This window comes from Lacipirellulaceae bacterium, from assembly GCA_040218535.1.
In the GTDB taxonomy this organism is placed as follows: domain Bacteria; phylum Planctomycetota; class Planctomycetia; order Pirellulales; family Lacipirellulaceae; genus Adhaeretor.
Map to the genome: position 1 here is coordinate 1,268,772 of JAVJRG010000012.1, position 57,671 is coordinate 1,326,442.

At 55.6% G+C, this 57,671-nt stretch carries 42 protein-coding genes, 1 other RNA gene and 1 pseudogene (1 of these 44 only partly in view); 16 read left to right on the forward strand and 28 right to left on the reverse strand.

The features are described 5' to 3' along the window. Positions 1–75 precede the first annotated feature (75 nt). The gene (locus tag RIB44_19050) at positions 76–2,745 is read right to left on the reverse strand and encodes a hypothetical protein (GenBank protein MEQ8618677.1); all 2,670 of its coding nucleotides are present in this window, start codon (positions 2,743–2,745) and stop codon (positions 76–78) included. Between the two features lie 250 nt (positions 2,746–2,995). On the opposite strand from RIB44_19050, the gene RIB44_19055 reads away from it, so the two are divergent. Further along, entirely contained in the window at positions 2,996–4,528 is a 1,533-nt protein-coding gene (locus tag RIB44_19055) for a sigma 54-interacting transcriptional regulator (GenBank protein MEQ8618678.1), read from the forward strand. Between the two features lie 4 nt (positions 4,529–4,532). Here the strand turns inward: RIB44_19055 and RIB44_19060 are convergent, their stop codons facing one another. Then, on the reverse strand, positions 4,533–6,404 hold the full coding sequence (locus tag RIB44_19060; protein MEQ8618679.1) for a sulfatase-like hydrolase/transferase: 1,872 nt from the start codon (positions 6,402–6,404) through the stop codon (positions 4,533–4,535). Between the two features lie 49 nt (positions 6,405–6,453). Beyond that, positions 6,454–7,119, reverse strand: a complete 666-nt coding sequence (locus tag RIB44_19065; protein ID MEQ8618680.1) for a hypothetical protein — start codon at positions 7,117–7,119, stop codon at positions 6,454–6,456. Positions 7,120–7,467: 348 nt separating this feature from the next. Here RIB44_19065 and RIB44_19070 point away from each other — a divergent pair, with 348 nt between their 5' ends. From RIB44_19070 to RIB44_19090, 5 genes are all read left to right on the forward strand, one after another. Beyond that, on the forward strand, positions 7,468–8,565 hold the full coding sequence (locus tag RIB44_19070; GenBank protein ID MEQ8618681.1) for a LamG domain-containing protein: 1,098 nt from the start codon (positions 7,468–7,470) through the stop codon (positions 8,563–8,565). Continuing rightward, positions 8,543–9,637: a PEP-CTERM sorting domain-containing protein gene (locus RIB44_19075; protein MEQ8618682.1), complete on the forward strand. Its 1,095-nt coding sequence runs from the start codon at positions 8,543–8,545 to the stop codon at positions 9,635–9,637. Before RIB44_19070 ends, RIB44_19075 begins: the two co-directional genes overlap by 23 nt. 33 nt (positions 9,638–9,670) lie before the next feature. Next, positions 9,671–11,458 carry a PQQ-dependent sugar dehydrogenase gene (locus RIB44_19080; protein MEQ8618683.1) on the forward strand — a complete coding sequence of 596 codons (1,788 nt, stop codon included), beginning with the start codon at positions 9,671–9,673 and terminating at the stop codon, positions 11,456–11,458. A 688-nt stretch (positions 11,459–12,146) separates the two neighbouring features. Next, entirely contained in the window at positions 12,147–13,280 is a 1,134-nt protein-coding gene (locus tag RIB44_19085; protein MEQ8618684.1) for an AAA family ATPase, read from the forward strand. Between the two features lie 87 nt (positions 13,281–13,367). Further along, positions 13,368–14,012 (forward strand): hypothetical protein, encoded by a 645-nt coding sequence (locus RIB44_19090; protein MEQ8618685.1) that lies wholly within the window; start codon positions 13,368–13,370, stop codon positions 14,010–14,012. Positions 14,013–15,099: 1,087 nt separating this feature from the next. On the opposite strand, the gene RIB44_19095 is transcribed toward RIB44_19090, so the two are convergent. Beyond that, complete coding sequence (locus RIB44_19095) at positions 15,100–16,551, reverse strand: PQQ-binding-like beta-propeller repeat protein (GenBank protein MEQ8618686.1); 1,452 nt, start codon at positions 16,549–16,551, stop codon at positions 15,100–15,102. Positions 16,552–16,966: 415 nt separating this feature from the next. Between RIB44_19095 and RIB44_19100 the strand changes: the two genes are divergently transcribed. Continuing rightward, a complete protein-coding gene (locus RIB44_19100; GenBank protein ID MEQ8618687.1) occupies positions 16,967–18,043 on the forward strand; it encodes a DUF3500 domain-containing protein in 1,077 nt (358 codons plus the stop codon). Positions 18,044–18,072: 29 nt separating this feature from the next. Here the strand turns inward: RIB44_19100 and RIB44_19105 are convergent, their stop codons facing one another. Further along, the gene (locus RIB44_19105) at positions 18,073–19,632 is read right to left on the reverse strand and encodes a glutamate synthase-related protein (protein ID MEQ8618688.1); all 1,560 of its coding nucleotides are present in this window, start codon (positions 19,630–19,632) and stop codon (positions 18,073–18,075) included. A gap of 161 nt (positions 19,633–19,793) precedes the next feature. Beyond that, positions 19,794–20,155: a transfer-messenger RNA gene (gene ssrA / locus RIB44_19110) on the reverse strand. Positions 20,156–20,363: 208 nt separating this feature from the next. On the opposite strand from ssrA, the gene RIB44_19115 reads away from it, so the two are divergent. After that, positions 20,364–21,077 carry a DUF1080 domain-containing protein gene (locus tag RIB44_19115; protein ID MEQ8618689.1) on the forward strand — a complete coding sequence of 238 codons (714 nt, stop codon included), beginning with the start codon at positions 20,364–20,366 and terminating at the stop codon, positions 21,075–21,077. A 36-nt stretch (positions 21,078–21,113) separates the two neighbouring features. On the opposite strand, the gene RIB44_19120 is transcribed toward RIB44_19115, so the two are convergent. The 10 genes and pseudogenes from RIB44_19120 to RIB44_19165 all read right to left on the reverse strand — a co-directional run bounded on the left by RIB44_19120 (position 21,114) and on the right by RIB44_19165 (position 31,482). Further along, on the reverse strand, positions 21,114–22,124 hold the full coding sequence (locus RIB44_19120) for a hypothetical protein (GenBank protein ID MEQ8618690.1): 1,011 nt from the start codon (positions 22,122–22,124) through the stop codon (positions 21,114–21,116). 117 nt (positions 22,125–22,241) lie between these two features. Further along, positions 22,242–23,117, reverse strand: a complete 876-nt coding sequence (locus RIB44_19125; protein ID MEQ8618691.1) for a PEP-CTERM sorting domain-containing protein — start codon at positions 23,115–23,117, stop codon at positions 22,242–22,244. A gap of 91 nt (positions 23,118–23,208) precedes the next feature. Beyond that, positions 23,209–23,598, reverse strand: coding sequence for a hypothetical protein (locus RIB44_19130; GenBank protein MEQ8618692.1), 390 nt, complete (start codon positions 23,596–23,598; stop codon positions 23,209–23,211). Between the two features lie 87 nt (positions 23,599–23,685). Beyond that, positions 23,686–23,976: pseudogene (locus tag RIB44_19135) on the reverse strand (type II secretion system protein). 104 nt (positions 23,977–24,080) lie between these two features. Next, a complete protein-coding gene (locus RIB44_19140) occupies positions 24,081–24,566 on the reverse strand; it encodes a hypothetical protein (GenBank protein MEQ8618693.1) in 486 nt (161 codons plus the stop codon). Positions 24,567–24,909: 343 nt separating this feature from the next. Then, entirely contained in the window at positions 24,910–26,052 is a 1,143-nt protein-coding gene (locus RIB44_19145) for a HupE/UreJ family protein (protein MEQ8618694.1), read from the reverse strand. A gap of 134 nt (positions 26,053–26,186) precedes the next feature. Beyond that, complete coding sequence (locus RIB44_19150; GenBank protein MEQ8618695.1) at positions 26,187–27,329, reverse strand: hypothetical protein; 1,143 nt, start codon at positions 27,327–27,329, stop codon at positions 26,187–26,189. Between the two features lie 241 nt (positions 27,330–27,570). Then, positions 27,571–28,644 carry a DUF4331 family protein gene (locus tag RIB44_19155; GenBank protein MEQ8618696.1) on the reverse strand — a complete coding sequence of 358 codons (1,074 nt, stop codon included), beginning with the start codon at positions 28,642–28,644 and terminating at the stop codon, positions 27,571–27,573. A 143-nt stretch (positions 28,645–28,787) separates the two neighbouring features. Next, the gene (locus RIB44_19160; GenBank protein ID MEQ8618697.1) at positions 28,788–29,981 is read right to left on the reverse strand and encodes a hypothetical protein; all 1,194 of its coding nucleotides are present in this window, start codon (positions 29,979–29,981) and stop codon (positions 28,788–28,790) included. After that, positions 29,878–31,482: a hypothetical protein gene (locus RIB44_19165; GenBank protein MEQ8618698.1), complete on the reverse strand. Its 1,605-nt coding sequence runs from the start codon at positions 31,480–31,482 to the stop codon at positions 29,878–29,880. Before RIB44_19165 ends, RIB44_19160 begins: the two co-directional genes overlap by 104 nt. Before the next feature lie 266 nt (positions 31,483–31,748). Here RIB44_19165 and RIB44_19170 point away from each other — a divergent pair, with 266 nt between their 5' ends. Next, positions 31,749–32,624 (forward strand): DUF4437 domain-containing protein, encoded by an 876-nt coding sequence (locus RIB44_19170; GenBank protein MEQ8618699.1) that lies wholly within the window; start codon positions 31,749–31,751, stop codon positions 32,622–32,624. Between the two features lie 112 nt (positions 32,625–32,736). Here RIB44_19170 and RIB44_19175 read toward each other — a convergent pair whose 3' ends face one another. From RIB44_19175 to RIB44_19215, 9 genes are all read right to left on the reverse strand, one after another. Beyond that, entirely contained in the window at positions 32,737–32,985 is a 249-nt protein-coding gene (locus tag RIB44_19175) for a hypothetical protein (GenBank protein MEQ8618700.1), read from the reverse strand. 257 nt (positions 32,986–33,242) lie between these two features. Beyond that, positions 33,243–33,578, reverse strand: coding sequence for a hypothetical protein (locus RIB44_19180; protein MEQ8618701.1), 336 nt, complete (start codon positions 33,576–33,578; stop codon positions 33,243–33,245). A gap of 360 nt (positions 33,579–33,938) precedes the next feature. After that, entirely contained in the window at positions 33,939–34,247 is a 309-nt protein-coding gene (locus tag RIB44_19185; GenBank protein MEQ8618702.1) for a hypothetical protein, read from the reverse strand. Between the two features lie 331 nt (positions 34,248–34,578). Then, entirely contained in the window at positions 34,579–35,121 is a 543-nt protein-coding gene (locus RIB44_19190) for a hypothetical protein (GenBank protein MEQ8618703.1), read from the reverse strand. Positions 35,122–35,132: 11 nt separating this feature from the next. Then, positions 35,133–36,611 (reverse strand): NADH:flavin oxidoreductase, encoded by a 1,479-nt coding sequence (locus tag RIB44_19195; protein ID MEQ8618704.1) that lies wholly within the window; start codon positions 36,609–36,611, stop codon positions 35,133–35,135. Between the two features lie 26 nt (positions 36,612–36,637). After that, positions 36,638–37,177, reverse strand: a complete 540-nt coding sequence (locus RIB44_19200) for a hypothetical protein (protein MEQ8618705.1) — start codon at positions 37,175–37,177, stop codon at positions 36,638–36,640. 65 nt (positions 37,178–37,242) lie between these two features. Next, positions 37,243–39,036, reverse strand: a complete 1,794-nt coding sequence (locus tag RIB44_19205; GenBank protein MEQ8618706.1) for a hypothetical protein — start codon at positions 39,034–39,036, stop codon at positions 37,243–37,245. 278 nt (positions 39,037–39,314) lie between these two features. After that, complete coding sequence (locus RIB44_19210) at positions 39,315–43,766, reverse strand: tetratricopeptide repeat protein (GenBank protein MEQ8618707.1); 4,452 nt, start codon at positions 43,764–43,766, stop codon at positions 39,315–39,317. A 269-nt stretch (positions 43,767–44,035) separates the two neighbouring features. Further along, entirely contained in the window at positions 44,036–45,760 is a 1,725-nt protein-coding gene (locus RIB44_19215) for a hypothetical protein (GenBank protein ID MEQ8618708.1), read from the reverse strand. A 140-nt stretch (positions 45,761–45,900) separates the two neighbouring features. Here RIB44_19215 and RIB44_19220 point away from each other — a divergent pair, with 140 nt between their 5' ends. Next, positions 45,901–46,629 (forward strand): ABC transporter ATP-binding protein, encoded by a 729-nt coding sequence (locus RIB44_19220; GenBank protein ID MEQ8618709.1) that lies wholly within the window; start codon positions 45,901–45,903, stop codon positions 46,627–46,629. Positions 46,630–46,660: 31 nt separating this feature from the next. Here RIB44_19220 and RIB44_19225 read toward each other — a convergent pair whose 3' ends face one another. Then, the gene (locus tag RIB44_19225; protein MEQ8618710.1) at positions 46,661–46,876 is read right to left on the reverse strand and encodes a hypothetical protein; all 216 of its coding nucleotides are present in this window, start codon (positions 46,874–46,876) and stop codon (positions 46,661–46,663) included. A gap of 130 nt (positions 46,877–47,006) precedes the next feature. Between RIB44_19225 and RIB44_19230 the strand changes: the two genes are divergently transcribed. Beyond that, positions 47,007–49,376: an FtsX-like permease family protein gene (locus tag RIB44_19230; protein MEQ8618711.1), complete on the forward strand. Its 2,370-nt coding sequence runs from the start codon at positions 47,007–47,009 to the stop codon at positions 49,374–49,376. Between the two features lie 147 nt (positions 49,377–49,523). Further along, positions 49,524–50,363, forward strand: coding sequence for an ABC transporter permease subunit (locus RIB44_19235; protein MEQ8618712.1), 840 nt, complete (start codon positions 49,524–49,526; stop codon positions 50,361–50,363). A 266-nt stretch (positions 50,364–50,629) separates the two neighbouring features. Here RIB44_19235 and RIB44_19240 read toward each other — a convergent pair whose 3' ends face one another. Next, positions 50,630–51,715: a DUF1570 domain-containing protein gene (locus RIB44_19240; GenBank protein MEQ8618713.1), complete on the reverse strand. Its 1,086-nt coding sequence runs from the start codon at positions 51,713–51,715 to the stop codon at positions 50,630–50,632. Positions 51,716–51,926: 211 nt separating this feature from the next. Here RIB44_19240 and RIB44_19245 point away from each other — a divergent pair, with 211 nt between their 5' ends. Next, entirely contained in the window at positions 51,927–53,183 is a 1,257-nt protein-coding gene (locus tag RIB44_19245; protein ID MEQ8618714.1) for a hypothetical protein, read from the forward strand. 242 nt (positions 53,184–53,425) lie between these two features. Here the strand turns inward: RIB44_19245 and RIB44_19250 are convergent, their stop codons facing one another. Further along, complete coding sequence (locus RIB44_19250; protein MEQ8618715.1) at positions 53,426–53,986, reverse strand: hypothetical protein; 561 nt, start codon at positions 53,984–53,986, stop codon at positions 53,426–53,428. 169 nt (positions 53,987–54,155) lie between these two features. Here RIB44_19250 and RIB44_19255 point away from each other — a divergent pair, with 169 nt between their 5' ends. The 3 genes from RIB44_19255 to RIB44_19265 all read left to right on the forward strand — a co-directional run. Next, the gene (locus tag RIB44_19255; GenBank protein MEQ8618716.1) at positions 54,156–54,593 is read left to right on the forward strand and encodes a hypothetical protein; all 438 of its coding nucleotides are present in this window, start codon (positions 54,156–54,158) and stop codon (positions 54,591–54,593) included. 81 nt (positions 54,594–54,674) lie between these two features. Continuing rightward, entirely contained in the window at positions 54,675–56,099 is a 1,425-nt protein-coding gene (locus tag RIB44_19260) for a class II fumarate hydratase (GenBank protein ID MEQ8618717.1), read from the forward strand. A gap of 262 nt (positions 56,100–56,361) precedes the next feature. Next, positions 56,362–57,671: the 5' portion of a tetratricopeptide repeat protein gene (locus RIB44_19265; GenBank protein MEQ8618718.1), read on the forward strand. Its footprint extends 493 nt past the window's final position; 1,310 of the gene's 1,803 nt are visible here — the first part of the coding sequence; it begins with the start codon at positions 56,362–56,364; its stop codon lies off the right edge, out of view.

Sequence of the window (57,671 nt, forward strand, 5' to 3'; positions counted from 1 at the left end):
AGTGGTCGGGGAAACCTTGGTTTACGAAACCATTATCCTGGCAGGCGGATCGCACGCCCGTTTCAGTCTTTCGTCCTATCGCCATTTGAGGATGCGGAACAGACCTTTGCCTTGTCGAATCCGCTCGGGGACTTCAAGCAACCGCTCGCGGTAGATGCTTAGCAAGACCGCGACGGCGAAGAAGATCGCTCCGCCGATCATCATGTAGACCGAGACACTTTGCAGTTGTTCGGGCAAATGAATCAGCGTGAGCAAGCTCAACACGTAGATCACCAGCGACGTTCCCCCGGCGAGCGTTGTGCTACGAATCCTGCAAACCGTCCCGAGGCCGAGGAGAATCAGGCCGAGTGCCAAGACGCCCACCTCGTGAACCATGACCCATGCCCAACCGCTTGAGCTTCCGAAGATTCGCTGACTCAAGAGACCGAGAACCAACGGAGCAGTTGTGAGCACGCTGCCGAGACTTAGGTTGAACGAGACGATACTCTCTGCTTGCGAACGACCTGAGCGCTCGCCCTCGGTTGAGCTCTTGGCGAGTTCTCTTCGCCAGCCTGTGTGGCCAAAGGCTAAGAGGATCATGCCGCCCGCGGTAACAAAGATTTCCGCACGTTGTCCAAAGCTCAAGGTAGAGAGAGCGTTGACAATGAGTATGCCAAGCAGCGCATGAACGCCGGCCAAAGTGAACAGTCCGCGGCGTGCATCCGGCGAAGGTGCAAAAACGCCTGCCGCGATGGCCGCGATCGCCTGACCCACCATTAAGGCCAGCAGTTCCCAGCTTTGATCCCCTCCGATGAAACGATTGAAGGTAAGCAGTCCACCAGCAATTCCGCCAAGGGTCGTCATGAGGTAGCCTGCCCACGCCAGGCCACTCTTGGTTGAGTCGCTCCGATGGGGACTGAGGTGCTGATCGCTGACCGGTTGCACTTCGTGACTACCGAGGACACGGTCGGCAATCAGGCAGAGAACGCCGACGACACTGGCTGCAAGGATCGGTGCGTAGGTTACCAATCCGCAGAAGACCAGCAAGTGCCACGCAGCAGCCCAGCAACTCCCCGCGACGAGTAGCGAGTCGAATGAGCGTCCGCTTTTTTGGTTGCTCTTGGTCAGCACGGCGAAAGCGATGGCTGATTCAGCGAAGAACAACCCTTGCAGTAGGTTAAACATTCCTCCAGTTTCGTGCCCTCGGAATCCAAAGATGGTGGCAAACTGCGTCAGAAGTGTGCCGACAATCCCCGTCAAGAAGAGGACCGTCAAGCTGGATCGTGCCATTGCCTGAAGCGAATTCTTCGAGCTTTCTTCTCCGCTCCCTCGTGAAACCAACAGGAGGAACAGAGGCAGCAGGCCAAGAATCGGCAACTGAACGGCAAGGGTTCCAACGCCCAAGAGCGAGAGACTGGCGACAACACTGATTGCGACCGCGATCGCGACGATTCCTCTCGAAAGCGTTTCTGATCGTTCACGACCCAATCGAGATTGCAGCGTTGCACCCACGGAGGTTGCCATCGCCAAGGTAAGCATCGCAGGGAGGTATTGCCAGTCGAATTCAATTTGTTCGAGGAGCCCATTGTTGAGGACTTCCCCGGCAAAATACCAGCCGCCCAAGGCAAGGGCGAAGACGGAAAGCGTCAGTCCTAGAATGCCACCTGTCGAGGCGATTGTGTTGGCAGTGTCGTTTGCGTTTTCTGCCTGTGAAGCTGCTTCACCCGTTGGGCGAAGCTTCAAGGAGGCGATCGCGAACGTGTTGGCCGCCAGGGCGATTGCTGCCAACAGGCCGATCATCAGCTCGCCGGTAAGGCGGATCGCCAATAAATCGATCCCGATCACCACGCACCACAGCAGCATCAAGATGGCCGAGTAGGCATACCGCTTCCCCCGGCCAGCCACAGCGATTGAATAAAAGTAGGTGTAAGCCCCAATCGCTGCGATCACGAGCGCGAAAAGTTTGAGATTGGCTGTCGTGGCAACGGTAGGAATGTCAAACCAATTTAGTCCGGCGAAGAACGGTTCATAAAGACGACCGGCAATGCGGCCCCCCAGGAGAACTGCCAGTCCGGCACCCATTGCCACGTGACCAGCGCGAAAGAATGCCGCGCCGAAGTTCTCCCGACTAAACGGACCCTTGCCGGAACTAAAGAGCCGTTCGGTATGGACGCAGATCACTCCGATGACGACCAATAGCATCGAAGGGGAAATGACTTCCCAGAACCGATCGACTCGCTGGTCGGCTAGAAACAGCAGGCCGGTCATCGTTACGCCGCCGACAAAGGTGTAGACGAACAGCGGATCTTTCAGAATGCGCGCTATTCCCGCGTACAGGCAACAGATCACAAGCGCGGGAAACCAGAGATGGCCACCTTGGCTGAGCGTTATCAGGCCCTGTGCGTTATAAAACCAGAGGTTCAACGGCAGGACCAAGCAGGCCAAAAGCGTAACTGCGCGCCCTGCCGTTTGATACCGCGATTCTCTCACCAGCATCGCTCCGACACCGAGCACCGCCAGGTTGGCTCCGCCCATGATGCAGGCGACAACAAGACTGTTGGCGAAGACTCCGATGGACCAAAGCCAAACGATGAGCCCTAACACCAGCAACCCACCACCACACATCATCAGCATCTGCAAACTGCGTGGGTCAAGCAGTCGATCAAAGAGGGTCTGCTCCTCGACTGGCTCTAAAGTAACGGTCGTCTGCTCAGGCTCAAGTTCAGGTTGGTCGAGCCGCGGGCGTTCTGGAATGGAATCTCTCATCTGGTTTCCCCTGTGTGCGTTGTGTTGAGACGGTGTTTTGGGCGTGTTAAGAAATCGGACGAGAGCAGTCCTGATTTCCTCGCAAACACGTTAAGCAAGAGGGGTGCCACTAATTAATGAAAGCCATAAGTCATTTGACTATAATGCCTTGTGTGATCGCGTCTGTGGCCTGTGGTTACAGCATGAGAAATTGTTGTACATTAAATGTACACAGCATATACATTCAGTGGACATTCAATTCGACCAACAGATGTCTCTCCTCTCAAGTTCCGACCAACAGTTTCTGACCGTCCTTGCTGAGCTTTCCTACTGCAATCCGTTCGAGCCCCGCCGTCTCGAACTGGAGCAAGCGGCCCTCGGCGAAGATTACCAACCGGAGCAGTACCTCGCCTGGAGCCGAAAGGCCATTACCAACGAGACGGCGCGGCCGAACGTCGTGCGACTTACCGAGAAAGCAGACCGCTTAGCCGTGCGGCTGCGAGAAGCTCTATCCAGCTCGGGCAAGATGAAGGCCACCGAGAGGCAGCTCTATGAAGATCTAATCGTGTACGTGCTCTACTACCGTTGGTTTGCCGGGAACGATCCGGTAGCGACTTGCAGCAACAAGACGAGTCTTGGCAAGCTTTGGCGGTCGTTTCGTCAAGAGTTGGACGAGTTCCGTGGGCCGAAGCAGCTCGGCCTTTTTGCCGAGACCACGCCCGAGCATTTGTTCGCGTGTCTGCATCAAGTGCGACGTGCATTCAAGTACATCTTCGACTGTATCTATGGCGATTCGTTACCGGCAGCGCGTTTGCGTGGAACGGTTTGGCAATCGATCTTTACTCACGATATGCGACGTTACCGACGGACGCTATATAAAACAATGTCCGATTACTCGACGCTCATCACTGGCCCTTCAGGAACAGGCAAGGAACTGGTCGCCCGTGCGATTGCCCTGTCGCAGTACGTTGCGTTCGATCCCAAGCAGGAGTGCTTCGTTGGGCAGCTGCAAGAAGGCTTTATTCCAATCAATCTCTCCGCGCTCTCTCCCACATTGATTGAGTCGGAACTTTTCGGCCACTGTCGCGGTGCGTTTACGGGAGCAACGGCTGATCGTTCAGGTTGGCTGGAAACGTGTCCCTCGCATGGAGCCGTTTTCCTTGATGAGATCGGAGAGCTCGATCTGGCGATTCAAGTGAAGTTGCTGCGTGTTGTGCAATCGCGTTGTTATTCCCGCCTGGGGGACACCAAGGAGCGCACCTTTGCGGGGAAGATTATCGCCGCCACGAACCGCAACTTGGCTGAGCGGATGAGCGAAGGATACTTTCGGGCCGATCTGTACTACCGGCTCTGCTCCGACCACATTCAGACCCCTTCGTTACGCGAACAATTGAGTGCTCACCCTGAAGCGTTGACCAGCCTAGTAAAGATCATCACCGAACGGGTCGCAGGGTGCGAAACGGCGGAGTTAGCCGCCGAAGTCGAAAGCTGGATCAGCCGTGAGATCCCCGCCGACTATCCCTGGCCCGGCAACATCCGCGAATTGGAGCAATGCGTCCGCAACGTACTAATCCGAAAGCAGTACGTGCCTTGGCAGCCGCCTGCCGACAAAGTTTCGGAGCTTCCGGCATGGTTGGAAGGCGTGCCTGAGAGCAACGTCACTGCCGATGAGCTCCTCCGCCGCTACTGCACCGCCACCTACGCACGACTTGGCAGCTACGAGCAGACTGCCAAAGCACTCGGCCTCGACCGCCGTACAGTAAAAGCCAAAATCGACGTGGAACTTTTAGAGTCGCTGCGCTGACGGTTTAATCCTTTTGCGATTGCTTCAGTCGCTTCCCAAAACGTCGCAAGTACTCATTGGCGTTCACATCGTCCAAAGTACGTTTGACCCACGAAGCCGGAACTTGGTCGAGGGCGTCGATCTCGGTGAGCGTATTGATCAGCAGGATCGCGGATTCGCTATTGAGTTTCTTCCCGAGTTCCGCGACCAGCAGATTCGTTGATTGTTCGGTCTCACCTAGTCCGAACAACGCTCGAGCTGCCATGATGCGGTTGGTAGAGTGGGAATCGCTTGCGAGTTTTTTTAGTGCCGCGGCGCTAGGTGACGCTTCCTTGCCGAGGAACACGCAACCCGCGGCAGCCCAGTAGCGGATTAGCGGGTCGTCGCTCTTGAGTGACTCAATCAGCTTTGGAAGGTTCTCGGTTTTCGATTCGCTCGCTTTCATGGCGATCGCTAGCACTTCGTCGACTTGGAACTTCTCGCTAGCAGCAAACTCATTGATCGTTGTTCCATCGGCCAACTCTTGAAACATCCCCTCGGGGATGAGCCCCGTGTCGCGTGCCTGCTGCATAGTTTCCACGAGTTGCTCGCGCATTTTGGTCAGTACTTCTTGGTAGGCCGGATCGTCCGCCAAGTTCGTGATTTCCCAAGGATCGGTTTGAGTGTCGAAGAGCGTTTCAGTTGGTTGAGGGGCTTCCCAAGTGGCTGCGAATTGCTGATCCAGGTTTCCAGCCTGCCAGGCTTCCTTCCAGGCCGTCCAGGAAGGCATCGAGAACTGGTAGTAGCTGTAAGGAGCCGCGGGCAAGTGGGGCATGAAGCGACGGACATATTTGTACCGCCCATCGGTGATGCCGCGTCGCATGCCGATGAGTTCGTCAAAGCGATCGCCATAGAGAAAAACGGTGTCCTCCGACGGTGGTTCTTGGCGATGCTCGCCCAGAAACGCGCGGCCTTGCATTTGCTCAGGCTTTTCGAGGCCGCAGAGTGAGAGCAGTGTTGGTGCAAAGTCGACAAACGCGACGAGTTCTTCTCGTCGAGAGCCGTTGGCGAAGGGACTCATCGCGCGGTACTTTTCGGGCACGTGAATCAATAGTGGAACTTGCACGCCCGTGTCGTGCAGGTAGCGTTTCCCCCGTGGCGTCGGGCCGCCGTGGTCGCTGTAGTAGAAGACGATCGTGTTCTCTGCTAATCCTTCGCGTTGGAGCTCATCAAGAATCTTTCCGACCTGCGCGTCGAGGACCGTCATTGTGTCGTAATACGTGGCGAAGTCAGATCGCACTGCCGGTAAGTCGGGCAGATAGGGCGGGACCTCGATGTCTGCCGAATCAATCCGCGTCTTCTTGGGCAGCACGCCCTGCTGGCGGCGTTTTTCGACGTTTTCAGGGAAGAGCGAACTCTCGTGCGAGAAGGTCAGGTTGAAGATCGTGAAGAAGGGAGTTCCCGCGGGGCGATTCCTATAGTGGGCTTTCCCCGAGCACGCGTCCCAAATCGCCCGGTCGTTGCCCTTCTGGTTGAAGTCCGTCTTGCTGTTGTTCGTGCAGTAGTAGCCCGCCTCGCGTAAGTAGCTCACGTAGGGTTTGAAAGTCGCAGGAACCTTGTGACGGCTGCGCATGTGCTGCGTGCCCTGGGTCACAGCATATGCACCGTTGAGCAGCGTCGAACGCGCCACCGCGCAGACCGGCGCGTTCGAGTAAGCGTGTTCGAACAGCACGCTTTGCTCAGCCAACGCATCCAGCCGCGGCGTTTTCGCCTGCTGGTTGCCGTAGCAGCCGAGCCAGTGGGCGGCGTTATCCTCGCTAGTGATCCAGAGAATGTTCGGGCGGTCCGGCGCGTCTTCCGCATGACACCAAGCTATGGGACTAAGAAGGAAAAAAACAAGCAGGGTCAAGCGGCGCAAAGGGAACGCTCCGTTTGTGTTGGGAGAGAGGGAAGTAGCTAGAGGAGAATCAGTCTTCGATCGGTCTTACCTGAACTGTCCAAGTTCGCACGCGCTTCTTACCTTCGGTCTCATAGTACGTGCCGATCCAGACGTCCTTGGTTTTCTTCTTCAGTTGCAGAATCATGTAGCCATGCAGCGAGTTCTTGTCGTCGAATTCGAGTTTCATTTTTCCGTCGCGAATTCGATGGTACTGACCAATCCGTTTCGGTCGCGACTTCTCGGGCATGCTGATTTCGTTCTTCTCGCCAGTTAGAAGTTGCTTCAGGTTCTCCTTTGCTGAACCACGCTTGGAAAGTTTGATCGAGCGGCTCGCGGCAAAGATCGCGGACTCTTCGGTACGAAAGTTACCAGAAATTTCAGGCTTCTTGTTGGATTTCTTCTTCCCATCCTTTGCCTCGCCCTCTTCATCCTTTCCCAGCTTCTTTGCAAGTTCCTTGGCGAACGGAGGGGCAGGCTTCGCATCCTTTTCCTTGGCCTCTTCCTTCTTCTCGGGCATCTTACCCGTCTTGAGAACACCCTTGTATTCCCAGATGGTCCCTTCGATTTGGTCGTTGGGCATTCTTGAGAGGGTACTGGCTCCCTTGCCACCAATAATGTTCTCAAGCGGGCCTTGAGCGTGTGCTGAGAAAGCGGACAGAGACAAGCAGAGGATAGTAATTGATAGGTATCGCATGATCGTGTCAGCCAGAAACAGAGGAGCCCAAACTATCGACCCCAGTCGCTATTCAAAGACGTGAACTACGGGCACGGCGGAGCCCCTCAGAATAGTCCTCAGGGAACGCGACATCAAGTAAACTAGGGGGCAACGAAGCCTCGCCGTCCCTTAAAAAAGACGCTTTTCTTGTTTGAGGCCGCGGCGTGGAATTATTGTCGTGAACCCTTGATCTGGGTGTACGTGCCTCTTTTGGACTGATGCTCCCGTTGCTTGTGGTATAGCCCATGGCGGGTTAGAGTGCCTATACAGGTAGTGGTCTTTTCCGAATTGGTATTCTTATCCCCTCATTTTCATTTCTTGGTATCTATGGTCCGTAAGTACCTATTCCGTTTGCTTGTTGTCCTTGTCGCTTCGGCGCTTGCTGAGGACACGCTCGCCGTCGTTCCCACCCCTACGGTCGGCCATTGGCGATTCGATGATGGTGCGGGCTCCATCGCTACTGATTTCATCAATGGCAACGATGGCGTTTGGGACGGTGGCACGGGGAACAATGTGTGGGCAGCGGGGATCATTGGTGGCGGGTCGCAAACCAACGATGAGAACGGCGGCAATGGCCAGGAGCATTTCACAATCCCCTCCCTCTCGCAGCTCAACGGAGCGAGCGGACTGACGATCTCGATTTGGTTCAATCAGAATGTTACCGACAATAACAACTCAACTTACAATGCACTTTTCATGACACGCTTCATGGAAACGAGCTTTGGCGGTGGCGGCGAGAACTGGGGCGTTGCCTTAGAGAACAACAGTGCACCGCGTCATATTGATTGGCGTGTCGACGGCGTTTCTGGCGGCGAGTTCGATCTCATCTCCGGCGACCCGGGCTGGCACCATGTAGCGTTCACTTGGGATGGCACCATTGGCCAGCGGGCCATCTTTCTTGACGGGACCGAGTTGGAACGCGTCAGTGCACAGACCGGCACCATCATCAATGGTGGCTCTTGGGACATCGGCAACGATACCTGCTGCGGTAACCGCGAATTCACAGGCACCCTGGATGACTTAGCCGTTTGGGACACGGCCTTACCTGCATCCACGATTACCGAGATCTACTTCAACGGCCTCTCCGGCGTGAACGCCTCTTCGGAGAATCCTCCGCTTCGCGGAGATGTCGATCTTGATGGGGACGTCGATTTCGATGAGACCGACAACGACGGCATCAGCGATCTCGACATCATCCAAGCCAATTTCGATATGTTCACCACGGGGGCGTTCCGCACCGATGGCGATCTTACCGCTGATGGCGTGGTGAATTTCGATGACCTCGTCGAGTGGCGGCGTGGCTTTGTCCTCAACGGCGGGAATCTCGAGGCGTTAGCCAACCGTGTCCCTGAACCAAACGCCTGCCTGATAATGATTTGCTCCGGCCTCCTAGCCCTTTCCCGTGCTTCTCGCTCCCGGCATTGATTGGCTTCTCTTGGTTGACTTTATGCATATTCGTTTCCAATTCTCAGTCGCACTTTTTGCCCTGCTGGCCGTCGCGATACCGTTGCGTTCGCACGCACAAGATGTCGTGCTCAGGGTGGACCGTGATTCGGGCGTTGTTAGCATCGCCAACAATGTTGTCACAGACGGGCATGTGGGTCTCTACGAAATTCGCTCGGATCTAGGCTCCATTGATTCGGCAGCTTGGGTGCCCTTGGCCAATGGCGACTCGTCTTGGCGTGTGGTGGGAACTCCTTCCAGTACGAAGGTGACAGAGATCAAAGAGACGGGCGAGGTCGCCGTCAGTCAGGGCTCGCCGGTTGGTTTAGGAGCGGCATTCGATCCTGCCCCGGCCAAACTGGCTGCCGGCTTTGGCGTAGATGTCGAAGACTTGGCGTTCCGCTACTTCGATCCGGTCCTCGATCAAGTGCTCGAGCCAACCGTCGAGTATGTTGGCGAGAAGATCTACAACAATCTTATTCTGAATATCGACCCCGCGACGGGGCAGGCGAATATCGAAAATGAATCACCATTTGATGTCGATCTAACGGGCTATACCGTGAAGTCTGCCCTCGGTGAGTTGAATCCTAGCTGGGCGGGAATCCGAGCCAGTGATGCGACGAATTGGGTGGAAGCAGGCATCAGCGCGACGACGGTCCTCTCCGAACTGAATCAAAATCCCACAACCGCAGCGCTACTCCTTACCGCCGGCTCGACAGTCAGCCTCGGTTCGCTTTACACGGGCGACGGCAGTAACCAGGATGTCACCTTCGACTTCATTCTCGAAGGCTCAGAAATGCAAGTCAGTAGCGTTGTGAAATACACCAGCCTCGGAATCGCAGGCGATGCCGACGGGGATGACGATGTCGATGGGGCGGATTTTTTAAGCTTCCAACGAACCGACGCCTCTCAGATTCCAACTTGGCAAGCCAATTACGGAAACAGCGGCTCGAACGTCGCCAGCATCCAGAGCGTCCCCGAGCCCTCCACACTTTTGCTGACCTTGCTTTGCGGTACGTTCCTGTTCGCCCGGTGCCGTCAACTCTCAGCTTAACTTAACGGACTTTCAAAGCTCCGGTAGAAAATCATGAAGCGATCCTCCCGAACAATCTTCGCCCTGACGACCGGCATCCTTGCCGTTGCGAGCATTCAGCCTCTCTATGCTCAGCGTATCAGCAACGGTTCGCTTTCGGTCCGTTTGTCAGACTTTCACTCCTTCCAAACTTCTGCCGACGATTATGCTCCCACGGACATGATTCAAATGCCCGATGGACGGTTCATGGTGGCGACCCTCGGCGGCACGGTGCGGTTACTCGACCAGAATGGCGGGCTCATTTCCACACTGATGAGTCCGACCGAAACCCAAACTACCAAGGTCGACATCACCCACTACGGCATGACCAGCTTGCAACTGCATCCCGACTTTGATCAGGTAGGCACGTTCGGCTACGGCAAGGCCTACGCGCTGGTGACCCAACAGCCGCAGACGGTTACCGGGGTGACGGCCGACTTCTCCGTGCCTGGGGGCAATCCGGCAACGAATGGTTCATTCACCAACCAGGACGTCGTCCGCGAGTATGATCTCACTTCGATGCTCACCAGCGGAACCACTTCTTATGTAGGCCAGTCGGTCACTTCGCGTGATATTTGGCGAATCGACTCGCCGCAAGCTTCGCACAATGCATTCGACATCGTCTTCAGCAGCAATGGCGACATGTATATCACCTCGGGCGATGGTGGCTTTACGGAGCTAAACTCCCTTGGCCCTTTGCACAATCGCCGTCAGAAGTCGCAAGACCTCGATAGCGCTTACGGCAAGATCCTCCGCATCAACCCCGACCCCAACGCATACACGCAAACCGGCGGGCAAAACAATCAGTACAGCATTCCCGACGACAATCCGTTCTTCAATACTTCTGGGGCGCTGAAGGAAATCTTCGCCAATGGTGTCCGCAGCCCGTACCGCATGAACCTCGACCCCGACGACCCCAACGAGGAAACCCTTTGGCTGGGCGACGTTGGCGAAGGGGGACGTGAGGAAGTCAGCAAGGTCACCAAGGGCGCCAACCTTGGTTGGGGCCGTTTTGAAGGTACCAACCAGAGTAACGGCAGCATCTCGCTACAAGGCAACGCGCACACGCCGCCGGAGTTTCAATACTCCCACGGCCCATTGAGCCTCACCAGTTCCTCCAGCGGTCCCTTTGATAACTACAACGAGGAGGCGGGTGGCAACTCGATCACGGGGGGCCATCTGTATCGTGGCACGGCGCTCGGACCGGAATTCGACGGCCTTTACATCGGCGCCAACTTGGGCCACCACGCCGGCAGTTCCCAACGCTTGCCGCGTCTGTTCTACGGCGACCCCGACGATGCGGCGGTCGATTTGTTCAAGTTCGACTTCGATCCTTTCGGCCAAAAGTTCGATAACGATTTCCTCAACACGGACATGTTCGTGCCCGGTTTCGATTTCGAAGCGGCGGGCCTCACCCCTGGCGAGTTCGACCTGCCTCAATTGATTATCAGCATCACTGAGGATGCCGCGGGTGAGCTTTATGTCCTCGGCGTCGATTTCAACGGCTTGGCGACCATCTCGAAGATCGTCCCCAACCTGCTCCCCGGCGACGTCGACAACATGAACGGCGTCACGCTTGATGACTTCCTCATCATCCGTGCCAACTTCAACCAGGCCGTCGCCAGCCGCAGCCAAGGCGACCTCACCGGCGACGGCATCGTCGACCTCGACGACTACGGCCAATGGCAAGCGAATGTCTCCCCCGCCGTGGCCGCCGCGGCTAACTGGAACGTTCTGGAGCCGAGTGGTGTGGTGCTCCTGTTAGCGGGTTTGCTTGCGATGCCGCTGGGTCGTAGGCGGTAGTATCTTTCGGCCAACGGGGTGTTCTGCACTTTTGCTCGAAACAAAAAAGCACGAGCAAAACTAACCCTATTTCCCCGATACGCGAAACCGGAACCCAATGCCGTCGCATGACTTGTGGCTCAGGTCAGCTCTGCGGCTGCCTGAGTTTGCGCGAGCAAAACTCCATGAGGTCTTGGCGATTGGGAAGCCTTCAATGGGGAAGCTTCTGGCACAAGCTGACAGCGAACGTGAAGTTTGCAGCTGAGGGCATTATAGAGGTTGGTGGGGTGGGGTGCAGTAAGGGTTTTTGGCCAGGTGAAATCTTTGGTAAGGGTGCCGCTTCTGGCTCGTCCAGCAGTGCTGACATCAAACGCGAATTGCATCTGCACGTATGCTTCGAATTGCCCATTAGATTGCATCTCGGCTCGCAGCTCTCGACTCGGTCTTTATTGAAGCCCAAACTAACGTGCTAACAGTCTGTGATTGCCAAGGTAGCAGTGGCACCCGCCTTGTTTTGGGCAACTGATACTCGATTGAAAACACATTTAATGATAGCTTACCACTAAACCGTCGCATTCAGCTTTGCGCTTTGTCATCTAATGGTTACTTAGAGTACCCTGCCGCTTGATGTATGCGATTGGATGCATCTTCTCCTAATCGGTATCGTGGACCGAATTACTAACGAATTCCGAGTTAGCGCAGGCTATAGATGAAGAATACAAAAGACGAAGTGAACGAACTCTGCAAGAAGATTGCGGGCGAATTCCGTGGCAGAAGTTTTGACCCCTTCATCGAGTTTATTGCGTTTCCGAATTACAAGAATTTCAGCAAAGATACCCGAATAACCTTTGAGTTTCCCCTGACAGTAGTAGTGGGTCAGAATGGAACTGGTAAGAGTTCATTGCTGCAAGCGCTTTATGGTGCTCCAGCGGGGCTTCAACCTGGCAAATGGTGGTTTGGCACGGCCCTCGACCCAATGATCTATGATGAACTCATACGTACAGGAACACGCAAGCGGCTCAAGACCGAGGACAAGGCGGCTTTTTGGTATCAATATCGGGAAAAAGGCACGAGTCGACAGGCTGTGAAAACAAGAGTTCGCCGTGAAGGTGATCCAGATTACTGGGAGCCGAGCAGGCCGATTAAGAGCTATGGAATGGATAGTAATGACAGAGCGCCAGTAGTGTCCATGGATGCGATCTACATGAACTTCAAAACGCAGATAAGTGCGTTCGACCGATGCTTTTATTTCAATGCGCCGGATGCGATCAGCAAGGTCGCTCGTTCTGCATATTGGCGCGATATAACCGCAACTGCAAAACCCAGATCAGCTAGAATTCAGGATTACCTCCGCTGGCGTTCAACAAGGCTAAAGAAGGCTTTGATAGAAGGTGAAGTTGTTAGGCATGGTCCACATGAATTTCACGAGACACGCGTAAAACTCACGTCTAATGAGCTGTCAGACATCAGCAACATAATTGGACGAACCTACGAATCAGGTTACTTGTTGGAGCATCGCTTCTATGAGACGTGGGGAATGTCGGTCATGTTCAATACAGAAGAGAGATCTTACTCAGATGCATTCGCTGGCAGTGGCGAGTCGGCAGTCGTTAGACTCGTACACGAAGTATCGAAGTCGGAGCCAGGGCGGCTAATCCTACTAGATGAGCCAGAGACTTCATTGCACCCGGGAGCACAAGAGCGTTTACTCACCTTTTTATTGCGAGAGACCCGACAAAAAAAATTGCAGATTATCATCTCAACTCATTCGCCAGCCCTAGTCCGACTTTTACCGAAAAACGCAATCCGTGTCGTTTCACTCAACGCGGATAATCGTATATAAGTTACAGAGAACGTAAATGCAGACGAAGCCTTCTTCGTTCTTGGGCATCCGCCTGAGGATGTAATCCAGCTAATCGTTGAGGATCGCTTGAGCAAGCAACTGATTGATGCGGTACTACAACACAGCGATGAAGCGTTTCGCTCTCAGTTTGCTACTGTTTACCGTCCGGGTGGAGCTTCGCAAATGAAGAAGGATGCATCCATTCACATGTTGGAAGATGGCATCCGTAGGATATTCGTCTTTGACGGTGACCAATCAAACTCGGTCCAGGAATTTGATCTATCTACTGTTCCCATAGATGTCACTCCTGAAGCATTGGACGGAATGATACTTGAATGGCTAGGAGTAAGTATTGGGTTTCGCCAAGACTCTAATATGTCTGACGATCAAAAGATATCGATCCGAAAGGATTTTATTGAGTACGCTAATAAAACATTTAGAATCCTGCCATTTGAAACTCCAGAAGCAGCAATTTGGTCTGATGAGCGCGCGCGCGACCAACTTCGAGTGGTCGGAGCAGATGAAGGACTTATTGATAAAATCACGACTCTTAATGATTGCAAGGAGAAGTTTCTGGCCCTGAGTGAAGCTACTCAACCTCTTGGTCAAAGTTTAGCCAGCAGCAATATATCAACTATACATGGGATTTTCGTGACGGGTTTTTGCAATGATGCAAACAGTCTCTTTGTAGACATGAATAATTTGCTAAAGGAAATTGCGGATAATGCTTGAATGTATTGAGTTATTCTCGGGCGCGGGGGGGCTTAGTTTAGGCCTCAGAAAAGCAGGGATTAAGGTCAGGGTTGCGGTAGATTGTGATGCTGATTGCAAAGCAACTTATGAGCTAAATCAGCCTGGGGTAACCTACTTGCAGAATAGAGTTCAGAATCTAACCCGAAATGACTTACTAGGTGCAATAAAACATCCAAAGGAAATCGTCTTAGCAGGGGGGCCGCCATGCCAGTTGTTTAGTCGGCTCAATCGCTCACCAGTTAGCATCACGGAGGAAGTGAAAGCTTACATCCGACTAGTGCGGTCACTTCGCCCTTTGTACGTAGTTTTTGAGAATGTGCCTGCGATTAAAAGAAGGTCATCTGCTTGGGGGTTTGTAGTAGAAAGTCTTCACAGGCTTGGATACGGAGTGCGATGGAAGGTTGTTAATTGCCATGACTTTGGTGTTGCACAACGTAGAGAGCGCATGATCGTGATTGCAAGCAAACTTGAGGTCGATGTCCCTAAGTCAACCAGTGCTAAGTCGCTCACCGTTCGAGACGCAATTGGGCACTTGCCAGAAGCTAGTCAAGAGATAGTAAACCACCGCTCAATGGTTCTGAGCAAAACGAATCTAAAGCGAATTAAGAGTATCAGGGCGGGTGGAAACAGTCGGGAGCGTACAGCTTCCTTCTCTGATAGCTACGCTCGCATGTCATGGGACCGACCAGCACCTACAATTACAACTAAATGCATTTCCTTTTCTAATGGCAGATTTGGACATCCAGTCTATGATCGGGCTATTAGTGTACGGGAAGCTGCGAATCTACAAAGCTTTCCAGAAACATACGAGTTTGTTGGGAGTCTTCTTAGCTGTGCTAGGCAGGTTGGGAATGCAGTGCCGCCCGCACTAGGCGAAGCCTTAGGCAAGGAAATCTTGCGATCCTTCAAGCGTCACAAGCGTAAGATATAGCTATGTGATATTTTTTAGGCCTACAGGACGCAACGTAATTTCCATGTAAAAGCCAGTATTCTTGCCTTCATGCCAATAAACGGGACTGCGGAATCAATCCGTCGTAACCTAAAAAAGCAATTCTTAGTTCCCGTTTCACCCGCCCACACAGAACAAATGCCGCTCCCCACGGATAATCAACTCATCCCCCACCGGCGCCGGCGTCGCATCAACCGTTTCGCCGACGTTGTTGGTGGCGACCACGTCGAGTTTATCGTCATCCTTGATTACCACGGTCGTGCCGTCGCGGTCGGTGAGGTAGACGTGGCCGCCGGCGGCGATGGGCGACGCGTAGAGTTGGCGTAGCTCGGTGCGCCTGGCGGCATAGTGGGGCTTGCCGGTCGAGGCGTCGAGGCAGGTGAGGATGCCGGTCTTGCCTTTGGTGTAGTAGAGCCGGTCGCCCGAGAGCAGCGGCGAGGCGATGTCTGGGGTGTCGCGGTTTTTGGTCCAGACGACGCTTTCGGTCCCCTCGAGATTGCCGCGGCCATCGGGACGGAACGCGGCAAAGAACGAACCGCGGTGGCCGCTCCCCACGAAGATCAAGCCGTCCGCTGCAACCGCCGACGCGACAGGCCGCTCGGTCTGCCCACCGCAGCGCCATAGTTCTTTGCCGGTTTCCAAGTCATAGGAACGAGCGCAGGTTTGGCCGTTCATGACGACCTGCTTGCGGCCTTCGTAATCGACCACTAGCGGCGTGGCCCAGCAACTAGGTTCGTCACGCGGCGTTTTCCAAAGCGGCTCGCCGGTCTTGGCGTCAAGCGCGAACAGGTAGGAGTCCCCCTCATGATCCCACGGGACAATCACTTTTTCAGCGCCATCTTTCCCTTTGACCAACGTCGGCGAGCTGCCCTCGCCAAAGCCGTTTCGCATGGTGAGCTTGCCCAACTGACGGCTCCAGACGTGTTGCCCTTCGACGGTGTAGCAGTGAATTCCTTGCGAACCAAAATGCGCGAACACATGCTTGCCATCGGTGCAAGGCGAGCCGGACGCGTAACCGTTGGTGCCGTGGGTGCCTTCGTGCGGCGTGGCTTCGGCGGCGGTCTCTTGCCAAAGAAGTTCGCCGTTGGTTCGGTCGTAGCAAAGAACGTCGAACTTGAGTTTCTGAGGTGCCGCACCACGACCTCCACCAAAACGTCCCCCGAACCGGCCTCCGCCGCGACGCCCTTCACCGCGGCGTCCTCGTTCTCCAGGGGGTCGCTGACCATCACGCGGTGGGCCGAAGTCTCGCCGTGGGACGTTCGCTTCTTGTGGCTCGGCGTCCTGTGCCGTGTCGGAACCGTCGGCAGGAATCGCGCTCACTACGAAAATACGATTGCCCCACACCACCGGCGAGCCCGAACCGCGACCGGGCACGGCAACTTTCCACTTGATGTTTTCGGTATCGGACCAAGTGGTCGGCGGCGTGGCGGTGGTCGAAACCCCATTGCCTCCTTCCCCCCGCCAGTGTCCCCAGTTATCGTTCGCGTTGCCTGAAGCGTCTGCCGGCATGGCTGTTGTGAGGAAGATTGTTCCTACAAGCAATGAAAACGAATAGCGAGCGAGCATCATGGATTCGATCTCCGTCCTGGGAAGAAAAAGTTTTTGGCGGAACCTTGGCGTGGGTGAAGTTGTTTATAGCGTATTTGGTCGGGCGGACAAATTTGGTGGTAGCTAGTGGTCACTCTTTCGAGTGCCGGAAGATCTACTAGAACCCTCCCCCTGGGAGGGTCGACGTCTCAGCGTCGGGGAGGGTAAGGCATCGATCAGATCGCACTCAACCTTACTCACTAGGTCAGCCTTATGCAGCTTCTGCCCTCCCCGGCCTATGTTTATTTTTTTCTTTGGAGCCGACCCTCCCAAAGGGAGGGTGATTGTGTGCGTTGGATAATGCGTCTACTTGTTGCCGTCAACTCAGCGCTCTAGGATGAAGCCGCTGCGTTCCCTTAATCTTCGTTCAACCCCGCAACCGCGTTGGAGTTTCGCGATGCCTCGCCTTACTTCTGTTCTGTTTCTTCCTTCCTTGCTTTGTTTCCTTGGCCCAACAAGTCCGGCTTTTTCACAAACGGTCGCAACTGATGAATTCGTCTCCGAAGCATCGCGAATCGTCGGCACATTCAAGCCAAAAGTCGAAGAGCGAACCCCGGAGGCGCGAGCTGAGGCGGCACGGCAGTTCCTCGACACTCTGGATGAAGAGCAAAAGAAGAAGGTCGCGCTCACGTTGGACGATCCCGAACGTCGCAAGTGGACGAACTTGCCCGCGCGGGAAGATGCTGGCGGGTTACGACTGGGCCATTGTGAAACGCGTCAGGTGAAAGCGTTCTGCCAGATGATGGCCACGCTGCTCAGCGAACAGGGTTACGCCAAGATGTGCAACATCATGCTGGCGGATGACGAACTGATTAAGGGTGGTCGCCGACGCGCCGGGCTCGGGACGGAATACTTCGCGGTGGTGCTGTTCGGAGAGCCGTCAGCCACCAGGCCGTGGGGATTCCAACTCGACGGCCATCATGTCGGTTTTAACTTGGCGATCGAGGGCGAGAAGCTGACGATGTCGCCCAGCTTTCTCGGCACCCAACCCGAAGCGTTCCACCTTGCCGACAAGAAGGTTCGCCCGTTGGCAGGCGAAATCGACGGGGCGTTCGCGCTGATCAACAGCTTGGATGCCGAGTTGCAAAAGCAAGCGATCGTGAAGCCTAAACGGGGCAACCTTCGATCAGGCCCGGGTACCGATGGCCAAGTTCCTGAGCCCATCGGCGTGTCATGCGAAGCGTTCAATGAAGCGCAGAAAGAGTCGCTCTTGAAGTTAATCGCCCAATGGGTGAACGACCTGCCGCCGGCGCAAGCGAAGCTGCGCATGGAACAACTTCGCAAAGAGGTCGATCAGATGCACTTCGCCTGGCAAGGCCCCACGAAGTTGAAGAGTGATGTCTCCTACGCGATCCAAGGACCGTCGCTGATCATCGAATACACCTGCCAAGACCTCGGCGGCAACCCGCCGGATCATCTACACACGATGTATCGCGATCCGACGAACGAGTATGGGAAGCAGTTGGGCAACTAGAAAAACGCGATTAACACGACGTCGCTCGCCTAGCTTATGCCGACTCCCGCGAACTGGATGCCGGTAAGCTCGGCCACTTCTTTCTTCCATGTGGTGATGTCGTTGGCGTTGAACTGGTTGAGGTGGTTGTGTCCGCATGCGCGAGCCATCACTTTCATCAGTTCGACCGAGGCATTAAGAAATCTCGCCAGTTGCTCGGCTGATTTATTGACATTCAGTTTGGCTCGTAAGTCCTTCCGAACCGTGGCGATGCCCGCGGGGCAATTGTTGGTGTTGCAGATACGGGCCGCGACGCAGCCGACGGCTTGCATGGCCGAGTTGGCAATGGCGACTCCGTCCGCGCCCAAGCACAAGGCCTTGATGAAATCGGCGGGAGTGCGAATACCGCCGGTGGCAATTAACGTGACGTCGCTTTCGCCGTTGCGATCCAAATGTTGGCGTGCACGAGCGAGTGCAGGAATCGTTGGCACGGAAATGTTGTCGCGAAAGAGCAGCGGTGCCGCTCCCGTGCCACCGCCTCGCCCATCGAGAATAATGTAGTCGGCACTTGCTTCCAGCGCGAAGTCGATATCTTGCTCGATGTGCTGTGCGGAGAGTTTGAAGCCGATGGGAATCCCGCCCGAGAGCTCGCGGACGCGATCTGCAAACTCTTTAAAGTCTTGCGAGGTGACCAAGTCTTTGAACGTTGGCGGAGAGATGGCTGCATCGCCTTCCGGCAGGTCGCGGACTTCGGCAATCTTCCCTTTCACTTTGTTGCCAGGGAGATGCCCACCGGTGCCGGTCTTCGCCCCCTGCCCGCCTTTGAAATGAAAGGCTTGAACTTTTGGCAAGTGATCTTCGGAGTAACCAAATTTCGCCGAGGCGAGTTCATAGAAGTAGCGAGAATTCTCCTCTTGTTCTTCGGGAAGCATGCCGCCTTCGCCAGAGCAGATACCCGTTCCCGCCATTTCTGCCCCGCGAGCTAGGGCGATCTTTGCTTCTTCGGAGAGTGCACCGAAGCTCATGTCGGAGACGAAGAGTGGAATCTTCAGTCGCAGGGGCTTCTTTGCTTTGGGTCCGATGACCAGCTCGGTGCTGACTTCGGCATCGTCTTGCAGCGGCTTGGTCGCCAACTGTGCAGTGAGGATTTGGATGTCGTCCCAGTGTGGCAGCTTGTTCCGCGGCACGCCCATCGCTGCGAGCGGCCCGTGATGCCCCATCTTTTCCAGACCATCCCGGGCCAAAGCATGGATGAACTCGACGGTTGGCTCTTCCGAAGTGGCTTTCGCCTTCGGCATCTCGTTGTCGGACCCCTCGTCAGACTTGGACTCTTCGGAATCTGTTTCGGAGTCTTCCGTTTCTGAGTCGCTGTCGTCGAGATTATTGTGGCTGCCATCGCAATAGGGAGGATCGCCGGTGTGTTTGCACATGCAGAGCGCGGCCTCTTGTTCCTCGTCAACAGAAAAGGACACAGGCTCGATTCCCGTGCCGCGATGCGAACCATCACAAAAAGGCTGGGAACTCGACTGGCCGCAGGCACACCAATGGTGTTCACCCTTTTCGAGTTCAACCTCGACAGGTTCTTTGGCTGCGATTTTGGGCGAAGACATAAGCGTGGCGTTCTCCTGCAAAGAAGGCTTGGTTAGCAATCGCCGAGACGCACGCCAGAATAACAGTTGTGCTGAAAAATCACCACTGGCAACCAAAGCGATCTGCCCTGCACATCAACAAAAAAGGTCACTTGCCAGAGAGACAAGTGACCGTGCAGAAAAAGTGGAGGCGGCGGGAATCGAACCCGCGTGCCGAGACCGCTCGACGCAAACTTCTACGTGTGTAGTCGGCGAATTTAGTTTCGCGGTGCGTGACGCCTCGTCGACCAGGCTTCACACGCGCTAGCTAGGAACGGAATTTCGCCTTGAGCGTGCCCAGCAGTGACTCGCGGCTAGTTGGTTTAGGTGATGGACGTTCGCGCCGACCCAACGACGGCACGAGGCCCAGGCAGCCTATTTCTAGGCAGCCAAAGCGTAGTTACCTTCGGCAATTGAAGGTGTGATCAGCTTTTTACGTGGCCTGCTGATCAACCACGACACGCCATTTACGCTTCGCAAATCCGGTCGAACCCTGTTCGCCCCCTGAGCTTGCGTAGTCTTCGATTATATTCGGCATCCTTGGGGAAGGAAAGCGAGCGAATCTGGCCACGGATTTCACGGATGACGCGGATTGAGTGAGCGTAACGATGTTTGATAACCGCCTGATTCGTGCAATTCGTTTTATTCGTTGGCGAAAATGATACATTGATGACCGACCATCATCCGAATCGCGTTGAACAAGGAACCTAACGATGAAGAATCTTTCCAAGACCGTTCATGTAGTCCTTATTTGCTACTTGTTACTCGCGTGCTCTCTGGCCAATGCCAAAGAAGGAAGTGGCAAGAAAGGGAGTGCAGCCAAAGCGACCACTACGAAAGCTGCCCCAGGGAAAGCAGTCATGCTGTTCAACGGCAAGAATCTCGACGGTTGGAAGCACCACCTCGGAAAGTCGAAAGTTAAGCGTGAAGACGTATGGTCGGTGGAGGACGGTGTTTTGAAATGCAAAGGCCGACCGGCCGGTTACCTTTATACCGAGAAGGACTACGAGAATTACGTACTCACCCTTCAATGGCGCTGGCCTGGAAAAGGAGGAAACAACGGCGTGCTTGTACACTTCAACGGAAAGAATAAGGGGGTGATCGGTATTTGGCCAAAGTCGTTGGAAGTTCAGTTGCACGCAGACAACGCAGGCGACTTCTGGGTGATCGGCACCGAGATCGACGTGCCCAATGAAGAGAGCCGGGTGAAGGGACGACGGCACTTGAATCTCAACGACGGTGCCGAGAAGAAACTTGGCGAGTGGAACGACCTTGAAATCACTTGCAAAGGCGACGAGGTCACCGTGAAAGTGAACGGCAAGCTCGTCAACCGCGGCACGAACAGCACCGTCACCAAAGGAAGAATTTGTCTGCAGAGCGAAGGCACGCCGATTGAGTACCGGCGGGTGATGTTGCGGAAGCTGTAAAGTGAGCTACTCTATGCAGGCGGTTGGCAATTGTTTCTAGTATCTCTTGGTCTTTTCAAGGCGAGCTTTGCGGCACGCAAGTCGGAAAGAAATCAGTCCTACAAGTAAGAGGCTCCTTGGCTCAGGAATAGCTTGGACGTCAAGACGTGCATTGCTGACATCGTTGCCATAATTTAGGTTCCAGTCAGCGAGCGACTCCGGCATGCCGACGCCTCGTTGCCAGGCAAGAAAGTCCGCCCCGTCGTAGTCACCATCGGTGTCGACGTCGCCACTTCCCGACATGTCTTGAGTAACGAGTGTGTCGAGATGATCTTCGACCCAGGGAATGACGAGCTGATCTAGCGTATTGAACGATATGTTGTCCGTGCCTGCTGCGATGAAAAACGGATCGGTGGTCTCGAAGCCCTCCATGCGAAGTTGCATCGCGAAGAGGTAGACGCCTTCAGTGAGCGTTGGGGCAGACGGGGCATCTAGGAAGAACCAGCGATGGGCATGCAGTGGCTGAGTCATGTTATTGGTGACCGTCCCAATGTGTTCGCCTGGAACGAATTCGGGTGAACCATCAACAAAGGCGTTGTCGAAGAAGCCCTCGGTGTAGAGGGTTAACTTCGTGTCACTTTCTGGAACGGCACCGAAGTCGACATCCTGGATTGTAGTTCCCAGGCCATCCCAATAGAGGAGATTCGCGGTGATTCCCGCGTGCGTCATCGGCAAGAAATCCCAGTAGAGTTCTCCGCCCAACGGAAGTGTTTCGGTGCCGGCAGGCGCGTTGCCCAGTGATGAAAACGCAGGGACATCGTTACCCACTGACGAGGGAAACTGTGGCGAGGGTGAGGGGAACTGCAAGGAGAAAGCCCGATTGCCCATGGTCTGCTGACCAGTGATGACACTATCGAGTCCCGTAACAAGTTTGCCTGCATCTTCTTGAACAAGGATGGCACCGTTGTGAGCGTGTGCAGCAATCTGGAACGCGGCGGGGCAAATGAGATTTACCGACAGGCATGCGAAAGACAGCAACAGGAATTTGCATGGGGTTTTCGAAGTCATTTTCTTAAATTCGTTTCGAGGTCGTCCTGTCAACAATGCCGGGGACCGTGCGATTTAGCGAACGGCCCCGGCTCATGGTTTAGCGACGATTGATCGTCCAGGGTAAGCAACGTTTACCTAGCGACGGCGTCGCACGCCGCCGATAAAGCCGACGAGCAGAATTCCGGCCAGGGCCAGGCTCGTTGGCTCAGGGACAGCTTCCGTCTGGACAGCGCTAATCGCGTTTGAGAAGAAAGTAAAGTCGGCGGCTCCTTGGATTCCTTCATAGATCGGCAGCGGATTGCCAGCGGGATCGTCTGCGTAGAGGCGTGCCATCTCGCCGATCGCTTCGGCAGCCGCAATCTGGGCATCGCGGATTTCTTGTGCCGTTGCGTTGGGATCGAGCCGGTCCGCAATGTTTGTAACCTCGCCTGTCACGAGCGTCACCATGTAGTAAGGATCGGAGTCAATTAGGCCATCGACGCTTACCGTTAGTTTGCCAACGTAAACCCCATCAGCAGGAGTGCCGTTGGGGTCGTTCACGCCAAACAGCGGGTGCGAGTGAAACCCTCCCAGCGTGTCAGATTTTCCCGGTTGAGGAGCGACGCCCGCATTGATTCCTGTGGCAGGGCCAAGCTGGACTTCGGCGGACTGGCCATCCCAATATCTCAGCTCCACTAGGTTGTATGAGATGTCTGCTTCCGTCGGCAATTCGCCCTCATTGGCGTCGAAGCCAGGTTCACTCGACCCGAACTGCCAGGGGATCGCGGGAATAGGATTTTGTGGAAGCAGCACCAGGGAAAAAATATTTTCGGTCGGGTCGAAAAATTCCTGGTCCTCATCCTGGTCATCCAAGACGGCGAAACCGATATCGACTTTGCCGTTGGTCGAGAAGATGGCGATGTCGCCGCCCGCTCCATGGCCGTAGGCATGCCGCGCAGCAGGTGAAGTTGCCAGCAGCGCGACCGAAAGGCAAATCGCAAACTTCAAAGAAGAAGTTGAAAACAAACGCATATCACAAACTCCCAATAAAGAGGCCAAACGATGGCCGTCATGTTCTAGAAAAAAACTGAAAAATCCCCTCACGGCAAAGCTTAGGTTCCACTCAATACTGTGGCGGGATCGCAAAGTTGAATCCTTCGCGGCACCACTCCAGTATTTGATCCGAAGCAATAGCAACCACGTGCCCGTCCGCGTAGAGATAGTTGGCAACGTTGCCGGTATGCCGTCCGATCGTGACTTCGCTTTGCACGGCATCGTCAACGCGATCGTTGGTCACGTTCACTTCGCTGAACCAGCGATAGGAATGTACATGGTCGTAGTCGACGGCCAAGCGAGAGGCATTCCCCTCGAACATCATGATCGTGGCATGGGTCACGCGGAGATCGTACAAGTCGGCAACCAATCCTTCGTCTTGCGCTTGCACCGCTGCCGCCAACGCCGGAGGCAAGCCCGAGGTGTCAAGCGCTTCCGGTTCACGTAAGTAGCCGTTCATCGCGTAGCTCGTGGCGGCAACTTCGCTGCCATCGATTCGCTTGATGTCTTCGGGGCAGAGGCGAATCGCATCGACATTTTCCGTGAAAGGCGCCAGTCCGGCGATCCACGACTTTTCCTCCTCGGTCTGGCCCGAATCAACCGTGTTGTGATACGCAATCAGCGGGAACTGCCCGTTGTGGACGTTGGCGAACTGGTGAATTGCCATTCCGATCTGCCGCATGTTGTTCGCGCATTCCGCCCGTCGAGCCGCTCCACGAGCAGCCTGAACGGCGGGCAGCAATAGCCCTATGAGCACGCCAATAATGGCGATCACCACCAACAACTCAACCAACGTCATCGCGCAACGGCCGTTGCGAGAGGAGCGAAACCTACGCATATCGAGGACTCCATTTCCCTAGGGGGAAAGGACACCGTGGAAAGAACATCCTGGAAACGACGCCTAGCAGATAGCCAGCGCCTTGGTTCACAGAAAAACGTGAGCTACACGAGGGGGAAGGAAGGTGGCCCACGCGGTTGGTGGAGTCGCGTAGATTCACGGTGAGCGAAACTTTCTGTTTCGCTTGCGATCTGCGTGCTGGAAGTGTCTTCGAGGAACCATCCGATGAGCCCGACTTGGCTCTGCTCGAGATCCGAGAGAACCGCCAGCAAAGGACAAGCGTGCGGCTCGTGCTGCTCTCCAGGTTCGTCGTAATCGGCTCCTGAATTCTTTTCTCGCTTATTATCCGTCTTGGTCGATGTGCTTGACGCCGTACGAACCGACTTCACGGGACCATGATAATGCACATGAAAATCAGGTCCGTGGAAATGGTGATAGCCCTGATGATGAGCTTCTTCTGCTACAGAATCCGTAGATGCAGAAGCTGTCGAATCGACGAGGTAATGCAACGACTGTCCGCCAAGTCCCACCACGAGATACATCGCAGTGAGGGCGATTGCTGTTGCCGTTTGCCGCTTCGTCCGTCTCATCAGGTGCTACGATTCGTTGGTTAGAGGACAAGATGCCCAAGAGGACTGCTTGTACGTGTTGGTGTCCAGCGTGAGATCAATTCAACGTAGCCGATTGGTAGTCGGAAAGCGACCGGATTCTCTCAAAACCCTCGGTATTCGTGACTGGTGAATTACCGCAAAGAAGGTGGCACTTCAGACTGCAAGCATCGCCCAGAGCATCAATTAATACGAACGTGGGTAGACTGCGGATTGTTGAAACCTTCGGTTCTGCAATCCGAAGTCAGTTCTGGCCTGATTGTGTTCAATCTGGGCGGTTCGTTCTGTGAGATTCCATAGCTTCGCCCAATGAAATTAAGAAATGTCAGAAGGGGAGAATGCTGTAATTGCCGACTCGCTCGACCATCCACAAGGCCGCAATCACGGCGATCACGACTGACCCTCCACGCATGATGCCCCATTCGTAGAACCGCGTGTGGCGGAGTGCGTAGGCTATCGGCAGGAACACCAGCACGATTGCCAACTGGCCTAGTTCTACCCCCACATTAAACCCCAACAGCGAGACGGCAAGGGCCGTGCTGGAAAGTCCCAGGTCGAGCAGGACGTTGGCGAAGCCGAAGCCGTGAATGAGCCCGAAGAAAAAAGCAATCATCCAGCCCGATAGTGGCAGAACCGGCCAGAGGTTGTTGGCTGCCGTGACAATGATCGAAAAGGCAATCGTTGCTTCGACCATCTGGCTGGGCAGGGTGACGTATTCCATCACGGACAGCCACAGCGTGATCGAGTGGGCGACAGTGAATACCGTGACGATTTTTAATACTTCCTTGCAGGCCGGGCCGAAGGCTTCGACCGGTTGCCACTCGCTCTCTCGTCTGACAAGAACGGCCGGAATCAGCAGACAGATCAGAAATAGAATGTGGTCTGTGCCAATCCAGATATGCCAGACGCCTTCCCAAATGTACTCCAGCAAGGTTCGCCAGAGCGACGATTCAGCCGTGTTGAGCTGCAGGGTGCGACTCTCGGGGCTCAGAATATGTGTGCTGGCTGTTGGACCATTTTCGTAGAGAACCAAGCCGCGGTGCGTCGGGTCGAGTTCGAAGAGCAGGCTATACTCGACCTCAATAAGCTCGGCATCGCCCTGCCCTTCCGCGTCCAGTTGCAAAACGGCATAGGCTCCGTCACTGTGCTGCGTGACGAGCAGTTCCGCCAGTTTCAACTGACAGTCCGTGCCGTCGGCTTTCATGCTGAGGCGGTTGAGTGCGTAGTCGGCGATAGAACGCCGCTTTTCCTTCAATTCCCCCCAAGTAATTTTGCCGTCGCGGTTCGAGTCGAGACCGACGAGCAGTTCCAGATCCTTCAACGCAATGTCCCATTCGACTGCCAGTCGCTCGCCACCGCCGGTGATTCTCAGATAGCTGTCACTCGGTTTGTGGGCGTGGGCTTGGCTAATGCCGAGTAAGGGAAATGCAGCGAGTAGGAAGCATGCTCGCAGAAGGAAAAGCTTCATGTCATTTCGACCGAGCCCCAGCGACCGAGAAATCCAGTCCGCACTTGAGTGGATGCTGGATTCCTCGGTCGGCGAGCCTCCCGTCGGAATGATATGATGTTTTAGGTTCGCTGCTACGCTTACAAAAGACACGATCACTCGCCCCCCAACTGCTCAAGGAGCGGATCGAACTGCACATCCTGCGTGCCGTGTTCTTTGAGAAAGTCAACGACGGGCTGAGCCGCGTCCGGCTTCTTCGCCGCAATTGCCGCTTCCAACACATTCCGCGTGTCACGCGCTTCCCTTTGCTTTTGCCAGTTGGCTAGCGCTAATTCAAGAGCAAGCTTTGGATCATCCTTGAGTTCGAAAGCCCAACGCGACTCGAAACGACCATGCGGCTCGCTGCCGCGGAGGCGGATTTCTTCGAAGCGATCCGCAAGTTGTTGCTGCCACTGTTCGGCCCGTTTATTCATGCCGGCGTTTTTTGCCGCAATCGCCGCACGCAGCAAGCAGCCCGTGTCGGCGGTATGATCTTGTACCAGTTCCAAAGCTTCTTCGGGTCGGTCGCGATCTAACAGGAAGTCTGCATACGAGCGCAGCAGGTAGCTTGGGCCGCTGTTGAGTTCTAGCCCCTCGCGATAGTGAGCTTCTGCCTCCTCATCGCGACCCAGCGTCCGCGCGATTTCGGCCTGCCAGGTGAGAATCCACGGGACGGTTTCGGGGAATTGTGCCTTAGCTGAAGGCAATTGCTTTTCGAGTTGCTCGTAGCCGACCTTCCCACGTCCCGTGGCAGCCAGGTAGGGAACGTTGACGTACATCACCTCAATCGGGCTCGCGAACTCGCTCAACGAGCCGCGTGCCTTGTTCATTTCTGCGTAGTTGCCTTGCACGCGCAGGATATTCGCCAGCTCGATCCACGCCTGCACGTCCCGCGGCTTCTTCTTCACGACACGCCGCAAGTCAGCTAACGCGGCATCGTAGTCGTGGTCGACTTCAAAGAGTTCAGCGCGAAGCTTGCGTACTGACGATGGTGGTGCCGATTCTTCCCACCAGGGTTGCAAAGCAGCGCGGGCGTAGCCGAAAAGCCGCGGGTCGCCCTCCTGTTTGCCGAGCTGAATGTAGCGAGCGGCTATGGTTGTGGCCAAGTCGAGGTTCTTCGGGTCGTTGGCGAGCTTCTGCCGGTTCTTTGTGAGTTCGTCGTCTTGAGCGAATAACGTACTAGGTAGGATTTCGAGAACCACTTCGTCGCTCTCAGGAATGTACGATTCGGTGGCAGCTACGACGTTAGGCACTGCCACAAGAAGAACCACGCAGAGGCGCAGAGATCGCGGAGTAGGTCTTTTTAAGTGCAAGAAGCTATTCACAAGAAAACGTAGTTTCGTATCAGCTAAGCCAATCACTTGGGCATTGTACCATGAGGAGATGCGGCCAACGAACCTCTGCGCCCTCCGCGCCTGGCGTGGGATGCAAGCGAGAGCGAAAAAATCCCACAGCACTTTCGCACTGTGGGATTTCGTCCTGGAGACTTGTGGTAAGCTCTTAACCAACCTTGCGACGCCGGCCGCCAAGAGCCGTTATTCCAAGGGCGAGGATCGCAAAGCTTGAAGGTTCAGGAATGACCGGGTTGGCTGGAGCCAGGTACGGGAAGACGTTCAAGAACGGAACGTCGTTCGCATCGACACCGTCGCCCACCGGCGTGCTACTCCCCGTAAGCAGTGTCAACTCCGCATCAATCACATCATCCTCAAGGCGGCGTCCGTTCAAGAATCCGCTCGGATCAGAAGTATCGACTGTGAGGATATCTGGTAGCAAGATCGGCGTCAGAGCATCGGCATTTGCCTGATCACTTAGTCCCGCAATCGCCGGATTGACTTCGCCCGAGAAGTTCGCAAAGTCATCGGCGGGGACGCCGGCGTTGAAGTCGTCTTTCGAGGAGATCAACACAGTGTTGATAGCCGGACGACCCATGCGGTCGATCTGCATGTCTGTGGAAGAATCAGCCGTGCGTGCCCAAACACCGATATTGCTACTCGCACCATTCAGTTCCGTACTCGGAACCTCCAAGACGATCGCTGAGACATTGGTTCCCGCGAATGTATCAGCACCGGTGAAATTCAAACTGTCCAAGAAACCGAAGAAGTCAAAGAAGAATGGGTCGTCGTAGAGGCCCGCGGTAACTTGGCTGCTGCCGGTTGTCGCGGCAGGGCCTCCCGTGAGACCGCCCGCGTAGGCTGATCCGTTACGTGTCACGGTAAACGCCTGACTTCCACCGACGGAGGCCGCAAAAGTCGTGGAGTAGGTGATATCAGCCGCAGCGTCGCCGTCGTTGTCAATCTTGAACTCGTAGACGACGTCGGTGCCAAACTCAGTGCTGCTGGTGGATCCAAAGGGATTCGTGAGGCCAGCCAACGGATTGACCGCCATGATCAAGACGGTGTTATTTGGATTAGCCGGTGATTGAAAAGCATACAGATCAGCAATGTCTGCTGATGCCGAGGCATCATTACGCAGGGCTGGTGCGTCGAGGTGATCCGCTGCAATAGCGCCTGACGCGGCGTGAAAGACACTCGCTACGGTGAGTAGAGCGAGTGAGCATTTCAAGGATTTGACCATGGGTCGTAAGCTCCCCTTCAAGGAAAAGTGTGCGAAATAACTCCATCGAGTAAAGCTATTACGTAGCCAAGAGCGCGATAGATGTCGGTTTCTTCAATTGTTGTGAAGAATCGACGACAAGCCTCAAAAACCGCATAAAACCACTATGAATAAAGGGTTCGCGAGACTTCTTCACAGTGAAAAGGCAGCCAACGTCGCCGCGTGTAGGTGCCGTGACCGAGAATGTGCCGCCAAGGAGCCAGCCCTTGGTCGTGGTAATCAATCAGCAATGTCGTTCCGCTTTCGGCTACGCGACGGCCGTGGTGGATGCGTGAAAGCAAGAACTCTCGCTTAAGTTCCGCTTCCAGATATCTCCCGAGCGACCAGTCGGCGAGCATCGCACGGACGCTAGGAAACGCCGGAATGTTGGAGCCCGCGATGCCAATTTGTTGCACGTAGTCGCCAGCCGCTCCGGTGATCAACTGCCAAGGTCGAAACTTTTGAGGCCCAAGATGATCGCAACCAGGCTGCTTTAAGGGTGTCACTTTGGGGCGATGGTTGACGAAGCTCACAAGCCGGTCATTTGCTTCCTCAGGCCAGGCGTAACGCAACGGTGTCCCGAACGTCACGTAGTCAATCTGCAAGCGCCGCAGGGGATGCTTGTCATTGCGTAGAACCTTCTGCGCCTCATGCCAACTTTGAAGATTGATCTTTCTCGAGAGCCAGCTTTGGCAAAAGCGTCGAGAGTGAGTGAAGAACTCTTGTCGCATGTCCTCATCGGCTGCCAGCAGGTTGGCTATCAAAGCCATCACGTTCCCGCCGTGGCTGTGTCCCCAAACTTGAACCCGCGGGGGTAATGGGTGGTCGAGCGCGGCGGGGTTCTCCTCTGCGTGCTTGGCAAGTTCGACCAGCAAGCGAACGGCCCCGTCGGCGCGAGCAATATGGTTGTTCAGTCCCGACCAAGAGAAGCGTCGGATTGGAATCGTTCTTTTACTGTTGCGTTGCTGGTTAACCGCCCGTTCAATTTCTCGCTCAAACCGCCGCGTATAGTTTCCGGTTTCTTGCGCGAAGAGATCGAAGACCCCTTTGCGAGTTCGCTGGAGGTGCTTCGCAAGACGTGGGACGTGACGTTCCAGTTCGGTCAGCAAACCGAAGCTATCATCCCCAGCGAACGTGCCATGCACTAGGAACACCGCGGCGACGTTCCGCTCGTGAAACGACTTGGTCGCTTCGGTGATCCGACGAAAGTACTCGTCACTGCCCGGGGTGGCCGACGCTGGCTCCGCGACCAACCGGTACGGCGAAGTGGGGCGCTCCGAGTGGTACGCTTGGTGTCGAAAGAGGTTGGTCGACGACATAGCTTTGCGTTGGGATTGGCCGGGTCGCTTCAGCGACCGCGGAAATCGGCGCCACCGGTACGGGTTGGGCTGGAATAGGTTGAGCCGGAACAGGTCGTATCACTGGCGGTGCCGTTTGCTCCACGGGGCGATCTACCCGATGCGTCAAGCCGCCGAGCGTAGCAATTCCGAGGGTGCCCGTCCAGGTTTCAAACGGCTTGCCGCGCCGCTCGTCATCCTTGAAGAACGCCAGGTAGCTGAGCGTATCGGCCGCAATGAACTCATGCTCGCGCGGAGCAAACTGCGTTTGCTGATGCACGCGCCGCCATGTGCCGCTGTTGAAGTATGTTTGATGCAGCACGAATCCTTCCGCATAGCTGGCGTCCAGCGGAACCATTTCCGCGTGGTGAGTATGGCCATACACAATGTGCTTGGCCCGACGGTTACGGAAATCCTGCTCCGCGAGAGCGTGCATGTAGTAGGAACTCGTGTCTGCTCCACGCAGTTTGCAGATCCACTGGGCGATCCAACTGGCCCAACCGACCGATAGTCGGCGGCTGAACTTCAACGCTTTCTGTAACCCATCGACGATATCCACTGGGCACCACGTATCGCGTTGACGAACGAACGGCTGCTCAAGGAACTCATCGGCCAAGGTGTCCCAGATGCGTTTTACTTCTTTGCGGATCGCCGGTTGGGGGCACGCACGTTCTAGTAGCCCATCAATCCAGACAGGCACCAACAGCAGAGGACGAATGTTGTCGATCTCTCTTAGCCCGGCTAATGCAGAGATCGGCAGATCGTCGCCCAGTTCACGTTCGACCTGCAGGCCGAAACGGTTAAGCAGCTCAATGACAATCACGTCGCCGAGGCTGCTGGTATTGCGGTCCCCTTCAAAGTTAAACGGATCGAAGACGTCGCCATGCCGTGCGAACACCTTGTGGCGTCGCATGGTTTGCAGCAACTCGTTGCTTTCCCAAGGCTCGTGCGGAAACGGTGCATCGGGGTAAGTCGCCAGTCCCATCTGTTGGGCGACTTGCGCGCGAAGTCGATTGTATTTCTCGCCGGGCAGATGGAAGAACCAGTCGTGATTGCCCACCATGTAGTGTGTGCGAACCGGCACGGGCTGCGTCAGATCGCCGACCGGTCGCCCGTTGCTGGTCGCTGATGGGATCGCCACGCCTTCGTGTGCAAGCTTGCGAAACTGTGCAAACGATCGATCATTCTGCCGCAGCGTTTCCGCGGTGATCTCCGCCAGCATCGGGAAGAATCCTTCAGCACTAGGATCGTTCCAGGGCCGCACCGTACTTTTCAACCAACGATTCGAACGAATCACGTCGAGCACGTCACCCAACAACACAAGATCGACCTGCTCGATCGGCTCGTACCGTCCATCCTGCCGAAACGAAGCCGAGGTCGCGAGGTCCGCAAGCCGTTCGCCGAGCAACTCAAACGCCCCCGGCGAAATCGTCTGCCCACTGGTCCCGTCGGTAAGATGAAGATCGCTGATGATAACCAGCATGTGCGCACCAAGCCTGTTTTGAAGAGAGAAGAGTAGCTAATCTCTGGTTTCGGCAGTTGGTGCTGGTGGGCGTTAGGGGTTTTGTTGAGTGGTAGCGAACCAAGGCGAGGAAGTCCTCGTTTTAAGCGAGCACGCGATTAGCCGCTATTATCGTATGCTCGCGATGAATTCGCAGATGCGCGACCTAAGCTACCGCAAACGAGTTCTGCTATCATTTGTGAATCAATAACGATTCACCCCAACCTCAATTGCATCTAACGGCACTTATGAAATACCTCATATGCGTACTACTCTTCGTCAGCCAAATTGCTGGGGATTCGAATTCTGAAGCCAAGGAAAAGACACCCGAACCTAAGGCTCAGGTTGTCCTGGCACAAGATGTCAAATGGCAGCCCTTAAACCCAGCGCGGGGAAAGAAAGGACCGCAGGCGGGTACTTTATGGGGCGACCAGACGGGTTCGGGTGCATCTGGATTTCTTGTGAAGTTCATAGACGGCTTCTCATCGCCACCGCATATTCACAATATCACCTACCGTGGGATCGTCATCGCCGGTGCGCTTCATAACGACGACCCTGAGGCGACGCCGCTGTGGATGAAGGCAGGTTCCTATTGGACTCAGCCCGCCGGAGAAGCGCACATTACTTCTGCCAGGGGTCCTAGCATCGCGTATGTGGAGATCGCTACTGGTCCTTACCTCGTGATGCCGACTGAGAAGGCTTTCGACAACGGCGAAAGGCCCGTGAACGTTGATGCTTCAAACGTTATGTGGCTTGATGGCTCTAATACTTCTTGGATACGAAAGAGCCCCAAAGTCGCACCGGAGAAAGGGCCGAAATTGGCGTTCCTGTGGGGCAAGCCTCAGAAAGGTCACGTCAACGGCACAATGATCAAGTTGCCTGCCGGATTTAAGGGGAAGATCGCTGCGAGCGGTTCCGTCTCTCGTTATGTCGTAGTACAGGGTCGCCTCACGCATCACGCTAACGGCGGCGAGAAGGCGCAAATTTTAGAAGCTGGAAGTTACTTCGGTTCGCCAGGGAAGTCCGAGCACAGAATCTCTGCGAACGAAGAATCAATACTCTACGTAAGCACGAACGGTCCTTATGAAGCGATTGCTGCGTCAACTGGTCCAAGCGGCGAATGACCGTCTATCGACATCGAAGTTTCGAGGTTGTCACAAACGAAAAACGGCCACAGGAATCTCTTCTTGTGACCGCTGATTCACTCAAGCCACTAGCTAACAGCCAATGGCCTTTCTACCACCCAACACGCACGGAAACTCCAGGCCCATAATAGCGCGGTGCATAGTAAGGTCGCACGACCGGACGATACACCGGCCCGTAAGCAACACGGCGGGCAACAGGGTACGGTGGCAACACGGCACGGGCGGCGACGCGGCGAACGGGGGCGACGCGGCGGACGAACACGCCGGCGTCGGCTTCCGCGGCAGCGGTGGCACTTAATCCAATGGCCATCAGGCTCAGTAAGGCGAGGCGCTTGATCATTTGTTTCACTCCCACTTGGAACTTGTAGTTAGAGCAGGCAACAACCGTTGACTGTTCCCTCATTTTCACTCGTAGGGTCATTCGCGGCAATGCGTCGAAATCGCCAATCGACTCATCCCTTTTGAACACACTTCCATTGAACTGCCGTCGATCTGAGCCCGCTAGCTCGTGATTCTTCTGCTTGAACTCAAAAAGCCCGCCCTTCCGCAGTGGGAAGGACGGGCTCGGGGGCAGGTTTCGTTGGATACGGTCTTCAGTTAGAAACCGACGCTAACTGAGACATCTGGGGTGTAGTAAGCACCACCATAATAAGCTCCGCCGTAAACTGGGTAAGCCGGACGCACGATGGCGGGGCGTACTACGGGACGCACGACGGGGGCGACTACTGCGGGTCGAACCACTGTGCGAGCCACAGGAGCGGCGACCACTCGGCGAACAGGGGCGACAACACCGACGGTGCGACGCACGGGGGCGACGGTTCGGACGGGGGCGACGACTCGGCGAGCCACGAAGGGACGGGCCTCAGCGTCTGATCCGCCAACGAAGGTCATGCCAGTGGCGACAACGGCGACTGCAAGGAATTTCTTGAACATGGTTTCTCTCCCGAATAAAGGTCTTGCCGGCAGGTCTCTCAGGTCTGACGGCGGGTTCTCTGAAACGTTGGGTTTCAAGTTGTCGCTCGACTCTGAGCGATCTGCTAAAAGAATATGCATTCGCTGTGCCAATTCGATTGGATGCGACGTAAGGTTATTTATAGCAATGACTTAGATTATTCGCATGCTATCGGCTGCTTCCAGGAAAAGCCTTGGTGTTGCTTAAATGATGTCATTCGAAAATCAAAGAGATGTCTAATTGTGCAGCAATTTGATGTCGATTCGTTGTCACTCAAAGGAAAAACCCTATAGCCGGGATCCCGACTACAGGGCTTGTCGCAATTAATTGTCAATTTCGGCTTAGAATCCGAAGGAAACGCTCACGCCGCCGCGACCGTAGCCGTAACCACGGCTGTAGGGATGGCCGTAGCCATAGCCGCGATAAGCGCTCCGATAGACACTCGGGCCGCGACCATAGTAAATGCCGGGACGCGGGGCGTAACCGTAGCCACCACCATAGTAGGCAGCTCGGCCATAACCAGCGCCGTAGCCATATCCATAGCCGCCACCACCGTAGCGGCAGCCGCCGGCTTCAGCTTCGGAGGCACTTGCCCCGGCAAAAGCAAACGCAGCGACAGTACACAGTGCTAGTAGGGATTTACGAATCATTTTCTCTCTCCTTTGGCGCGGGAGGGGGCGCCACTTGAATAGGCGGCGGAGCCGCGGCAACCACTGCGCGGTCCGGTCGCTTGACCGGGAGATAATTAGGCAGTTGGTATGCCAAAAGTGGGGTTCGTTGCAGAAGTGCTTTTCAGCAAATAGCTTACGTCGAGTGTGGTTGAAATCCGCAAGCGTCATCGATCGACGGTAGCGTGATCGTGATGACCACAAAATGTCTCGAACTCGCTACTGTGAAACGACTTGCGGCGATTCGCAGCGTGAAATGAGTTGGGTGAGGTGGAGGTTGCAAGAAACTATGGTTGGATGGTCTGCACCCTATTTATTCTGACCCCGGCTCCGACCTTATTTGGATGCCGTTGCGTACCCGTTTCTGGTATTCAGAAAAGCCAGGAACAGGTTGACTGCTATCGAGATGAATGCCGATGGTCGAAAAATCGCCTTTCGCCTTCACGACTTCTCGCCATTGCTGCCTATCGAAAGCATGATAATCTCTGGCGTAGGAAATGGAGCGTCCCTCAATGGCTGTTATCTCCAGTATCAGGAATTCTGGCTCATCGATGAGTCTGGTGACCTTTCCTGTCTGACGGTCAACTTCGACCGGCAAGCTCATGTGCAACTCATAGCGACCGCCGAACAAGAACTCGCTACGCCACTCAACACGATTGGGCTTTTCGTAATTGGTCGTGTAATGCCACGCTGGACCAAAGAGATCGTCTATTTGTCTCGCTGCAAGAATCTTGGCGTAGCCCGAGGTCACCATCGCCTTCTGTGACGGCCACTTTTCTGCCTTAGTGAGAAAATTCTGTGTGCAGCCCAGCAACAGCATGCACAAGGTAGCCGTGCATGCAGTACGTGTGGACATAATGGCACCTTTTATGGCTTGGTGAGCGCCTGCTTGATCTGAATCACTTCCTGGCGTTCCGGCAGCTTCTTGTAGTAGTCGTCCAGTGGATAGCAGCCACTGATGATGCCGTGTCGAGGGGCAGTTGTGCAGTCGCTGAAGGTGCGGCAGATGAGTTTTCGCTTCAGTTTTCCCTCACGGGAGACGTCCAGCGGAAGTTCGGGATAGCTTAAGACCATTCGTCCTAGGCCGACAAAATCCACCCAGCCGTCTCGCACGGCAGCTTGCCCGACATGGGGCAAGTAATCTTGCAGATACGAATAGCCACTACCAACCAGCGGAACGTACCCGTGGCCGACTTCGGAGAGCGCGGTTTTGCACTCGCGCACCATCTGCAGGTGACGGGCTACGCCGAGCAGCGGGTCTTCGGGAGGGAGGTAGCCGTCACTGGGAGGAAAAGCAGCCGGGCGGAGCAAGTGGGGAATGTAATAAGGGCTGCCGCAGCTTAGGTTGAGCAGCGAGACTCCGTGCTCGATGAGGTTGTTCATCAACTCAAGCGGTTCGGCAAGGTCGTACTGCATGGGATCCTGAGGATCCACGCCGAAGCCGAATTCATAGGGCAGAAGTTGCTCATACTCCATCGGCTGACCCGTTTCGCGACTCGTTCGATAGGGAATCGAATCGAAGACGCTCAAGCGAACGCCGATGATGAGGTCCGGCAGCTCTTCGCGTACGCGGTCGATGATGGAAAGCAGCAGTCGACTTCGCCCCGCGAGGTCGCCGCCGTATTTGCCTGGCCGCGAGCGTGCACTGAGGAACTCGTGCAGCAAGTATCCGTGGCACGATTTGATGTCGACGAAGCGGTAGCCAACCTCTGATGCTAAGCGTGCCGCGGTGACATAATCTTCGATAAGTCCTTCGAGCTGCTCATCAGTCCACACGATCGAGTCGTCTTTGGGATCGATGCCAAACTTTTCATCGAGCAACGGGTGATGGTAGGCGATTCGTGGTTCCCACTTGTGGTGGTCGCTGGGTTTACAGAAGCGACCGGAGTGGGTTAGCTGCAAACCGACAAGCAGGTCGTCGGTACTTAAATCTTGCTCGCGATGACCGACAAGCAGTTCGTCCAGTAACGCTTTCAGTCCCGCGCGGTTACTTTCCAGGGCAAGGGTTTGATTGGGGTTTGCCCGTCCATCAGGCCTTACCGCTGCCGCCTCGCCGCCCCAGATAAGCTTCGCTCCGCTTTGGCCAAACCGCTTCCAGCGACGAAGTGTGCGTTTAGACGGGCTGCCGTCAAGATTCGCATCCCAGCCTTCCATGGGATGAATGCACCAGCGATTACCAACTTTGAAATCGCCAACCTTGATTGGTTGAGCTAGCGGCGAACCTTGCTCCGCAGTGAGAATCTTCTCATCGAGAGGTAGCGAGATTCCGAGTTCAGCAGCATGCTGGGAGAGTTGCTCGACCCTCTTGAGTTGAGCGACCTTTGGGAACGAAAGGGTGTCTGACATGAAAGCTCTGGGGAGGGGGCGTTCTTCTACTTTGCGGATTCGAGAGCGTACTTGAACCAGACTTTCTCAGACTCGTCGGTGAGTTCTGTCTCGAGTTGCCATCTGTCATCCAGGTAGGTCAGCTCGTACTTCTTTGTTTCGCTTTCCGAACGATGGAGGATCGGTTGAATCTCCGCATTCTCCGGCGCCTCGCCCGTGAGGGGATTCTCGCCAGATCGGAAAGAGATAAACCGTTTCGTCACGACGTTGATTTCCCCTTTCGGTAGCGTTTCCGACGCTTCTTGAGGTGCTTCGGAGGTTTCCTCAGGGGCGAGGAAGCGGTGGCTGATTTCGCGCTTGACAATCAGCCCAATATCACTGGTGGAGTCCTTGGTTAAGTCTTTCAGGCGGCCGACGAGCACTTCGAGCTTTTGCTTCGGCGTCAGCTTCGGGGCGGGAGCGGCAGGCGGCGCGGATTGCTCGCATCCTAGGGAAACAACGATCAGAAGCACGCCAAGGTAGCCGTTTGCTTGAGTCGACCCCTTCGTGCGTTGTGCCTGAGAGAGTAGTGCCTGAGAGAACCGCATGCTGAGACGTATCAAGTTGCTCCTCGACGCTAATGCCGCGCCGGGAGCTAGGATCCTGAGTGGGGTTATTCAAACAGATCGAACGGATCGTCGTCGGCTTCTTCATCTTCATCGGACGAGGTCTCTTCCTCATCAGATTCTTCCGAGGTGTCGTCGGTTGTTACGCCTTCCTCGGTTGGTCCTTCAGCGACCTCTTCCTCAGCCACTTCCTCTTCGGCTGACTGTTCGTCGGTGCCTGTCTCTTCAGGCATCTCTTCCTCAGCGGATTCTTCTTCAGAAGCTTCGGAGGAAGGCGATTCAGCCGGCTCGTCGAAGAGGTCGAACTCTTCCGCTGCGTCCTCTTTCATCGGCGGAGCTTCCTCCTCCAAGTCGAAGAGATCATCAACTGGAGCCGGCGCTGTTTCGCTTGGCGCTGGGAAATCAGCAGGGGCGGGAGGCAGGTCTTCAGCGGGCGAGAACGCCTCTTCGGGACCTAGTTCAAAAGCTTCGTCAGCGGCAGGAGGAGTTGCTATCCCTGGGCCAGTCGGCGGCATGATTTCTGGAATTGAAATCTCTGGCTTGGGAACCATATCGCCCACGGCACGTCCCAGGATGCCCAGCAACTTCTTCGAACCCACCTTACTTGCTTCAGGAAGTTCTGCCTCAGGGGCTTCTTCCGTGGGCACTTTTTCTTCGCTGGTAACCTCTGCGGCTGCCGGTTCGTCGAGATCAAACAGATCGTCGCTGGCGGCGACTTCCTCGAGCGAGTCTGCTTCGAGCATCTCCTCGGCAGTGTCTGCCGTAACTGGGTCTTCTGTGGCTGGGTCTTCCGTAGCTGGCTCGTCACTTGGTGCTTCGTCCGTCTCGGTACTGAAGAGATCGTTGCTTGCTCCTAGATCATCGGCTTCAGCTTCGAATTCAGGTTCTGCGTCAAAAAGTGAATCGGCTGCTTCCGGCGTCGCGGCGGGAGACTCGGCCTCCATTTCTGCGGTGTCTGGCTGAGCAGGTTCTGCAGGTTCTTCTGCAAAGAGATCAGCCGCTGGCTCAGGGTCTGGCGTTGCTTCTGTCGTTGTTGCTGGCTCAGCGGGAGCTTCAAACAGATCGAAAGCTTCGGGCTCTGCAGTTTCAGCCTCTGGGGTTTCAGCGGCCAGCTCAGGTTGTGGAGTCGCAGCCGGTTCGGTCGGTGCGACTTCTTCCTTTGGCGTCTGAGTGGTTTGTACGGGGATTTCCTCGACGGCCTGTTGTGGTTCGACAGGGCGAGTCGCGGGGGCTACCTCAGAAGGACCTGCTTCAGCATAGCTGCCGGGTACGACTTGAGTGTCAGGCGTAATGATCTGCACGCTAGAGGAATCGAGCAACTTTTCGACAGGCACCTGAACGGGTTTGCGCAACACATATGTCTCGCGCTTTTTCAGGTTTTGAGATCGCGTCTGTTGTTCCTGATTCATCGAGTGAGATGCCGTTAGTTGCCCTTCGCGCCGGATGCTCTCAAGCGTTCTTCGATTGGCACCTTGAACACGCATGAGCGCTTGGTTGATTCCTCGGGCGGACCCCGGGTTACGGGCTTCCATCGCGGCACCCAACTGCATGTCCTGCTCTGCCTCGTACTGACGACCTTGTTGAAGTCGCGCAAGGCCACGGAAGTAGTAGGCTCGTGGATCGCGCGAACCCGCGTTGATCACTGCCGTTAGCTGACGATCTGCTTCAGCAGACCGCCCCGAGAAGTAGGAGTGAATACCGCGCCCCATCACAGCCGAAACCGAAGAGCGCCCAGCCGAACTGCGTTGTGACCATGCGGTCGCTACGTCGAAGGTCGTCAGCGTGACGCAGGTGATGACGAAAAGCAATTGTGCAGGTTTGCGAGGAAAGGTCAGTGGCATGAATTGGCACCTCAACGTGTAGGCAGGAATCCTTCGGTCGGAAGGCTCTTTGCTAATACACGAAACCGTTTGAATATAAGTGACTGAACAGGCGAATCATCGAATGCTCGGGAGGCACAGTTCTTCAGCGAGCTTGCCCAAGATATCCCCCCGGACATCTCGCACCGAAAGCTCTATCCTACTCACAGATTGGCTTGCCGTCACGTCTGGCCATACAACCGCGACAACCGTCAGGACGAAACGAGAGCTAGAAACCGCCTCTAGCAGCTTCGTCGATCCTAGAGATCAGCATCCCCAGAGTCTAAAGCCTCGATTTTTTGCTTGGTCTGCTGGTATCCATCTTGCTCAAGTGGAGTCACCACGGAGGGTTCCAGCCCTAGTTCCTCCGCCCGATTCCATGCCGCAATGGCCTCGTCCTTATTGCCAGCGAGCAACTCGGCCTGTGTCAGGTGGAAGAATTTACTAGGCGTTTCGCCGATGCGAACGGCCATTCGCATGTCTTCAACGGCCTTATCTGCATTTCCAGCAGCAACATGAATAACTCCGCGGGTGTCGAGAACGTCAGACAACGGACCGAGCAGCTCGATCGCTTGGCCAACGAGTTCCAGTGCTCTATCGACCTGCTGACCACTCAGAGCGTACAAGTAGGCCAGATTATTGGTGGCGCTGGCACGAATCGTCATCGGCAGATCGTCACGTTCAAGCATCTTCTCATAGGCGGCAATTGCCTTGTCGAATTGCTCTTGAATCTCGAAGGTTTCTGCTTCCGCAAGCAGGCGTGATGCTGCTTCGGGGTCGTCGCGAAGGGCTCTTTGGACTCGCTGGTTTACGACATCGTCGAGCTTATCGCCGTACTCAGGTCTTCGAGCGCGGAGGGCAGCGACACTGGCTTGCAAAATAGAAGTCATATTGTCATTAAAGAACGGACGCATGTCTTGCAATCCTTGCTCAGCATCCAGGTGCATGGCTCGCAGTTTGGCCAGCTGCAATCGTATTTCGGCGTTGTTCTTTTGGTATTTGAGGAACGTCTCCATAAGTTGTTCCGCGTACTCATAATCTTTTGCACCTGTTGCAATTTTCGCGACGGTGAGTAACCGCGGGAGGGTTTCGTTCGTCAGCTTGCGAGCGCTAGGCGTCAACGCCTCGAGCAAGCGTCGCGTCTGCTTGGTGTCGCCCCGAGCAGCAGCCAGTTGGATGCGAAGCTCACCGGTCAGCTTGCCCTTGGGATCAAGTTCCTGGATGCCGGTCAAATATCGGTCAGCTTCCTTGAATTCCCCTTTCTCAATAAGCATGGCGAGGTACATCACGCGAATTTTTACATCATCGGAATAACGCGTTAGTAGTTCTTCAGTGTGTTCTTTGCAGGCCTCCCATTCACCAACTTGAAAGAGGAGCCGAGCTAGACGAACATCGCTTGCTTTCTGTAGGCCGACTCTTTTCTTGAGATCTTGAAAGATGTCAACAGCACGTAGCCAAGAGTTGGGATCGCGACGGACCGCCAGAATGTCCGCCAGAAGGTTGGCCATCTGCTCTTTCTCTTGGGCCGCCTCGTAAGCAGTGGTCAGCAATTTTTCCGCTTTCACAGAGTCGCGATAATCTCCCGTGCGTGCCATCATCGTGGCGGCTTTGCGCAGAGCCCACTGAGCATCATCACTATCAAATGCAATCTTGCCATCGTAGGCTTCATTGATGATGTGATTAATGAAAGGCTTTGCTTTTTCGATGATCTCAGGAGAGCCGGGCTTGTTCACATCCCAAATCAGGTAGAAATTGGCCATTTCTCTCGCGGCGCGTGAGTCTTGAGGGCCGGACTCCCAATCGGCTAACTTGATGTTCTCAGCGCGAGTCCACTTTCCGACGCGAAGGTAATACTGAGCCGTCAGATTTGGGATGAAATTCGCATCCAATGCGAGCTGGGCACGTCGAAGTGTTCTTTCGACTTCGTCAGGTTCCTTGCGTTGCAAATAGATAGTGACCAAGGCGTTCCAGGCACGTAGGCTGCCGGGCTGTAGCTCGACGGAGCGATTGGCAGCTTCGATAGCGGCATCCAGATTGTTCGCGTTGCTTGCCATGTCTGCGAACCAGAGCTGAACGTTCGCGTCCTCAGGCGCTGATTCCACAAGTTTCTCAGCCGACTTGTAGGCCCCTTCCGCATCGCCAACATTTCGCAGGATTTCTGCTTCTGTCGTACTGAGAAGCGCGGCGCGCTGCGTCAACGGGATCGCCTGCATTTGACGATAAGCCTCGTCGTACTGCCGTTGTCGGGCGAGCAATCGGACCAAGATGGCTACGACCTGAGGTTGAGGCCGGGCATTCTTGAATGCCTCGCGGAAACTCTCGATCGCTGCACCAATGTCTCGCGAGTCTTCGGTGCCTTGCAGGGCAAGCTGACCTTGTAGTACATGTAACTTCGACCAACTTGGTCGTTTGACGAGCGCTTTCTGGATCATATCGCGAGCTTTCTCGAGCTCGCTAGCCGCCAAGCCCCCCGTGCTGACGCCAGTCATGATGCGTCGAGCGGAGAGAGCCAAGTAGGCAGGGTCCTCTTTATCGCCGAGATACTTCAGCAGTAGCTCTTGGGATTCTTCCATCCGTGCATCGTTGCGATCCTGGGCAGCGATTTCAAAGAGGGACTCATAAAGCGATACCGTGCTAGGAGATAGCTTGGTCGCCTTGAGCGTTGCTCGCCAAGCCTCGTCAAGCTTGCGAAGAGATCGATACTCTCGCCCTACGGACTCCCAGATCATCGCCTTTTGACGATCGTTCCAGTCCCCCATGTTTTCCGTTACTGAGAGGATCTGATCCGACAGCCTATCATCACGAGTTTCACGATAGAGTGCGGCTAGCAAGTCGGCACGCATGATTCGCGAAGAAGGGGTGTCGCCAAACTTTTTAACCGTCTTGTCGAGCGACTTCAGCGCCACAGACGGCCCTTTGCCCGGCATAATTTTCAACAGTCGAGCAACCGAATAGTGGATGTTGACGTCCTGATCGTCTTTTGCGTAAGCGTCGCGGATGCGATTCTGGGCTTCTTTCCAGCGTTCGCGTGCAGCGGCTACCTGTGCTTCATAAAGGTGCTTCTGCGCTTCGGTTGCCAGCTTTCGATCAACTAAGCTATCGATGAAACGCTGCACTGTAGACCAATCTTGCTCAGAGTCATCGAGTGTGAGCTGCTTGTCGATCTGGGCTTGCAACTCCTGGGCTGGACCTTTCGCCCCATCGGCTCCAACTCTTCTGCGAAGGTCCGTCAGATTCTTCGCGACAAGTTCGCTATCTGGGAAAGCCTGCTTTAGCGATTTCAAAACGTCGAGTGCCAAGTCGTTCTCAGAGATGAGCTGGTGGCATTGCGCTTGCAGAAGCCCGGCTCTTAGCTGCAGGTCCTTGTCGACCGTGAGTTTCGGCCTTACTTGCTGATAGAACTTGATCGCCTTCTTGTAGTCGCCAGACGCCTGTGCCTGGCGGGCACGATAGTATGTGGCAACCGACTCAAAGATGGGGTGCTTGCCGCGGTCGAGCTCTTCTAGCTGTTTCTCGAGCTTCTCAGTCTCTCCATCAACAAGTAACAGCTCGGCAAGAAGTTTTGCGGAGTAGTAACCTTGCAGGACAATCCCTTGCTTTTTCTGTATTTCGTAGAGGTACTCCTTCGCTTCTTCGTTTTTCTCCTGGGCCAGCAAGGTCAGGGCAATGCGATGTTCAAACGGGCTACTATTCTCTGCCGTCGTTTCACCCTCGCGATAAAACTTCAGGGCTTCATCGTATTGTTCGTCGTTAAATGCCCTGAGGCCCTTGGCAAGAAGTACTTCGGGTTCCTCGGGGCCCAATTCGTAGGCTTTGCTCAAAGATTCTTCAGCCTGATTCTCGAGTTCTTCAATTCCTGAGTCGATTTCCTCCTGCTTCTCTTCGATTTCTTCTCGGATCGCTTCTTTCTGATTCTCTGAAGGGGCTTTCAGTACGGCCGTTTCGAGAGTGGCGATTTCGCGCTGGCCGCTTTTTCTCGCCTTCGAGAGTTTTCTGCGAACCGCGTCGTAGTTTGTCAGATGCGACTTGTAGTTGTCGGGATTGGCGACAACCATCTGTTCGATGATTCGCTCTGTTAATTCTTCAGTATCTTCCAGCGTCGAGAGATGGCTTGAGAGCAAGGCGTAGGTGTCGATCTCTCCGGGAGCCGTCGCCTTGTCGATGTCGAACTCTTCCGTGGCCCGGTTGTAGCCGATCATTTCATAGCCATGCTTCAGCATCTTGCTGTACGACTTTGCTCGATAAAGGCACAAGGCCTTCAGAGACTGCAACTCAGCGTCCTCCGGGGTGTCAGCAATCAAGAGTTCGAGCGTCTTCAGAGCGTCGGTCGGTCGCCCAAACTTCAATTGAATCTCGACCCACTTGCGACGAATCTCCGGATCGTCGGTCTTTGTGACCGTGTCTTTGAGAATATTGAAAGCTTTTTGAGCGTCCTCAATCGTGCTTTGCTCTTCTTGGGTGATGTCGTCGGCGAGGTGCGCCAAGCGGATGCGAACCTCTTCGTCGTCTTTGCGAAGCTTAAGGTACTGCTCGAGATTCTCACGTGCCTTGACCAGATCGCCCTCAGACTCCAAACGGTCGGCTCGAACGAGAAGCTTGGTCGCATTGTTGCTGACCTGATAGGACCAAGCACCGTAGGAAAGTGCTGCAAAAGCCACACTGCCGACCACGAGAATGGCCAGCAAAACGTAATTGACGCGATATCGTTGCATCGAATCGGTTCCAGTCGAATCAGAATCAGAAGGGTTGCTTGTGGTCCTGGATTAACGGCTTGCCTGCAGCAAACCATCTAAGGCACTTGGCCAGCAGGGACGAACGTCCAGGTCGAAGGCTATCCTAAGCAGGACATTGTCTCTATCTCATCAACGCCAACCGCAGTTACCCGCACGGAGTACTAGATCTTCAGTCTTAGCGCTTGGGCAAGAATTGCCGTAAACATAATGGTATCAGTGGTCTGCGTCGTGTCAACGAGTTCGCCCTTCTACTCGATTTCGATACGCACCGGACGTGACAGCAGTTCAGGTGTTCCGACGGTTTGGGCTTGCAGCATGATGGGGCCGCGACCCAACTTGCTTGCCGCGATTTCCAGCTGCCCTGAGCCTTTCGTCAGGCTACCCAGATTCCGGCCGTTGTGCGTGACGACTGTCTGCATGGGGCTGGTTGTCTCCACCTCAAGGCGGATTGTCGACTCAAGGTTGAACTGCTGTCCGCCAGAAATCCGCAGCTCGATCGCTTCACGCAAGTTCTTGACCATCACCTCCTTGCTCCAGCGACTCTGCGTCTGCACCCTCGATTTCTCGAGGCCAACAACAACCAAACGATGGTAGCCGTCAGCCAACGGGGTTGTGTCCCAATCGTAGGTCTGCCCGGGGGCAATCGTGGCTTGCTTCCTGCCGTCCACGTGAACCTCGTAGCCGAGGATCTCTGGAAGTTTTCCACTCCCTTGGTCTTGGCCTTCGACCCGTTTGGCAACTGGCTTCAGTGTGACCTTGCCGGAGACAACTGCCGGAAGTTCGCTGCCCAACGAGATGTCCGCCTGCGTTGCCCACGGCTGGCAGAGAGGATCGCCCACGATCAGCAGTTGAAAGGGGGACTGCACCGACTGGTAGAACGACTCCGCCAGCGAGCACCCACGGGCGTAGTGGAGGTGAAGGGACGCATTAGGAAACTTGCTCGGATCAGCCGTGGGTTCGATGACCGTCCCCGAGGCTCCGGCAGCCCCGTTGCGTAGGTAGTGGGATAATAGGGTCTGACCTCGCTTTTCTTTCGGCAAGTCGAACCGGCCCCCGAGGCTCGTCAAATTGTCAACGATCGCGCCTGGCGTCAGCCCAACTTTGCCGGTCAGGCTTGGTTTGGGAGAGCCCATCGTGATGCCGATGACATTCTTCTTTCCTTCGGGAACGATCCCCGGGACGACACTCGCAGTCAGATCAAGCTTTCGCAGGGCATTTACTGCCGGTTGAAAAGTCTGTTTCCGGACCTTCGTGCGAATGTCCCCATTGAGCATGTAGCAAACTCTCGCCTTGGGACGGGTGAAATCTGCCTGCTTGGCCAACCTCAGATAACGCAAGATTTCATCAACGTCGTTTCCACCGCCGTAGGTCACTCCCAAGGAAACACACATCAGATAGCGGAGCCCCGACTTCGCGTCGAGCTTCCCTCCCGGTTGCCAGTGAATCTGCCCGCGAAAGCTTTGCGACTGTTGCAAGCTCGTCGCGAAAGAAGGGCAATAAAAGTTGGTGTTCAACCCGAACAGTTCGATCCGTTCAGAAAGAGTGAATTGGTAAAGATAAGTCGCACCCGTTAGCGAGACGACTTTCCTTAAGGTCTTGGGCAACTTTTGGTCTTTCAACTCCTGACGATAGTCGATCGAAATAGGGTAGTGAGTGCTGTAGACGACCATGTCAATCTGCCCGCCCAACTTTCTCTCATTGATTTCGTCAATGATCGGACGCAGAATCTCTTCGCGGAAGTTTTTCGGACGGGTCGTTTTCCTGGCAGGATTCCAAGAAAGATAGAACACATTACTTGCGGGGATTTCTCGCAAGTCCTGATAATGATTTGCAACGGTCAGCGAGTCCTCACTCTTGGGATTAACCACCAGGAAGACATTCTCCGGGCCGCCTCCAGCTAAGGCTAAGCGCTGTACCGAAATAGCCGCTGCCAGTACGAGGATGAGAGATTGTAGCTGGTGTCTGGCGATCACGTTGGTGTCTTGCCTGCTTGAATGTCTTGTTGAGTCAGAGAAGTGACCAGTAATTTCTAGGTTTCCATTTCAGAAATAGCAAACCCAGAGGCCGTCATTCTCGTTTGACGGCCTGGGCTACCCACGGGATATTCGGAGATATGCCCGATTCGACTGCCACCCAGCGCGAAGTCATCTTCGCCGCCAGAGAAGTCACCAAAACCTATCATATGGGCGAGGTGGACGTGCAGGCCTTACGAGGCGTTGATCTCGAACTCTACGCCGGCGAGTTTATCGTCCTGCTGGGGCCTTCGGGCAGCGGCAAAAGTACTCTCTTGAATATCTTGGGTGGGCTCGACTCTCCGTCCTCGGGTGAAGTGATGTTTCGTGGCGAACCGCTTACTCAGTTCACTGACGCCTCACTCACGCGTTATCGCCGCGAGCACGTTGGGTTCGTCTTTCAGTTCTACAATCTCATCCCTAGCCTCACGGCAAAAGAAAACGTCGGACTGATCACCGAGATCGCCAAGAATCCGCTGACGCCTGAAGAGTCTCTAGCGTTGGTCGATCTCGCCGACCGAATGGACCACTTTCCAGCTCAGATGTCTGGCGGCGAACAGCAACGCGTCGCCATCGCTCGCGCCGTGGCAAAGCGCCCCGATGTATTACTTTGCGATGAGCCCACCGGCGCGCTCGACGTGCAAACCGGCGTGCTGGTCCTCGACGCCATTCAAAAGATCAACCGCGAGCTGGGTGCCACCACAGCCGTGATCACTCACAACGCCGTAATCGCCGACATGGCCGATAGAGTGATTCATTTGTCGGGCGGGCAGATCACGGGGGTGGAGCGGAATACGAATCAACGACCGGCGAGGGAATTGACGTGGTAGGAAGTTTGCATAACGAGATACCACGAAGTGGTTACATAACATAGCCCAGGGCTCGACCATCACGAGCCCCAGTGAGTGTGGTCGTACCCTGGGTCAAAGTTAGCCACAAGAATTCGACCGTCCAAGAAGCGATGCGTACCGAAAAACGACGGGGCAGGTCGAAACGGGTTATGGTGACCTCGGCCCGTTGCGACCTCGGCAATCCGCCGTCGGTACTCAATGTGTTTCTCTCGGTCGCTGAATCCATGTCGCCTAAACCTAGGGTAGGTCAAGACTCGCTGACTCTCGCCGTTGACCAACCCTAGGCTATGATGGGTAATGCCTGCGGCGTAATGATTCCTATCGAAAAATCGAAATTACTTCTGTTCGCCCCACGAATGCTCCTCTCCCCCCTCAACCGCAAGACGCTCCGCGACCTTTGGCAGATGAAGGGCCTCGCCGTCGCGATTGCCATGGTCATGTCCTGCGGCGTGGCGACGTTTCTCCTTTCACGAAGCATGTTGCACTCGCTGGAGCTGACGCAGCAGACCTACTACGACCGCTACGAATTCGCTGATGTCTTCGCTTCGCTCAAGCGAGCTCCAAACACGCTACGTGAACGCATCAACGAAATCCCCGGCGTCGCTCGTGTGCAGACGCGGATCGTCGTTGGCGTGAACCTGTCTATGGAAGGGCTGGACGAACCCGCCTCGGGAAGGCTCATCAGCGTGCCCGACGACCGCGAGCCGCTGCTCAACCAGCAATTCCTCCGCCGCGGTCGTCGACTCACTCCCCGCGCGGATAACGAAGTCCTCGCCAGCGAGGCGTTCGTCAAAGCGAACAACCTTCAACTCGGCGATACGATCTCCGCGGTGATCAACGGTCGGATGAAGCAGCTACGCATCGTCGGTGTTGCCCTCTCCCCCGAGTACATCTACGAAATCAAGCCGGGCGACATCGTGCCCGATAACCGTCACTTCGGCGTCTTCTGGATGAACGAAGAGGCCCTCAGCACCGCTTACGATCTTGATGAAGCGTTCAACGACGTGTCGGTCTCCCTCCGTCGCGATGCTTCAACCCCTGAGGTCATCGACCGCCTCGACGACTTGCTGGAAGAGTACGGCAGCCTGGGGGCCTACGATCGTACCGATCAAATCTCCCACCAGTTCGTTGATAACGAGATCGAACAGAATCGCAACATGGGCATGTTCGCACCGACGATTTTTCTCGGCGTGGCCGCGTTTCTGCTGAACGTCGTCATGTCGCGGACGATCAACAGCCAGCGGGAACAGATTGCAGCACTCAAGGCGTTTGGCTACTCGAATCTCGAAGTCGGCTGGCACTACATCAAGTCGGTATTGCTCATCGTCACCGGCGGTCTTTCCGTGGGAATTCCGCTAGGGTTATGGTTCGGAAGGGTTGTCACGGAGATGTACGCCAAGCTGTTTCACTTTCCCGATTTCACCTATCGAGTCACCGGAGGAATCGTCCTCACGGCGGTCGGGGTGAGCGTTGCCGCTGGCGTCCTCGGAACGCTTCGTGCCGTTTGGAAAGCGGTCAGCCTCCCGCCGGCAGAAGCGATGCGGCCCGAACCACCGACCGGCTACGGCCCAACGATCGTCGAGCGACTTGGCCTCGGCAAGTTTTTCCCACCCGTGGCGCGTATGGTGTTGCGGCAACTAGAACGTCATCCGGTAAAGACGGCCCTCTCGACGTTTGCTGTCGCGCTGGCAGCGTCAGTGTTGGTGCTGGGTAACTTTTTCGAAGATGCTGTCGACTACATGATGAACGCCCAATTTCACTGGGTGCAGCGTTACGACATGGCGGTGGTCACGAGCGACCCCGTTTCTGATCGAGCCGTTTACGAACTGGGCAGTCTTCCTGGCGTCTTGAAAGTGGAACCGAACCGTTCCGTCTCCGCTCGCATGCGCTCCGGGCCCCACAGCCGTCGGGTTGGCATCATGGGAATCCGACCGGACGCCGACCTGTTTGGCCTGGTGAACATGGACGGTCGCGAAACCCCTCTGCCACCTGAGGGGCTGCTCGTCTCCAAGAAGCTAGCCGAAACCTTGCACGTCGATGTGGGCGACTTTGTGCAGGTGGAAGTCCTCCAAGAGAAACGCCCCGTACGGCAAGTGATGATCGCCGCCACGCTGAAAGACTTTGCCGGACTGAGCGCGTACATGGACATCGAAAGTCTCCACCGAATCATGCTAGAAGGCCCAGTTGTGACGGGGGCACATCTGCTCGTCGATCCGGCCCACGAAACAGAGCTTTATCGCGAACTCAAGGAGACACCGCACATCTCGGGCGTGGTGGTGAAGCGACACGCCATCGAAAGCTTCGCCAGCACGGTGGCCGAAAACCTCGGCACGATGAAGTCGATTAACCTGCTGTTCGCGGTCATCATTGCTGTGGGGGTAATCTACAACAGTGCTCGGATTTCGCTCGCCGAACGAACCCGCGAACTGGCAACACTTCGCGTGATCGGCTTCACACGCCGCGAGATTTCGAGCATTCTGTTGGGAGAGTTGGCGGTTGTGACACTGCTGGCAATACCGCTAGGCTTGGTCATGGGCCGCGGCTTCGCTTGGTGGATGTGCACCGCCTTCGACCAGGAGCTCTTCCGCTTTCCCTTGGTAATTAGCCGTTACACTTACGCATGGTCTGCGTTAGTAGTATTGGTGGCGTCGATCGCCTCGGGGCTTGTCGTAAGACGACGCTTGGACGAACTCGATCTCGTTGCGGTGCTAAAGGCGAGGGAGTGAAGTAGTTTTCAGTTGTCAGTGTTCAGTTTTCAGTCTTCGATGTAGCGCTGATTCTGGAGGCAACGCAAGTGACCTCATTCCGCTTGCCTTGCAGACAATCAAACTTGATGTGAACTGAACACTGAAAACTGAATACTGAAAAACTCTATGCTTCACCCCGGCCTTATCCTTCGCTCCCTCGCCGCCAGCCGCGCCTTGCTTCTCGGCTGCGGCGTGATGCTGTTCGCGTTTATCTGGTTACGAGTTTGGGTCGCTTCACAGATCGACGGCAACTCGGTTCTCGATATGTTTGAGAGCTTACCGTCGTTCTTCGGGAAACTTTTGCCAGTGCCCATTGATGCGCTGGCCGCTCCTTTGGGTCGTGTTGCTTTCGGGTACGAAGAACTCCCCGTGGTTTTGATGGCCGCGTTGTGGGCCGTCTCGCGTGGCTCGGATTGCTTCGCCGGGCGAATTGGTGACGGCACGATGGAGATGCTGCTCGCCCAACCCTTGAGGCGACTGACCATTGCCAACTCGCACACGGCGGTGTCGATCCTCGGGGTGATCCTCCTAGGAGGCATCGCTTGGCTCAGCACGACCTTCGGAATCGCAACCTCCAAGTTCGAAATTCCTCCTTCCGCGCTCTCCTACTGGCCGTCGACGATCAACTTCGTCGGCATCGGAGTGTTTCTCTTAGGAATGTCGACGCTCGTCTCCGCATTGGCAAGCTCCCGTGCTCAAGCGGTAGCCATCATGGTCGGCTTTTACTTTTCACAAATCGCCTTCAAGATCGTCGGCCTGCTCTCCGCCGATTACGCGCTGTTGAAGAAGTTCTCATTCCTCACCGCTTACGAGCCCACACTGCTGACCGTCGGAATCCCCGAGAATTCCGAGAAGTATCTACCAATGTTCTGGCAATACAACGCGATCCTCTACGGACTCGGCGCAATGGCACTAATCGCAGCCACGACGATCTTCTGCAAGCGGGATGTGCCGGCACCGCTGTGATGCATCAATGCCCAGCCGCGGAGCGGCGAAAGTTCATAGCCCCGGGATTTATCCCGGGGTGACCAGTACATCGCTCGCTTTCGACCGAGCGAGAGGCGTTCTATTTGAACGGCGGATCACCGAGGTCGAAACATGCCGCGGCTAGTTTCGGTCTCGGCAACACTCCGCTGGCTCGCAGTCCGCAAAGCTCGACCGAAGATCGTCAATTGGCATTCCCTACGCGATAAACTCCGGGGCTATTAACGAATTGCTTGTGGACTTAGAGGTTAAGGCAACTCATTCACAAACCGCTGCACTTGCGCATCAAGCAAATCGAAGTCCTTCCCAAACGCCGCGGCAAAGTCGGCGACGCGTTCCTTCGACGGGTACTGGGTAAACGGTTTCCGCGCCGCCACACGAGCTAGATACCGGGAATACTCTTTGGGCTGCGTCTCGCAGAGATAGAACGAGAGCGTCCACGCCGCGGCGTACGACTTGCCAGGGTTCCGCGCGAACGCACTATCGCTGGCCACCGTTTGCAGGATCCATTCAGGGTGACCACCGGGAACACTGCGGCGGAAGTCGTCGAGCCGACCACGATTGATCCGTGTTTCTATTCCTTGCAGCGAGTTCGCTCCCCACACGCCGGGCGCTTCGAACATCATCGCCAGCCCTTCGACCAACCAACGGGGTTGCTCTGCAAATCGCCGATGAACGCCCGTGTTGTAGGCTGTCTGATGGGTCGCTTCGTGGATGATGGTCTCGGCGTTGGCGAGCCACTCCGCGTCGCCGCTTCCTCCGGTGATGTCGAACAAGAAGATACGATTACTCTGAGGCGAGTAGTGCCCGAGCGTCCCCGGCTGCAACGGCGTGCCATCCGCGGCGGCGTAATGGTAATAGTCTGTCTGATTGCGAAACACCACGGCAGCGAGTGGTGTTTTCGGCTTCTGCATACGAAAACCACGGACGCTCATGTAATGGTTAAACGATCGATAGAGCGACTCTAACCGATTCGCCCAAGCCGCCCACTGCCCGCGCGGATGCACGACGACAAAGTGTTGGGTGGTCGCGACGTCATAAGTCCGATCAAACTCGCCCCGTAGGCGTTCGACCATCTGGGCACTGGTATAGCCAACGAAACCCTTGCCAATCTTCTTCGCTTGCTTCGCCGCCTTGGGGTGAAACTCATGCAACTGCCCATCCCGCCCCAAGAGCATCATCTGCGAGTCGCTCCAAGCCAACGGCTGCCCTTCAATCCGCTTGCCCTCGACCGTCGCGCGCAGCATGAAGTTTGCAGGTCCTTTAGCACTTGCGGAGTGCACGCTTAGCCAGGAGGCGAGTATCACAGAGAGGATAATGCGGAGAGGGTCCATGGTTCTTGTAGGGTTGAGCCCTTGTGATTTCTGGCCAAATCTGATCGGCGAGCAAGTGTAGCTCACCGGCATGCAATTGCTTCGTTGTAAGGCGTAAAGTCGTTACAATGGACCACGCGGACAGACCTCATTGCCGATGGTGCCAGTTATGCGTTTTGCAGCAAAGCTTTTCCTATTGTTTGTACTGCTCTCGACGAATCTACGATCGTCGATGGCCGACGAAGAGGAGCTGCCTGACTGGCACGAGGAAGCCACAGAGCTCGTGCAGAAGATCATCAAGAGCGATGATCAGAAAGTCGTCGACGAGCAAATGAAGCTCACGGAGCTTGCCCCACTTCGCCCCGCGGAGTCGCTCGAAGCCTTCCTCGCCATTCTGCAGCCGCAGCAAGACATCTCGAGCACGGCCCAGACGCGACTTCGCCGTGTTCACACCGCGGTCGTGGATGCGGCCGCTGAGCAGATCTTCCTGCCCAGCAAGTTTTCGTTCAGCGAACAGCAAGTTCCGCTGGACGATGTTTTGGAGCATCTCGAAAAACAAACCGGCAACCGGCTGATGGATTACCGCGGCCACATCGGGCAGGAGCGAACGCCGCGGACGCTCTCACTGAGCATCAACGACCGCGACTTTTGGCCAGCCGCGGATGAAATCCTCGATCAGGCCGCGCTCAAACCGTACGAATTTTCAGGCGACGAGGGACTGGGGCTCGTTGAACTGGAACCCGGCTCGACCACGCGCAAGAGCCGCGGTAGCTACGCGGGGCCGTTTCGCATTGAGGCGACGGAGTTGACCACGAGACGGAGCATGGTGACTCCTTCGGAGAATCGCCTAAACGTGACGATCAACGTCGCCTGGGAACCCCGCCTGCAGCCAATTTCCATGACGCAGAAAGTTGCCGACGTGAGTGCCTCCGACGATCGCGATGAGCCAGTACCCATTAAGTATCCCGACGCCGAGTTCGATATCGATCTGCAGCAGAATTCTTACGCCACCGAAATCCTGTTGCCCTTCGAGCTTCCCAATCGCAAGTCGAGCCGCCTGAAATCACTGACGGGCAAACTGACCGTCCTCGCCCCGGCACGGCAAGTCGAGTTTCGGTTCGGCAAAATCAAAGAGTCGCTAGGCACGGAGAAGGAAGCCGACGGTGTGTTCGTCAAGCTCACCCGCTTTGTTCCGTTAGAGGGATTGTGCGAGATCCACATGCGGATTCGGGTGAAGGGAAAGGCTGCGGAACTCGATTCCCACGGCGATTGGGTGTTCGACAATCTGGCCGTGCTGGAAAATGCCGACGGCAAGACGCTCGACAACGCCGGGTACGAAACGACAATGCGTTCTAACGAAGAGATAGGCTTTGCGTATCTCTATGAACTGGAAGGCGACATCGCTGATTATACGTGGGTCTACAAAACCCCCGCGGCGATTCGCGCAAAGACAATCGAGTACGAACTACGAAACCTGCCGTTGCCCTAGAATTTCAACGCAAAGCCGCAGAGGACGCTAAGAAACGCGAAGAAAGGTCTTTTAGCCACAGATGAACACGGATGAACACAGATAAGATTTACTAGATCAAACAAACACCTGTTCGAGATGAACAGCGTGAGTAGATGTGGGATTACTGTTATGTGCAACTAAGAATTATCTGCGTTTATCCGCGTTCATCTGCGGCAAGAATAATTGTCTTTGCGATTCTCTGCGTTCTTCGCGCCTTTGCGTTAAAATTGCCCAAACAGCGACCCCACATCGACAATCTGCGTCCCAGCCGTTTTGATCTCATCGATCCAGCTTCCAAGGTTCAACGGATCGCTCGGATCGCAACGGAGCAGATGCTCGACAACCTCCAGGGCCATCTCTTTCTTGCCGAGCCCGTCGAGCGTCCAAACTAGGCCGCGACCGCAATCGTAGAAGGTCCGGTTTGCCGGATGCAATGCGGGAAGCGGTGTTGGATGCTTCGCCTTGCGAAGAGCTTCCTGACCGATCTTGTAGCCGAACCCAAAATGCCCCCGCGCCAACGGCAAATCGTTATCCACCTCGGCGGCGAGTTTCCCCAGCAGAAAATGAGCCTCCATCATCTCGCTGCAACCTTCGAGCAGCCAGCGGAGCTCATCGATCGCAATGTCCGCCTCCCCTTCGGCGATCATCGTCTGGACTTCTTCAAGATCCTCGGCCCGCTCACGAACACACTTGGGGGGCATCAACACCCAGCCGCTGCCCGAAGCGTTCCGCTTGACGGTCGTACGGTTAGGGTTTGAACGGTTGGAAGAGCGTTTGGGCATCTGATAATCATAACCCGAAGCGTAAGCGAGGGAGAACCAGTGTTCGTTGTCTCCCTCGCTTACGCTTTGGGTTGTGATTAGATGGCATCGTTCACGTGACACGTTCACTCGCTTATATTGACACTTCAAAGCCGACAGCCAATCGCCGAGAGCCGACAGCCATCCAATCATGCTGAAAATCCGCTGCGTCAACTGCCAGGGAGAATCCCAAGTCGCTCCCGAATCGATCGGCCAGGTCGTCGCGTGCCCGCATTGCGGCAAGCCGACGCCGGCGACTCAGCAGGAAGCAACGCCGCCCCCTCCGCCAACTCAAGCTCCGCCACCACCGCCACCAGCGAAAACTCCTGCAACCAAGCCCCCACCGCCTCCGCCGCCGGCCCCATCGCTTGCGTCTTCGCCGTCGGAAGTGGAAACTCCTGCTCCGGCTAAGCCGCAAGCGGAGATTGAGCCTGAAGAAATTGCTCCGACGGAACCGGAGCCCAAGAAGCCCCTCACGCGTGAGCAGCAACTTGCTCGGCGAGCGAAGTTGAAGTTGCTGCTGGCGATTGGCAGCGCACTGCTTTTAGCGATTATCGCCGTGGTGCTTGCCAAGCTTGGGCAACCGTAGCACGGCGAAACCGCAAGCGATAAACTACCAACCATTACTTCAACATTCCTTCATTCCACCACTCCCGCCACCAACGATACCATGTCTGAGACGAGAACCGAACGCGACACGATGGGCGAAATGCAAGTCCCCGCCGACGCTCTTTACGGAGCCTCGACCGCCCGCGCGGTTGAGAACTTCCCGATTGCCAACCGCCCACTTCCACCCGCGGTGATTCACGCCTTCGGTCACTTGAAGGCCGCGTGTGCGCAAGCGAATAAGGACCTGGGGAAGCTCGACGCACGCCTGGCCGACGCGATCATCGCCGCGGCCGATGAAGTTGCCCAAGGGAAGCACGATGCGCACTTCCCGGTCGACGTCTACCAAACCGGCAGCGGCACCAGCACGAACATGAACGCCAACGAGGTGATCGCCTCGCTCGCCAACGAAAAGCTCGGCCTCGGCGCGACAACTAAGGCCGAAGGCGGCGTGCATCCCAACGACCACGTAAACATGGGGCAGTCGAGTAACGATACGTTTCCAACGGCGATGCATATTGCGGCATATGTCGAGATTGATGCTGCGCTAGAGCCTGCGATGATACGATTGACCCAGATGCTCAGGGCGAAGGCTGAGCAGTGGGATTCAATCGTAAAGATTGGCCGCACGCATCTAATGGATGCAACGCCAATTCGCATTGGCCAAGTTTTTGAAGGTTTCTTTGGTCAAGCTGCAGACGCTCAGGGTGAAGCCCGAGAGGCTGCCCATAGTGATCTGCGAGCTTTGCCTATTGGTGGCACCGCAGTCGGTACGGGCATCAACACCCACCCCGATTTTTCAGCGTCAGTTTGCGAAGTTTTGACGAAACGGTTAATTGATGAAGAGGGGTACCAGGGATTCTATGAAACGGGGGTGCATACGAGTTCACAAGCCGCGAAAGATCACTTCGTCAGCGCACACGGAAAGCTCAAATCGGCTGCCGTCTCCCTCTCAAAAATTGCCAACGACATTCGCCACCTCGGCAGCGGACCGCGTTGTGGCATCGGCGAGTTGGTCCTACCGGCGATTCAACCCGGCTCGTCCATCATGCCGGGCAAGGTGAACCCGGTCATCTGTGAGAGCGTCATGCAAGTTTGTTGCCGCGTGATTGGCAACGACGCGACCGTTACGATGGCAGGCATGGGAGGCGTCGGTTCGATCTTCGAGTTGAACGTCGCTATGCCGGTGATGATTGATGCATTTCTGGAAAGTGTTTCGCTGCTGGCGAATGTGTGCGACGTGTTCGTCGACAAACTGCTCACGGGGCTGGAAGTGAACGAAGAGCGTTGCGCGGAGTTGCTCGACGCTTCCCTGATGACGATCACGGCGCTCGCCCCAGAGATCGGCTACGAAAAGTGCGCGCAACTCGCCAAGCAGGCGCACAAAGAGAATAAGACGATCAAGGGCCTCGTGAGCGAACTCGGCCTGATGCCTGAGGAGCGACTGAACGAGCTGATGGACTATGACAGCATGACTCGGCCAGGTTGACTTCTTCTCCATTAGTCTCTGCTTTCTCTGCCACCTCCTGTTCAAAAACTGCGCCTCCTGTTGCGCCGATCTGCTATCAAGTGCGAATGTGGAAATCAGCAATCTGCGTAAGATTTTCCGATTTCGCGGATTTTTCGTGATGCGAGGCGAAGCCCCACGTCGATGCAACTCAGGAGTAGCCCGCGCTCTCCTCGCGCAGGCGCTTAGCTAGCACGCTAGCTCTTATCCACTTATTGTTGCCCCCTACAGCGGATGAATTCACATGGAAGTGAAGCATCGAATTGTCTCGACAATCGCACTTTTCCCGATGGCCCTCCTCTCGCTGAGCATGTCGTCCACATGGAATGACTGCTTCGGCCAGGAAGCACCGGGCGTCGCCGTCGTCACGGCGAGCGATGCCTCGATTGGCCTCCAGCAACCTTCGGGGGTCGGCCTCAAACAGCCAGCGGCGACTGTAAGCGTTGAAACGATTGACGACCAAGCCGTTCAATTTGCCACCGACCTTTCGACTCCCGTGGTTTCCGACGCGAAGGCGGCACCGCAACCGACGGTTGTTTCGAACAATAGCCGCAGCGCGCCGATGAGTCCTCTACCGTTGAGGGTGATGAGCCGCTCGCCCCAGTTGCAACTTCGTGGTCAGGGCCTGCGGATGCGTTCCATGGCTCGACCAGCGCCCCAGTCGACCGCTTTGAATCGCTGGTCGAAGAATTCCAGCCAATCGACACCGAGTGAGAAGATGCCGCTACGTGCAAAACTTGCTTCGCAGTCGACTCCCATCGAACCGGTCAATCAACCACAGGCGATTGTTAGCTCCGCGGGTTCACCCGACGTGAAACCACAGGCAGTCGTCCTCGATCAAAACCCAACGCAAGACGACCAAGAACTGCTGACTCGCTACGATCAAGAATGGGAAACAGCGGCCCATCCGCCAATGCCCGAGCGACCTGTTGTTTCCCAAGCGGCAACCGCAGCCGTGCTGAAATCGCCCGCCGCTGATACGGAGCCTGTCGCCCTGGCGTCTGCAACTCGGGAAGCACCCGGTCAGCAGGCAACACATCAACAAGCACCGGCCTGGGTTGGTACGCTTGTCGAAGCTCACAAACTTTCGCAACAGGCGAAGACACAAGCCGAATACACCGAAGTCGCCAAGCTAGCCGCCGTCGCGCTCCGCAACGGTGCTGCAGGCGAGAGTGCAGTCTTTGGTCGTGAACTGGTTGGCTGGGCACTTAACCGACGTGGCGAACTACGGTCCGACGAAGGGCAGCCTGACTTGGCCAGTGCCGACTTTGCTGCAGCCATCCAGAGCGACCCGAAGTGCTGGCGAGCGATTCATAATCGGGGCGTCAGTTCCGCGCAAGCCGGTGATTTCGCTTCCGCGTTTGACGACTTCGCTCAGGTGATTCGCTTGAACCCGCAGTTTGCCAAAGCCCATTCCAATCGGGCGACGCTTTACGTGCAAGCTGGCAAGCTGGATCTTGCCGCTGCCGATTACGAAAGTGCCTTGAAGATTGACAGCAGCCTCACCGCGGCCCACGTTGGCTTGGGAAGGCTACATCATGCCCGTGGGAATTT

Excerpts from the sequence above, each read along its gene's own strand:
- RIB44_19050 (MEQ8618677.1), bottom strand. The coding sequence starts at position 2,745 with ATGAGAGATTCCATTCCAGAACGCCCGCGGCTCGACCAACCTGAACTT.
- RIB44_19055 (MEQ8618678.1), top strand. The coding sequence starts at position 2,996 with ATGTCTCTCCTCTCAAGTTCCGACCAACAGTTTCTGACCGTCCTTGCT.
- RIB44_19065 (MEQ8618680.1), bottom strand. The coding sequence starts at position 7,119 with ATGCGATACCTATCAATTACTATCCTCTGCTTGTCTCTGTCCGCTTTC.
- RIB44_19070 (MEQ8618681.1), top strand. The coding sequence starts at position 7,468 with ATGGTCCGTAAGTACCTATTCCGTTTGCTTGTTGTCCTTGTCGCTTCG.
- RIB44_19080 (MEQ8618683.1), top strand. The coding sequence starts at position 9,671 with ATGAAGCGATCCTCCCGAACAATCTTCGCCCTGACGACCGGCATCCTT.
- RIB44_19085 (MEQ8618684.1), top strand. The coding sequence starts at position 12,147 with ATGAAGAATACAAAAGACGAAGTGAACGAACTCTGCAAGAAGATTGCG.
- RIB44_19095 (MEQ8618686.1), bottom strand. The coding sequence starts at position 16,551 with ATGATGCTCGCTCGCTATTCGTTTTCATTGCTTGTAGGAACAATCTTC.
- RIB44_19100 (MEQ8618687.1), top strand. The coding sequence starts at position 16,967 with ATGCCTCGCCTTACTTCTGTTCTGTTTCTTCCTTCCTTGCTTTGTTTC.
- RIB44_19105 (MEQ8618688.1), bottom strand. The coding sequence starts at position 19,632 with ATGTCTTCGCCCAAAATCGCAGCCAAAGAACCTGTCGAGGTTGAACTC.
- RIB44_19115 (MEQ8618689.1), top strand. The coding sequence starts at position 20,364 with ATGAAGAATCTTTCCAAGACCGTTCATGTAGTCCTTATTTGCTACTTG.
- RIB44_19120 (MEQ8618690.1), bottom strand. The coding sequence starts at position 22,124 with ATGACTTCGAAAACCCCATGCAAATTCCTGTTGCTGTCTTTCGCATGC.
- RIB44_19125 (MEQ8618691.1), bottom strand. The coding sequence starts at position 23,117 with ATGCGTTTGTTTTCAACTTCTTCTTTGAAGTTTGCGATTTGCCTTTCG.
- RIB44_19130 (MEQ8618692.1), bottom strand. The coding sequence starts at position 23,598 with ATGAACGGCTACTTACGTGAACCGGAAGCGCTTGACACCTCGGGCTTG.
- RIB44_19140 (MEQ8618693.1), bottom strand. The coding sequence starts at position 24,566 with ATGAGACGGACGAAGCGGCAAACGGCAACAGCAATCGCCCTCACTGCG.
- RIB44_19145 (MEQ8618694.1), bottom strand. The coding sequence starts at position 26,052 with ATGAAGCTTTTCCTTCTGCGAGCATGCTTCCTACTCGCTGCATTTCCC.
- RIB44_19155 (MEQ8618696.1), bottom strand. The coding sequence starts at position 28,644 with ATGGTCAAATCCTTGAAATGCTCACTCGCTCTACTCACCGTAGCGAGT.
- RIB44_19160 (MEQ8618697.1), bottom strand. The coding sequence starts at position 29,981 with ATGTCGTCGACCAACCTCTTTCGACACCAAGCGTACCACTCGGAGCGC.
- RIB44_19165 (MEQ8618698.1), bottom strand. The coding sequence starts at position 31,482 with ATGCTGGTTATCATCAGCGATCTTCATCTTACCGACGGGACCAGTGGG.
- RIB44_19170 (MEQ8618699.1), top strand. The coding sequence starts at position 31,749 with ATGAAATACCTCATATGCGTACTACTCTTCGTCAGCCAAATTGCTGGG.
- RIB44_19175 (MEQ8618700.1), bottom strand. The coding sequence starts at position 32,985 with ATGATCAAGCGCCTCGCCTTACTGAGCCTGATGGCCATTGGATTAAGT.
- RIB44_19180 (MEQ8618701.1), bottom strand. The coding sequence starts at position 33,578 with ATGTTCAAGAAATTCCTTGCAGTCGCCGTTGTCGCCACTGGCATGACC.
- RIB44_19185 (MEQ8618702.1), bottom strand. The coding sequence starts at position 34,247 with ATGATTCGTAAATCCCTACTAGCACTGTGTACTGTCGCTGCGTTTGCT.
- RIB44_19190 (MEQ8618703.1), bottom strand. The coding sequence starts at position 35,121 with ATGTCCACACGTACTGCATGCACGGCTACCTTGTGCATGCTGTTGCTG.
- RIB44_19195 (MEQ8618704.1), bottom strand. The coding sequence starts at position 36,611 with ATGTCAGACACCCTTTCGTTCCCAAAGGTCGCTCAACTCAAGAGGGTC.
- RIB44_19200 (MEQ8618705.1), bottom strand. The coding sequence starts at position 37,177 with ATGCGGTTCTCTCAGGCACTACTCTCTCAGGCACAACGCACGAAGGGG.
- RIB44_19205 (MEQ8618706.1), bottom strand. The coding sequence starts at position 39,036 with ATGCCACTGACCTTTCCTCGCAAACCTGCACAATTGCTTTTCGTCATC.
- RIB44_19210 (MEQ8618707.1), bottom strand. The coding sequence starts at position 43,766 with ATGCAACGATATCGCGTCAATTACGTTTTGCTGGCCATTCTCGTGGTC.
- RIB44_19220 (MEQ8618709.1), top strand. The coding sequence starts at position 45,901 with ATGCCCGATTCGACTGCCACCCAGCGCGAAGTCATCTTCGCCGCCAGA.
- RIB44_19225 (MEQ8618710.1), bottom strand. The coding sequence starts at position 46,876 with ATGGATTCAGCGACCGAGAGAAACACATTGAGTACCGACGGCGGATTG.
- RIB44_19230 (MEQ8618711.1), top strand. The coding sequence starts at position 47,007 with ATGCTCCTCTCCCCCCTCAACCGCAAGACGCTCCGCGACCTTTGGCAG.
- RIB44_19235 (MEQ8618712.1), top strand. The coding sequence starts at position 49,524 with ATGCTTCACCCCGGCCTTATCCTTCGCTCCCTCGCCGCCAGCCGCGCC.
- RIB44_19240 (MEQ8618713.1), bottom strand. The coding sequence starts at position 51,715 with ATGGACCCTCTCCGCATTATCCTCTCTGTGATACTCGCCTCCTGGCTA.
- RIB44_19245 (MEQ8618714.1), top strand. The coding sequence starts at position 51,927 with ATGGCCGACGAAGAGGAGCTGCCTGACTGGCACGAGGAAGCCACAGAG.
- RIB44_19250 (MEQ8618715.1), bottom strand. The coding sequence starts at position 53,986 with ATGCCCAAACGCTCTTCCAACCGTTCAAACCCTAACCGTACGACCGTC.
- RIB44_19255 (MEQ8618716.1), top strand. The coding sequence starts at position 54,156 with ATGCTGAAAATCCGCTGCGTCAACTGCCAGGGAGAATCCCAAGTCGCT.
- RIB44_19260 (MEQ8618717.1), top strand. The coding sequence starts at position 54,675 with ATGTCTGAGACGAGAACCGAACGCGACACGATGGGCGAAATGCAAGTC.